This window comes from Chamaesiphon sp. (assembly GCF_041737865.1).
Classification (GTDB): Bacteria; Cyanobacteriota; Cyanobacteriia; order Cyanobacteriales; family Chamaesiphonaceae; genus Chamaesiphon.
The window spans coordinates 1-57,671 of the sequence record NZ_JBGSQZ010000220.1 but is presented as its reverse complement, the minus strand read 5'-3'; the positions used below and the strand labels follow the sequence as shown (position 1 = coordinate 57,671).

Sequence of the window (57,671 nt, the reverse complement as noted above, 5' to 3'; positions counted from 1 at the left end):
AAACCCTCAATGTTGTAGCCGCTGTTGGTTTTGGACGAAACTCCCGCCGCCGCGCTTGCTGCTAGTCCGTAGTAATCCGCCCCTTTGCCGTGGCCGTTGGTGACATCCCAATTAATGATATCTGCGCGCAGAAAATCATACCGACCGATGTAGCTCAGACTGGTACTCGCACCCGCACCCGTAGTATCTGTTGCAAAGATCCGATCGCGATTTGGACGACTAGTTCCTGCTGGATCGGTATTACTTTGGGAACCCATCCAGTAGATGCGGTTGCCGACTTTGGCAGAGGCTTCGATGTCTACTTCGCGAGGAATGCCACTGCTAGTATCGGTTAAACCCAGTAATGAGGTGTAGTCAAAGGAATTGACAGCCAAGCCAGAGTTAGTGCGATCGTACAATCGGAGTGCTTGATTTTCATCATCACCGACTAACATATAGCTAGAGTCGATCGCGATCGCCGTCGAAGCATTACTCGCCCCAGTGAGGAAGCGACTGGTCGTCGCACCTGCTGCCGAAGCCGCGTATTTGATGACATAGGCACTAGTTGCCGTCCCATCGCTGACAGTGACGGTAATATCGCTAGTACCGACACCAGTAGGATTAATTTTAAGATTGCGACTGATGCCCGTACCAGTCACAGTCAGATTGGCATTGGTAACTACGCCTGAGTTACTGCTAGTCGCCGTCACAACTAGGGCGGCGGCGGCTGTCTCGGCATCGGCAACATTAAATTCGATCCCGATCGTTTTGGCAGGATCGGTAGGATCGTTGATGACACCGCTAATAAAAGCCGTCGGTGCAGTCGCTGGACTACTGTCGGGCGCGCTCAGGAATGCAGTAACGCGATCTGGATCGAGTGTTGTTTCGTTATCAGCAAAAATGGTCGGTGCTGTATTACCAACGACATCATTATCGACGATCGTGATGTTTTGCGCGATCGTACTACCCAAACTAATCCCCGCTGAGGGATTGCTCAGAGTCAGGGTGGCAATTTCGTTACCTTCAGCGAGAATGTCATCGACGACTTTAAATGTCGCCGTTCCAGTCGTTTGACCGCTGAGAATCGTAATCGTGATGCTGTTGGTGGTAAGACTATTGAGCGTATAATCGCCCGTCGTGATGTTAGTCCCCGTCACGGTCAATAGTACCGTGCGATCGGCTGTTACCTGACTAGAAGCTGTCGCCGTGACAGTAATCGCGGTTTGTCCGGCTTCGGTACCAGTATTACTGCTCACCGACAGATTGACAGTAGGATTGGATGCTACTGTCGGCGCAAAAGCCACACCTTTGAAGATCGTATTAGCCGAAGCCGTGGCTAGAGTCGTCAATGAGCCAGTCAGATTGCTGTTAAATGCTGTAGAGTCCGTAAACTTAACTAAAGCATTACCCGCAGCCGTGCCACTTGTGGCATAGAGATCGACACCACTACCATTGACAACACCAGTTAAGCCAGTGAAAGATCCAGTGATATTGCCTCTGGATGTCCAAGTACTGCCATTGAAAGAGTATTTGAGTAACCCATTGGCATTCGTTTGGTCGGCAACATATAGAGTATCGAGTCCAGCGACACCAGCATCGCGATCGAACAATACATAACCATAAGCATTAGCCGCAGTGGCTCCTGGCAATAGGGTCACTGTCTGCCCAGCAGTTGTCGGCAAACCCGTACCGACAGTGTTGACACCGATATTACTACCCGCAGCCGAAGAGTCATAAAGCTGACCGTTAAAAATATTAACGACGCGGGAGTTGAGGCCATTAAGTGCGGTTGAGGCACCAGTACTGCCAAAATTTACATAGCTCAGTCCGGTAGTCGGCCCAGCCACCCAAAATCCCGATCCGTCATTTGTCACCGCACTGCGGATATTATTCCCACTGTAAGCACTGTTGAGCCGCGTGCTGGTATCGATACTCCCCGCAGCATCGACTCTAGCCACAATCCGATTGACGGTGGCACTAGTAGTCCCTGTAACGCTAGCCGTACCGGGAGCTGCATCATAACCAACTAAAGTCAAATACCGCCCGTCAGCAGAGAGATTTAACGCCCCTTCCGATGCGGCGGTGCCGCTCTGGGTTAGGGTCTGATTGCTACCACTATCCACAGTCGGGAGGGCGATCGATTGTACTGAGGTACCCCCACCAGTGCTATATTCATCCAAAAATACTGCCGTTGCCACATTCGATAGTGTCGCACTACCAGTTCCCACCCGCAAAACGACGAGATTTCCACCTGTAAATGCTGCTAGCACTGAGTTGTAGGCTGCCATCGCCTCTACCTGGAATGCCAGAGGCGCGGTAATCTCGCCCGTGGCATATTCCAAATTCCAATTCCCACCCAAAACTACGCTACCAGTTGCGTCGTCAGAAGCGGCGATATCTGCACCTGTGGCTTGATGTAACTTGCGGACAAAATTTCGACCCACTTCGCCAGCCGCGACATTACAACCATAGAGCAAGATATCCGCACCTGGAGTCAGATGATTCGACCATTGAGCGAGGAGACTACTGTAGGTGGGAATAGTATCAGCGTTGAGTTGAGAGGTTCCCAGTTTGACCTCACCTGGCATACCGTGGGAAACTAGATATACAGTATCAAAGACACCAGACTCCAAAGCTTTGGTGATTTGGGAGATCCCATCTTGATTCGCATCGAGAATATTTAACTTAATATTGGCATCTAGCCCCTGAAGTAAACTTTCATAATCGGGAACCGTCGGATCGACAAATAAAATAGCACTCATTTTTAAATACTCATGTTAGTGGTGATAGAAGGCAGCGTTCTGTCGATCGAGTGCAGTAAGTTCATCACATTTAGCATGTAAGATGTGGGGTCTCGCTCTCCCATAGGGAAATAATCACAGGATCGACTTCAAGTTTTTACGCTATTTTTTTTAACCGCAGACAATTTACGTTTGAGCCTAACTACTGCAAATCCAGCGACAGCAGTACCGATGAAGCTAGCAGGTTCGGGTACCGCAGTGGCTGACGATACGGCAACGATATCCACCGCATAATTTGCAGTTCGACCGAAAAAATCACCGCTCCCATCAAAACCTTGCGAAAGGTTTGTTTTAGTTGGAAAGTCAAAAAATCTGCCGAATGTACTGATAACCGCTTGATAGTTTCCAGGCGATAGAGTAGCAGTGAAGTTTAAATCTTCCACCGCAGTGTACTCGTTGAAATAGTTACCGCTCGGAGTAAATATCGTCAGCACGGGGCTAAATCCCCCTGGCAATACCGTTCCCGCAGCATTAGTGCCGCCATTGTAGCTAAGGGATCTAAATCTTAATTCTGAGCCAGTTGAAGTAAACGGCAAGGAGGCGATCGCATCAGCATTAACCAACGATCCGGTGAAAGATACCCCATAAGCAGGCGCAACCAGCGTGACTCCAGTAGTTGCTGTCGTAATTCCCAATAACGTTGCAAGTGTAAATTTTTTCATTATTGTACAGATGAGCGTGTTCTTAATCGATAACTTCAATAGACTGGTACTAGAGCGTCAGCACCTCTAGATCTGGCAGCAAGCACCGCTTTTACAAGATGTGTTCTTAGCACCGAACTCAAGTTGGATTACCCAGTGCGATTCCTACTGGATGATACCCCGATCGAGGACGTAATTTTGTTATGGAATTTTCATTCACCTTCAACATTGTCAAATTACACCGATCTAACAACCGCCAGGGCGATTAGGACATCTCGACCATTACTGCAATACCCAAGGGCTTCTTGGAGAAGTCGGGGGTATATCCTAACAAGCTTGGCGGTTGCTATAAAGTAAAAAGGTATTAGAGACTTTCCGAGATCTCAATCGACTCAGACTCGATCGCGAAAAGTCCGAGCTGTCTAGGCGTACTGTATCGCAATGCTCCAGTAGACTTAGGATTGTTGAATCAAGCGAGAAAACAAACAGTCCCTGAACTGCCAGATTTAGCATCGCCCATCGTTCTAGCGGATTGTCTTGAGCGAATCCTCCTGCTTGATGACCATATCGGTAAAGATGCTCATCACAGTGCGATTGCGTAATTTGACATTAGCACTGAGCGACATTCCTGACTGGAGCGTAGCAGGTTTACCTTTGATAATTAGGTTCTGTTTTACTAGCTTAATTGTGGCGGGGAAACGCTCGTAAGGATGAGCTTGATCTGCGGGTAGAGCATCAGAACCGATCGATGTTAGCGTCCCTTTGACATCGCCAAATTCACTAAAAGGGAAAGAATCGATCCGCACATCGACAGGCATTCCCAACTTGACAAAGCCGATGTCTTTATTGCTAATAAATACTTTAGCATTCAAAATATCATTGGGCACAATTTTTAGAATTGGTTCGCTAGAAGTAGCCACAAATCCTGGTGTTCCGGCTTTGAGTTCAAATACCGTTCCACTCACAGGTGCTGTAATATTCTGATATTTGAGATTCATTTTTGCTTGACTGATTTGACTATTTAGATCGGCAACTTTGCGATCGATCTCGACAATTAGTTTATTGAGTTGTCCGTCAATTTCGGCAATCTGTCTATTATTACTCGCAATTTTTGCCTGTAAATCTTTGCTAGAAACCGCTACGCTATTTTTTAGCTTTTCTCGACTTTGATTGGTTGCCATCGTGAGGCGATTATATTCTCGATCGAGTTGACCGATTTCCTGCTGATTTTTTTTGATTTGTTGCTGTTGACTTTGGATTTCCAATCGAGAATTAGCGAGTAATTCTTGCTCATCCTGCACTAGTTTTTTGTATTGGTCATCGAGCTGCATTACTTCACCCTGACGAGCAATAACTTCCTGTTCCTGTTTGAGGACTTGGTTGCGTGAGAGTGCTCCAGCATCACCAGCAGGTTTCAAACTAGTCAGAATTGCTTGATTACTAGCTAGTAAACTTTGAGAAGATTGACGACGGTTGCGATTTTCTACCATTTGAGCGGCAATCTGAGATTTTTTGGCTGTGGCTTTAGCCTCGATGTTGGCAATCACCGCTTGAGAGTCAGTTAGTAACTCACTCGTACCTGCACGTTTGCCACGATTTTCGCGCATTTGATTGTCAACTTGACCGATCTCTAATTGACCGGAACTCACCCGCGAAGCTGCTTCTGCACGGCTCGATTCGAGTCGTTGGCGTTGTTCGGGGCTGAGGTTAGGATTAGTAGTACCATTAAGTTCGGCACGGTAGAGTTGGTTTTCGGCGAGGATCGAACTGCGGCTAGTAGTCAGAGCGAGGATTTCTGGGCGGACATTGAGCTTGGCTAATGTTTGGGGGTTAACTTTGTCGATTTCTTGACTGAGCAAGCTTTGATAAAAGCGGCTTTCCGCAGTCATCGAGTCAAGATTTGTTTGCAGAGATGCCAGTGTCGCTTGGGGAACGGTAGATTCCAAGCTCAACAAATTTTGACCTGCGGTAACTTTATCGCCATCTTTGATTAATACTTGTTTGACAACGCCCCCAACTGGTACCTGGACATCTTTGACTTTATCAGTTGGTTCGAGTTTTCCTTGCACGGCGATTGTTTCTTCCAGGGGTGCCAGACAAGCCCATGTGACCAAGCCAACTGTGATTCCTAAAATCGTCCAGACGATCCCCCGCGACCACCTGCGCGACTGCTGAAAGACAACTGACTGGATGACTTCGCCCGGTTGTTGATAAGTTGTAATCTGAGCGGGGTCTGCTTTGCGGAGGGGTTCGATCTTCCGTTTGGCAATTTTGCCAGCATCGGTCTGAGGTAAATCTGGTTGTTGGTTATTGGTGTTCATGATGAAATAAATATAAATAAAATATTTAGAAAGTTACCACACAGCGATTTGAAGGCGAACGTACTAGCGCGACAAAAATCTAAGTTGGGAAAATAATATCGGATTATCGAGCGGGTTGTCTGTAATGCAGCGATCGTTACAGACAATCGATCTACCCCACTACGTCTCTAGTTGAAGTTGTAAATAGCCTAGCACAATGACAGAGATTGAAGTTCGGGATTGACAGTGAGTCACTATACAATAGAAGACTAAAGCAAAAAATCGATCGTACCCGCAGTTATGACAGCTACCATCAAACCCACAGATCGCCTTGTCAGTCAATTGGTAAATAGCTTACTCTCCATCAAACCAATCGCCAAATTTGCCAAATACCAAGCACGGGAATTAATTATCAAACGGGCGGAGTCGATCGGTGTAGCTTGGCGGGATGATGTGAAGTTTTTGCGATCGCGAGGTGGGGAGTCGCCATTGTCGCCGCAGTGGGCAGCGGATTTGGCTCGGATTACCAACAACCATCTGGACTATCCTGAATATTATCTCACTTCCTTTCATGCTTACGAGCAGGGAAATATGAGCTGGGATGCCGCGATGGAAGTAGAAGTCGCCGCTTACTCGGTTCACGCCAAAATTTTTGCCGAAACTGGAACGACTGGAGATACTCAGCTCCGCCAAAGTTATCACGATTTAGTCGTCCAAGCTCTACCCAACCCACCTCAAAATATTCTCGATATCGGTTGCAGTGTGGGGATGAGTACATTTGCGATGCAGGAGGTATATCCTCAGGCGCAGTTGACAGGGTTAGATCTATCACCTTACTTTCTATCGATCGCCAATTATCGATCGCAGCAAAAACAATCCCAACAGATTAATTGGGTTCATGCCGCTGGGGAAGCGACTGGTTTACCCGCACATAGTTACGATTTGGTATCGCTATTTTTGATCTGTCACGAACTACCCCAGACAGCTACCCGCGAGATTTTTGCTGAAGCCAAACGTCTGCTCAAACCAGGCGGACAGATTGCGATTATGGATATGAATCCAGCGTCGGATATCTACGCACAAATGGCACCATATATCCTGACGTTGCTCAAGAGTACCGAACCCTATCTCGATCGTTATTTCACGCTCGATATCGCCCAAACATTAATCGATGCAGGTTTCCAAGCCCCCACAATTACCGCCAACACACCCCGCCATCGCACCGTAATCGCCACAGCCTAAAAAAATCCCCTCCAAGGAGGGGTGCCCAAAGGGCGGGGTGAGTTAGATCTCCGCCACCCACCACCATTGTCCAACTGTTTCACCGACCCAAACCAATATAATCCTGCAACGCCTTGACCTCCAACGGCTGGGATTGGAGCGACTTAATCGCCGCCGCAGTTGCTTTGGCACCCGCGATCGTCGTGACTATCCCGATCTTGTAAACTAGAGCCGTGCGGCGAATCAATTTGCCATCTGCTTGAGCTTCCTCACCGGATGGGGTGTTGATAATCAGTTGAATTTGACCGTTTTTGATGATGTCTACCACATGGGGGCGACCTTCATGGAGTTTCAGTACTGACTCGACGACTAAACCATGTTCTTCTAGTACCTTCTGAGTACCAGAAGTAGCGACGATCTTGAATCCCAGATCGATCAAATCGCGAACTACAGGGACAACTGCTAGTTTATCGCGATCGTTCATCGAAACAAATACCTTCCCAGTTAAGGGCAACTTCTGTCCCGCTGCGAGTTCGGCTTTAGCATAAGCGCGTCCAAAATCGATATCGATGCCCATGACTTCGCCAGTCGATCGCATTTCGGGGCCTAAAATGGTATCGGTACCTGGAAACTTGTCAAAGGGTAAAACGGCTTCCTTAACAGCAATATGGGTCGGAATCACTTCCTCGGTATAATTCAAGCCTGCGAGTGTTTCCCCAGACATGATTCTGGCAGCATAACCAGCCAAAGGCACGCCCGTCGCTTTCGCCACAAATGGCACCGTGCGAGAAGCGCGGGGATTTGCTTCGATGATGTATACCTGCTCACCTTGGACGGCAAATTGGATATTCATCAACCCGATTACCTTGAGAGCCTGAGCTAGTTGGATCGTCCACTCCCGAATCGTGGCTACCGTATTATCTGTCAACGATACATAGGGGAGCGAACAAGCCGAATCCCCAGAGTGAATCCCCGCTTGCTCGATATGCTCCATAATCCCGCCGATTACCACCATCCCAGATGCGTCCGCGATCGCGTCTACATCGACCTCGATCGCATTCTCCAGGAACTTATCGATCAAAATGGGGTGATCTGGCTCCACCAGTACCGCATAGGTCATATAGCGTTCCAGCTCGGTATCCGAATAGACGATTTCCATCGCCCGCCCGCCCAGTACATACGAGGGACGCACCACCACCGGATACCCGATCCGATTAGCCACATGGAGCGCATCCAGATAACTCCGCGCCATCCCATTCTCCGGCTGCTGAATCCCCAACTGGCGCAACACCAACTCAAACCGTTCCCGATCCTCCGCCATATCGATCGAATCAGGACTAGTCCCCCAAATCTTCGTCCCCACAAACCCCCTCTCTGTCTTGGAAAGGTGCTCCACTTGTCTGGTCGGGTCACCCGCCCAGTTGGGAAACCCCAAGACCGCACTTTCCGCCGCGTTCTCCTTACTCTCCGCGCCCTCTGCGTCCAAATACTCCTGCAACGGTACCGCCAACTTCAACGGAGTCTGTCCGCCAAACTGAATAATAATCCCCTCCGGCTGTTCCGCCTCGATGATATTAAGCACATCTTCTTTTGTCAACGGCTCAAAATATAACCGATCGCTAGTATCATAATCGGTCGAAACTGTTTCAGGATTGGAATTGACCATGATCGTCTCAAATCCCTGCTTACTCAGCGCGTAAGCAGCGTGACAGCAACAGTAGTCAAATTCGATCCCCTGACCGATCCGATTTGGGCCACCACCGAGAATCATTACCTTCCGGCGATCGGAAGGAATAACTTCGGTTTCTTCCTCGTAGGTAGAATAGTAGTAAGGCGTTTCAGCTTCAAATTCGGCAGCGCAGGTATCGACTAATTTATAAGCGGGAATTACGCCTAGTGATTTGCGATAAGTGCGGACGATATCTTCATGAGTTTTAGTTGCATAAGCAATCTGCCGATCGCTAAATCCTTGCCGTTTGACATCCCACAATTGAGTTTTAGTTAGAGCTGTTAATTGTTGGGTTTTGAGGAAGGATTCGGTGGTTAATATCTCCTGCATTTTATCGAGAAACCACGGATCGACACCTGTGAGATCGTAGATATCTTCGAGGGACATCTTCAGTTGCATCGCATGGCGGATACTAAAGATCCGCTCTGGGGTAGGAATCCGCAGTAGCGAACGGACTTGCTCGATCGAGGGAAGCGATTCATCGCGATCGCAACCCCAGCCAAACCGCCCGATTTCGAGCGATCGCAAGGCTTTTTGAAATGACTCTTGGAAGGTGCGACCGATCGCCATTGCTTCGCCGACTGACTTCATTTGAGTTGTCAGTGTTTGGGAAGAACCTGGAAACTTTTCAAAGGCAAACCGAGGAATTTTGGTAACTACATAATCGATCGTCGGTTCAAAGGAAGCTGGCGTTTTTTTAGTAATATCATTGGGAATCTCATCGAGAGTATAACCCACTGCTAACTTCGCGGCAAATTTAGCGATCGGGAATCCCGTTGCCTTAGAAGCTAACGCCGAACTCCGACTGACGCGTGGATTCATTTCGATGACGATAAATTCGCCTGTATCGGGATGGACTGCAAACTGAATATTAGAACCCCCCGTCTCTACCCCAATCTCGCGAATGATCTTAATCGACGCATCGCGCAACCGCTGATACTCTTTATCTGTCAGCGTTTGGGCGGGCGCGACTGTAATCGAGTCTCCGGTATGAATCCCCATCGGATCGATATTTTCGATCGAGCAAATAATCACCACATTATCCGCTAGATCCCGCATCACTTCTAGTTCGTACTCCTTCCAGCCCAGCAGAGATTTCTCGACCAAAATCTGATCTACAGGCGAAGCTTCGAGTCCAGTTTGAACGATCGCTTCAAACTCCTCTTGATTGTAAGCGATCCCCCCTCCGGCACCTCCCATGGTATAGGCGGGACGAATAATCAGTGGGTAGTTCCCGATCTGTTTAGCGACTTCCCGTGCCTCTACAGGGGTGGTAGCGATGCCTGAGGGACAAACTGGTACGCCGATCCGCGCCATCGCCTCTTTAAATAACAGCCGATCTTCGGCCATTTCGATGGCGGGTAATTTCGCGCCAATTAATTCGACCCCATATTTTTCCAATACTCCAGATTTTGCTAGAGTCACCGCGATATTTAGAGCCGTCTGTCCCCCCATCGTCGGGAGCATGGCATCGGGACGTTCTTTGATAATTACTTTTTCGACAAACTCTGGCGTTAGCGGTTCGATATAAGTGCGATCGGCAGTGTCTGGGTCGGTCATAATGGTCGCAGGATTGGAATTGACCAAAATGACGTAATAACCTTCCTCACGCAGTGCTTTACAAGCCTGGGTGCCAGAATAGTCAAATTCACACCCTTGACCGATCGCAATCGGCCCAGAACCTAAGAGTAAGATTTTGTGTATGTCAGTCCGGCGAGGCATAAGGTTTGGGGGTAGAGGATAGGAGGAAGGCTTTAGGCTTTAGGCTTTAGGGGTAGGAAGGCTTTGGGCTTTGGGCTTTAGGGGTAGAGGGTAGAAAGGCTTTAGGCTTTAGGGGTAGGAAGGCTTTAGGCTTTGGGCTTTAGGGGTAGAGGGTAGAGGGTAGAGAGAGAAATGATGAATTCCGATCTATCTTACGGGGTTTGGGGTACTTGGTGAGAAATTTTTTGAGCTTGAGATGGGTTGGAGTTGTATCAATGGGGTTTAAATAGGGAACTATAGCAGAGGATAGAAGCTAGATCTTGTAAATAATACACTGTTGTGCTTGCCTAGCCACTCATCGATTTAGATTTGACTGCATCTCCACCTCAACTTCAATTTGCGATTTAGCATTAATTTAGTCAGGTGTTAATCGCCCTGCCGCCATTTCCTCACTCCCAACTCCCGATTTATGACAACCATCAACCAAGAATTAGATTCTCGACAACAGCAGCTTGCTCCAGCCGTGTCTCCCACTGCTAGTGTGGTTGACTTGTCTGACGCAAGCAAGATCGGACAGGAGCGACTCAGCCAACAACTGGCGCAATCTGTCAATCAAACTCTGGCTAATCATCAGCAACAACTTCAGCTCGAACAAGAGCAAATTAAGTGTTTGACACAACTGTTGAACTCCTGTTCTAGTTCGGGTTTAGATCTTCACTGTGTCAGTGCGATCGCGCGTTTGACTGAGTTACTCGATCGCCATCAGCAATCTGCTACTCAAGTTTATAACGTTCTCAACACACTCACACAATCTAAAGATGCTCAGTATCTAACTCTCGATAGTCAAGGCGAAATCGCCACCTGTCTTAAATTAGAACTGGTTGAATTAGCAACACGATTGGGCATTGCTGCGAGCAATAATTTACTAACTGCGGCTAATAATGCTCAGGCGTGGTCGAAGTTGATGGGTACATATCCCGATCCTGATGGTTATCAATGGCAGTTCCCAAGCTCCAAGCGCGGTTTCTTTCATAAAACACATTTACACGCAGTTGGGACTAAAACTGTTACCCTTGTAACGGGTTCATCACTAAATTAGCGATCGGAGAAGCTAAATCACAGATCTTTCCTATTCTCTCACCCCGATTGAACTGAGTAACTTAGTAATTTTCCGTAACAACTGTTCGGGATTTACTTGGAGCCACAGATAGTCATCCACATATTGCTGACTAATTGGATTAATAGTATCCTCTTTGGTGGCGATCGCGAGAATTTTGATTTGGCTAATTTTACTTGACTTGCGGATATTGCCGATTAATCGATCGACAATATCCGCATGTTGTGTTAGATCGACAATTAATAAATCTGGTTCAAACATCGATATCTGTCTAAATGAGGATTCGGCAGATAATAACCAAGTCACTTGATACCGCGCAGCCGTGAGAATATCGCAGATAAAGTTAGCCAAATCTTCATCCTGTTCGATCAATACAATTCGGGTTGGAATTGGGTTAAGTTCGGGATCTCGAAACACCAGTTGACGATCCATTTGCACCCAATCATTAGTTGGTAATTGGAGTGGTTGTGTAGCCAAGCGGACTGTAAATGTCGAACCAGAACCCACAATTGAATCAACCTCGATCGATCCACCATGTAGTTCGACTAATTGTTGAGTAATTGCTAGTCCTAAACCCATCCCGCCATAATCTCGATCGTGTTCAGAATTTAGTTGTTGAAACTTTTTGAATAGCCGCGGGATTTGCTCGGCTTCGATGCCGATCCCACTATCTTCAACCTCAAATACGGCGGTGGAATCCTCTAGCCAAGTGCGGACAATTACTGTTCCATGTTCTGGTGTGAATTTAATTGCATTAGTTAAGATATTTAATAAGATCTGACGCACCCGTTTAGTATCGCCACGGAATCGCAAGTCGCGACCATTAATTTGTGAAGTATTACTGTTACTAATGGTGTGAATTTCTAGGGCGATCTTACCATATTCTGCTTTCGCTTTGACGATTTCAACTACTTGCTCGACCAGTTTTGCTAATGAAAACTCACTAATTTTCAGAAAAGTTTTCCCAACTTCTAGCTTGTAAAAATCTAAAATATCATCAATTAATTCTGACAAATGCTCGCCGCTATTATGAATTATGTGGAGATACTTTTGTTGGCGTTCGGTTAAGTTAGTTAGTGGTAATCTAAGGAGCGTCGCAGACAACCCTAAAATACTCGTCAATGGTGTTCGTAATTCATGACTCAGCAGTGCGAGAAATTCAGTTTTAGATTGATTTGCCGTTTGAGCGACAATTACCGCATCGCGCAACTCTCGCGTTCTTTCATTGACTCGCTGTTCGAGATTTTGAGTATACCAAAGACTGGCTGAATACAACTCAGATTGATTAATTGCCAGAGCTAAATGCTCGGCAACTTTTTGGAGAAATTGAGTTTCTCGAACTTGCCACTCGCGCGGAGATTGACACTGATGAGCGATTAACAAACCCCATAACTCTGAATTAACTACAATCGGCACTACCAATTTGGACTCGATCTGCGATCGCTTCATCAAATCCAGCATACATTGATTGCGAGCGTACTCTAGATCGACTCGATCGATCGATTTAGTCATCCCATCTTGATAATTGTGCCACAATTGTCGATCGTCAAAACAATCTTGATGCTCTTTCACATCCAAAACAGACTGAAGATTGGCAATCCCAATCGATTCATAAGCAACTCGCCCCACCCCCTGATAAGCATCAAAACTTTTACTACTATTACCACCAATTTTAGCAAACTCAAATTGATAGATAATTAATCGATCTGCATGTAAAAAAGTCTGAACCTGCTCGACTGCGGCTTGAAGAATAATTGGTAAATCCAATGTTTGATGGATTTGGGTAATAATATAGTTGAGTAAGTGGGCTTGAGCTACTTGTTGTTGTAAATCGAGTTCTCGGTGAGATGGATGCTCGATTCGTGGATGGATATTTGCAGCAAAAGAACCATATATTTGCTGCTCGGAGATCGTGCTTAATAGCAGTTGAGTAAAATGGCTTTGGAGGTGGCTATCGTTTGTAAAGTCAGGATCGGCGATTAATTGGACTGTTGAAGGTAAATAGGGAATTAGTGGCAGCAAAAATCGATCGATGTTTGCTGGTATAAAGGTAATCTCGATCTCTACTTGCTGTGAATTAGCTAAATTGACGATCTTCCCTGTTAATAATGCTTGAAATCGCTCGGACTGTAAGAGTGAGAATTGGGGTAAATTTTTCAGTGTAGCTACTTTAGTACTGGTATCTTCAGTGGCAACACGATTTTGGGTGGTGAGCAGTTCCGCATCCGTTACCAATCGCACATCCTGTTTGGTGGTGTAGCCCCGCTGATTGCTAATCTCCCGCGCCATTTGGTGCCACAAATCGCGGACAGTCCTAAATGTATTCAGGGGGTAATTACCCCGGATAGTTGAAGTCAAATTAGACATTTCTGGTAGCGATACAGGTTGAAATTAATTTAGGAGTAATGCTTTGCAAACACTAAAAAATTGTTAAATTATTAGGAGATTGTGGCACCGATATGAAACAGTTATTCGATCGCTCAGGGATAAAACTACTTATGCCCAAATCCCGCTCTCGCAAAGGTGTGTCATCTACAACAGCAGTTGCTTTTTTCGATCTGGTTCACTAATTACTAGTTTAGTCTGATTTGCATTGTTTTGAAGCAAAAAATAATTTAGGGCATTAAACTTTGCAATGGGTAATCGGATCTAAAGCGGTAAAGTCAACCCTATTCAAATCGAGATCTAGTATTTCTCGAACCAATATCAGGCAAAGTGCGCATTCAGCGCAGGGTGAGATCTAAATATTTTAGGAAGATAATAAGTCGATCGATACTTGAGAACGGTTAAAGCCCAATTTGCTAGTTGTTGGTGTTCCCTCCCTGATAAAATAAGTCAGCGATTGTTGAGGACACAGCCTTTGAGTATGCGAGTTATTATTTTACGGCACGGACAGAGTACTTATAACAGTCAGGGGCGCATCCAAGGGCGCAGCGATTTATCAGTTCTGACCGATCGAGGTCGAGAAGATGCTAGGCTGACCAGTGCAGCATTTCAAGGTTTAGAATTTGATGTAGCCTACGCTAGCCCCCTACAACGAGCGCAGCAGACAGCAACTACCGTCCTCTCTGGCTTGGAGCAGCAAGATCGCCTCCAGACAGACGATCGCTTATTAGAAATCGATCTCCCACTGTGGGAAACCATGTTCAATCAGGAAGTCCGCGAAAAATATGCAGCCGAATATCAAACCTGGAAAGAACGTCCCCACAAATTGAAAATGTTGCGTCCTCAAGCTGATGGTACTCAGCAAGAGTTTTTTCCAGTCTTAGCCCTATACGAACAAGCGACTACTTTTTGGCAAGAAATCCTACCACAGCATCAGGGACAAACGATCCTCATCGTCGCCCACAATGGCATCAATCGTGCGCTGATTAGTACCGCACTGGGCATCCAGCCCGCGATGTACCACAGCATCCAGCAGTCAAATTGTGGTGTTACCGTGCTTAATTTTAGTGGCGGTTGGGGCGATAGCGTCCAGTTAGAATCACTCAATCAAACCAGTCACCTCGGACAAAAATTACCAACATTGCGCCCCCAAAATCAAGGACCGCGATTTCTGCTCGTCCGTCATGGCGAAACTGACTGGAATCGGGCGGGTAAATTTCAAGGACAAATTGATGTCCCGCTCAATGAATACGGACGCAATCAAGCCAGTCTAGCCGCTGAATTTTTAAAAACCACCGAAATTGACTTTGGATTTACCAGTTCGATGTTACGTCCCAAGGAAACAGCCGAAATTATTCTCCAGGGTCGGACTGGGCTAGGATTAAATGAAGATCCAGATTTACGCGAGATCGGGCATGGACTCTGGGAAGGTAAATTTGAATCCGAGATTGAAGCTGAGTATCCAGGTGAGTTGGAACGGTGGCATACTCACCCAGAATCAGTTCAAATGCCTGAAGGCGAGAATCTTCAGGATATCTGGGATCGAGCGACGGCTGCATGGGGCAGAATTCTAGTGCAAGTGGGAGATCGATCGCAAACAGGGATCGTCGTCGCTCATGACGCGACCAATAAGGTGTTATTGTGTTATCTGCTAGGACTAGGTTTGGCAGATATCTGGAAGATCAAGCAGGGTAATGGTGCAGTGACGGTAATTGATTATCCAGACGGGATTGAGGGTCAACCTGTGATTCAAGCTCTGAATATTACCAGTTACTTGTCTGGCGGAATCTTGGATAAAACGGCGGCTGGCGCATTGTAGTAAACGCCTTTGCCCCCTCCAAACAATTGACAAGTCTGTTTGAATTGCTGCGAAGGCTTTTACCCCACCCCAACCCTCCCCTTATAAAGGGGAGGGAGCAAGAAAAGTTGATGTAGTAGGGTGCGTTACGGCTTCAGCTTAACGCACCAGTATTCTATGATTTGGAATGATGAAGATGATGGACTGTGATTTGGTGAATGGATCGATCTGATGAAGGCTATGTTTGTGAATCGATCGATCGAGATTTGGCTTAAAATAGATATGTTTAATACCAGCGATTCAAAATATATCGCTAAGTATGTCATGGACAGATCGATATCCCAGTCTGCTATTTTACGAGAAGTATGGGAACAAGGATGGCAAAATGGTCTAACTCAAGTTGCGCTAAATATGCTGCAAGCTAAAATCGATCCGGCTCAAGTTGCCACACTTACTGGACTGTCTACAGATCGAATCAATTCAATCCAGCGAGAAGCAGCTAATCTAGAAAATTTCTCCCAATTAGATCGAGACTGGCAAAACCTGCGCGAATCATCGCTGGCAGAAATATGGCTCAATGAGGAGGAAGACAAAGCTTGGCAAGATCTCTAGAGATTCAACAAGGTGCGGTAGTCTCAGTATTGTTTCCTTTTTCCGATGCTTCTACCACCAAAAGAAGACCAGCATTTCTCATCGCGCCATCAGATCGGCATAACTTTATCTTTTGCCCGATTACTAGTAAATCCGGTCGAACTAATGAGATTGAGATAACACTAGACTTTGAGAGTGGTAAACTCAATATCAGTCCTTGCTACATCAGACCTAATGTCATTGCTACTATTAATCAAAATAACATTATTCGACAAATTGCTTTGCTCAAACCAGATAAGGTTGATGAAATTATCGCTCGGATAATTGTAATTATTCAGCAACCCTTTGAATGATGAACCAATTATTCCAACAGATTAGGATATTAGACCCGATTGTGGCGATCGATCGCATAGGATCGGAAAGAGTAGCAGATATATTAGTCATCGATGGCGTAATGGAGGAAGTCTCACAGACAACCCAACTCCCAGCGAATCTAAATATTACTCCTGCACAACACCTAATTCTGGCACCAGGATTGGTAGATCTATATAGTCATAGTGGCACACCAGGGCATGAGGAGCGCGAAACGATCGCATCTTTACTCGCCGCCGCCACAGCAGGGGGATTTGTCTCGCTCAATATTTTACCCGATACATTACCCGCACTCGATCGAGCTAGTAGCATTGTTAGTCTCGATCGAGAGTATCACCAAATTGCTGCCCAAATCCCCAATTGTCCCCAGCTTGGCTACTGGGGCGCACTCACTCGGGGAGTAGAAGGCAAGACGATGACAGAATTGGCAGAACTCGCCAGCACTAATATTATCGGCTGGGCGGATGGACACTCGATCGCTAATCTGGCTTTAGTTCACCGTCTGCTCGAATATCTCCAACCATTCAACCGCCCGATCGGATTATACGCGCTCGATCGCACCTTGCGCGGTAATGGGATTGCTAGAGCGGGAGTCGCCGCCCTCAAATATGGCTTACCTGTCGATCCTGTCAGTAGCGAAGCAGCGGCTCTAGCTGCAACGATCGAAATCATCGCCGATATTGGTACTCCCGTCCACCTGATGCGGATTTCTACCCGTCGGGGCGTAGAAATAATTGCTGCGGCGAAACAACGCGGCGTACCGATTACCGCCAGTACCACCTGGCTGCATCTAATCGCCAATACCACCCATCTAGCAACTTACGACCCCAATTTCAAGCTCGACCCTCCTTTGGGCACTCCAGATGACCAAATTGCCCTGATTGAAGGGATAAAAATGGGAGTACTAGATGCGATCGCCATCGATCATAGCCCTTATACTTATGAAGAGAAAACCGTTGCTTTTGGCGAAGCTCCTCCAGGTGCGATCGGATTAGAATTGGCATTACCTTTACTCTGGCAAAATCTAGTCGTTCCAGGTAAGTTGTCAGCCCTGGAATTATGGGCAGCCCTGAGTACCAAACCAGCTCAGTGTCTCCACCAATCTCCACCCACTCAGCTCATCCTCTTCGATCCTCAAAAAACTTGGTCGGTTACGACAAATAATCTCAAATCTCTCGCTCACAATACCGCATGGCTAGGTCGAGAAATCATTGGCAAAGTCAACTGCCAATACTCTCGATCGACTTATTTATAGGTACTTAAATAAGACCTGTACATACATATAGCTCGAAATCGGCAAGTAGGGTTGTAAAGTAGAGATGTTCATACATATAGCCAATGGCTGAATCGATCGGCAAATGTTAGACTGCTACTATCACATCTAATTTTGCTGTGGTTCGAGGAGTTGAGTCTAAAAGAATGTTAAAAAAATCTGTTTCATTAGTTTTAATAACCCTATCTTTAGCTAGTGTAGCTAGTTGTGGTAAGAAGGTAGCCGAGCGACCTGTAGATACTGTCCAACCAGCTACGACAGGAGCCGTGACGACTACAGGCAATAAATCTGCGACTGGTACGGGGATGGCAGTAGTTCCGGCTGGAGTCACCTTCAATACCGATCTCCAACAAGAACTATCTAGTGGTAAAAATCAGAATAATGAAAAATTTACAATTAAAGTCAAAAATGGTTCTGTTGGTAAATATCCAGCTCTAAAAGATGCGACGATCGAAGGGCATGTAGAAAATGTCACTAAAGCAGCCAGAGGTAAAAAAGCTTTGATGAACTTATCCTTTGATGGTATTAAACTCAAAAATGGCGATGTTTTGCCGATCGATGCTGCATTGGTCAATACTAAAGTTGAAAGTAAAACTAAAGGACAATTTCTCAAAAATACCGGAATCATTTTAGGTGGTACGATCGCTGGTAACTTCATCGGCAACAAGGCTAAATTTAAAAATGGTAAACTAGCAGGAGCAGCCGCAGCCACAGCATTTGTCTTGTCTAGTCCTGGTGGTGAAGTAGTATTGAAAAAAGGTACAGACCTCCAATTGAAGCTCAAGTCTAATTTCAACCCAAATTAAGCGATCGTAGTTTGGCAAATCGGGAGGGAGATCGGATCGATCCAATCTCCCTTTCCTCAATCGACTTGGATACATCCACTTTGCTATAATGCCATATACAGTCTTTGGCGTAGCCGTTCGAGCTGGAGCATCGCAATTCAGTTGCAGCTACGAACCAGATCGGGTGCTGTCTATCTCAAGACAGCACTTGACAAACGTACGGTTTGAGACTGGATTTTGGTTATGGGCATAGGCTAGAGTACTTATTATGGTTTACGAAGCAGATCTGAACTTCCTAGAAGATGACATCGATCTAGATAGTCATCTTGACGATCTGGATCCTTTAGATATGCTGGATGCCAATCCAGAACCCCTCAAACCAGATCCTGAGGCGATGTTGCTGTTACTTACTCATGCCGTTACTGCTCAAAGGATGCTAGCCGCGCGGGCTTTTTGTGAGATTCAAGATATTCGAGCGATTCCCTACTTGATCGATCTACTCACCGATCCTTGCCCGCTGGTGAGAGTTGCCGCTACCTATGGTTTAGGGCGCAACCCCAGCCATGATGCTGTCGAACCGCTCATCGCCCAACTCGACCGAGATTGGAATGGATATGTTCGCAAGGGAATTGTTTGGGCACTAGGCAACTGTCGCGATCTTCGTGCGCTCCAGCCGTTATTACGCTCTCTAAAGGTGGATATTTCGGCTGTACGGCTCTGGGCTGCCAGTGCCCTCGGTCAAGCCGCCGACCTCAGTTATGAGGCTGTCATCGCCACCATACCGTCGATCGTTGTCGCGTTACTAGACGACCCTCAGGCGGCAGTTCGAAGTAACTGCGCTTGGTCTTTAGGACGATTGTGTCGGGAGTTACCCTCTAATGTTGTTTATGCTACTGCTGTCGATGCTTTGATTCAAGTATTTGAAGAAGATAAAGATATCGGTGTCAGAGACGATGCCAAAGCAGCTCTACTCAAGCTCGGAGATCCACGCGGGATTCAATCGATCGAAAATCTAGAGTCAGAATTAGAGCTACCACTTTAAATTAATTGATAATTGATAATTGAGGTTTTAGGATGGGGATTTAGACCCCGCTGGACGGGTTTCCCGCCCATTACCCTAAAAACAATCAACCTAAAATGTGGGGGATTCAAACCCTTACTCTCTGTTGAATCAGCTCTCAACTACTTCCCCTGCGCTTCTAAAGCAACCTGCTCGACATCATCAGTTGCTAAAATTGCCAAAGCTTGAGCTGCTGACTCGCCGCCCAATGTCCGCAAAGATCGAGCCAGTTGGTAGCGAATTTGCCAGTCAGGATGAGTGACAAACGGGATGATACTCTCGATCCCAGTGGGATCGCCTAATTCCCCAATCGCCCCAATCGCCGCAGTTTGGACGAGGGTGGTTTCATTAGTCAAAGCAGTTTGTAATAATTTTAAGCCTCGTGCGTCTCCCAACTCACCCAATGCAGCAACAATACTAAATTGCACCAACCACTCAGGCGTAGTCTCATAGAGATTTTGGAGATCGTCAAAAGCATCAGTTAATTTGAGCGCACCGATAGCATCTGCGGCGGCGGCTTGAACGTCGGGTTCGGTATCATTAATCAATCGATCGCGTAAGATAGTAAAACTCTCCGCCAGATCTTGAGAGCCTAAGGTTGCCAATTGACTCACAGCAGCGTATCTGACTCTAGTATTTTTGTCTGTTACCAGTTGTTTGATATAACCAAAAGCAATCGCTGGTTCGAGTTCTCTAATCGTGTTTAAGGCTTTGATTCGATCGCCTTTATTTTCTGAGTTAATTAGTGCAGTAATATCAGTCATATAAATACAAATAGGGGAGTAAAACTTTAAAGATCGATAAAATTTAGATTAACAATCTACATCTTATCGATCTTATCATCACTCCTCGCAATTTTAGGCAGAATTCCTACTCACACCTCGACAAAACAATCTAATTGATGAGCTTCAGTCAGATCGGGGATTTCCAATCGATCGTAATAACGATCGATGACTGAGGTAGGGACTGGTGTTTTGCGGCTGCGATTTTGCTGTAATAGTCGATCGAACGGGACTTCCAGATACACGAGCCGAATTCGCGCACGATAGCCAGCAAATAAGCCAATTAAGCCCGATCGAATCGGTTTAACGATATTCGTCGCATTCCAGACAAAAGGTGTCTCAGATTGCAGATATCCTTTGGCTAGCTCTCTACCTGCTCGAACTATTTTGCCTTGCTCATCTGTAGGTGAAATCCTCATCTCTTGACGTAATTTGTCGAGTGATATTACAGCTAAGTCTGGATAATTTTGGGCGATCCAATAATCTTTACCAGTACCTGGTAAGCCACACATCAAAATTACTTCAAAGCGAGTATCATCATAAGCCGAATAAGTTGGATCTCCATCTTCTTTCTGAAAGTAAATAAATCGACTGAGATCGGAAGCAAATGGGTAAGCTCGATCGAAACAATCATGTTCTCGACAGAACTCTCTAAAAAACTCGATCGTTGCTAATAAATTATCTCGATCTGCACAGATTCGCCCGCGTACATCTGCCTCTGCCATCAAAGCCAGCCAATCGCACCGAACAAATTGACTAGCTTTAATAATCGATCTTAATGGTTGTGGTTTATCCCAAAACCACAACGGCAGACTTTCATATTTTACAATAGCTACTATTGCCTCTCGAATCGCAAATGGTGTCTGCAAATCCTGTAAAATTCCCCTCACCATTCGCGCACCCAAGTTAACATGCCCCTTGGCAGTAATATTACCATCTTCAGATATTTGCGTTGCCATTGGCTTGGCAATATCGTGAAATAAAGCGGCTGCAAACAAGATCGATCGATTCTGTGAATTCATCGCTTGCCAATCAGATAGAGATATTAATGCTTCACATACTAATTGGGTATGAATCCAGACATTTCCTTCAGCATGGTAAATAGGGTTCTGTTCGCATCTAGCTAGGGATTTCAGACATGGAAATGTTGCTAATATTTCTGTCCAATTGATTTGAAGATTCGCTCTATTTGGACAACCAGGAAACGTCCATAGTAAATCTTGTTCGATCGCTATATTCATCATAATTTTACTTGATATTTATTGTTTCATCCCAAATAAATCGACATCAGGCTGTAATTGATTAGGGATAATCGGACGATTTAACCAGTGACTTTCAGACTGTAAAATTGTCGTCAAAAAGTCTGCTCGGACGTACTTGTATCTCGCAATAGTCAGCTCAGGTGTCTCTACCTTGATATACAACCCTTCCATCAATGAACTCTGGTTGGTTTGTTGAATTGCCAGATCTTGATTCAAACCTTGCTCTAGACAAAGTTCGCGCAATCTGTCGATGTGCCCAGATCCAATAAAGTGAGACTGTTGTAATAAACTAACCAACTGTTGATGCGATCGCAATTTGCCTTCTAGTAACACTGGTACCGAGGCTAAAGCTAATCCTTGCAGCAACTGTCGCCGCGCCGCCGTACTCAGAAATTGATTACCCGATCGATCGAGTAGATCGTATTCTAAGAAATAGTGAGGTAGGCTGTCATAAAATACCGTATGCTTGGCATAAAGCCATTCACCATACAGGATATATCGATCGCCCAAAACATCCCACAGGGCAGCATAATGACTGTGTGTCCACTGTTTGAATAGATTAAAATGGCGTTCGCGAGAGCCGCCAGTGAGATAATGTCCGCGACTTTGCAATAGCAATTGCCCTTGAGCATCAAAGCTGATTGCTGCATTTGCACCATCGACTTTTTCTTCTATTACTACATACTCATTAGCGATCGCACTAAATGGTACGCTGTCTAAATCTTCATCCCCAGGCTGTTGTCTAGAACCCTGAATATGTGGGGTTCTTGGATATTTTTGCATCAGCATTTTGTAGTTCCCCTCTCAAGGCAACATTGAATAATTCTGTAAGTTGTAATTAATATTCCGCTTTAGAAGATTGGCAGTCGCTAGAAATGCTGCCACTAATGATGGCTAAGGCGACATGCTGCTAAGAATGATTAATTACTGGCTAAATGTGGAGAGGCGGAGGACTACATAACAAACTCGCTGACAAGCTCTGAGATATTTTCAATTTACGCTATGTATTATCAAATGTCAAGAGCTATATCGATCTAAACATTCAGTTGATGTCTCACAAAATCGATTAAAAAGCAAATTGCTCTACTTTGTATAAGCGAAAACACGATCCTATGGCGATTGCTTGAATCATTATCGATTTTTTCAAAGAATGATTTGTCCATTCAAATTGAATACCATCTGTGTAACCTTGGTTATTAGTCAAACTCCATACCCAATGCAACTGACTACCGAGCGCATCTTTCCAAAGATAATTGTCAGATACATCTATGGCATCTAACTTATTTGCCAGCTCGAACTCTATCGATCTGACTTCTACTGAATCATCTTCCCGAATAACTCTAATCATAGCTACTATTTTGTCAAAATACATCAAAAATGTAATTGGCAAGTCTTCAACATCTTCATCAAAAATATATTTTACTTTCGACAAATAGCCAATAAAATCTTCTTGAAAGAAAATGTCTGAATTAAAATCATCTATCTGCATCAATCGTCTTGTGTTTACTTGCTTTTCAATCAAAACTTATTCTAAAACCCAAGCGAGCTTAATTAATAAGCTCGCTTGGGTTTATATTTATTAAATAAACTTTATAATTTTACACAGCAGCGATCGCGCGAACGATGTCACTTTGGGTGATAATACCGATCGGGTGACGATCGGCATCAACTACAGGTAAACGGTGAATTTTCTTGTCGTGCATGATGCGGGCGGCAACTGGGAGCGAGGTATTAGCAGAAACAGAAACGGTGTGAGAACTCATCACTTCTCCGACTGTTTGTCCCAATGCTTTGTGCAAGTCTCGCTCGTATGTAGCTGGATTTTGAAAGTAGATTACACCACCCAAAAACATCATGTATGGTGGCTGTTCTACACCTTTTTCCTGCCACATTAGATCGGATTCAGAAATTACCCCGACTAATTTTCCGGTATCATCAACTACTGGTAAACCACCGATCTTCCGATCGACTAAAAGCTGAACTGCTTCTGGTAAAGGAGTGTCAGGAGTAACGGTTAAAACATCAGCAGTCATCCAATCAGCAACACTTTGTGACATAATTTACCTCACCTTTATCGATGTGTAATTATCTAAAAAAATCTCATTGAAAATATTGGTATATTCAATATCTTTATTATAGTAAGCAAGTAATAATTATGGCGGAATATTATAGTATCTTCATGATGTCTAGGGCTGAAGACGATCGCACATCTCCAGCCCCAAAACCCAGCAATTATGCTGATACAAACTTCATCGAGATCCCGTTCATGCAGTAGCGTAGTCCAGTAGGTTTTGGCCCATCTTCAAATACGTGTCCCAAATGTCCGCCGCAGCGACGACAATGGACTTCGGTGCGGGTAGAGAAGAACGACTTATCGACGGAAGTTTCGATCGCGCCAGGAATCGGATCGTTGAAGCTCGGCCAGCCAGTACCACTGTTAAATTTGGTATCGGAGACAAATAGTGGCAAATCGCAGCCAGCACAGACAAATTGACCATTGCCGTACTCTTTATCCAAAATACTGGTACCAGCGCGCTCTGTACCGTGTTTCCGCAGTACATTAAACTGTTCGGGAGTCAGGATCTGCTTCCATTCTTCGTCAGTTTTTGCGATCTCAAATTCGCCTTGTGTCTTTGTCATTGGGGGTGCCTTGGTGGATAAAAAATAAAGTCCGCTTGCAGCACCGATCGGTACTAAAGCAGCCGATAATAGAGTTCGTCTTTGCATTTTGCCAGGATCGTCGAGATCTTTAAATAAATCCTTCGATCGACCTACGTTGAGAAATTGATACTTACTTATATCTTAACAATTATCGAAAAGGTTAGGGGCGTATCGGTGCATGACACAGCTAGACATCGGCTCGTTGGCGTTGGCGTTGGCGTAGCCTGCCGGAGGCACAGCCTCTCTGAAAGAGAATCGAATTCCGCTCCGATCCAAAACTTTTCGCTACAATCGTTCTATCGAATTTCTACACTCGAATATTTATCATGAGAATTTTAGTAGTCGAAGACGATTAATATTCGATCGAGAGTTGACCGCTCGGCATTGGATGAATTTAAATATTCCGATGTTCAGCCCAGAATATAATTTAGAACTATTCGATCTCAAGGGCAACCAATTGAGTAAGCTAGGAAAGCTCGATGCCGATTTACCAATGAAACCCGCAGAAGATAGTTTTCAACAGTTGCAACAATTTACCGCCGATGCCTCTCACGAACTATGCAGTCCATTAATGGCGATCGTCAGTAATGCGAGCGTTGCGCTGAAATATCCAGCAGGAATTCGGACTGGGGATATCGATAAGTTTCAATCGATCGAAAGTGCTGCTACTCAGATGCGCCGATTGACCGAAGATTTGCTCTGGCTGGCTCGCAATAATGGTAATGCAGATCGATCGCCGACAGAAGTTGTCGATCTTGGTAAAATTTTAGAAGATGCGATCGACAGCCATCAAGCTATGGCTGATACCAAGCAAATTAAAATTAAATGTAATATTGTAGATGATCTGCTGGTACTAGGGGATGAGTTGCAATTACAAAGAGTTTTTACAAATCTCCTCGAAAATGCAATTTTTTATAACCGAATTGGCGGCTCGATCTCGATCGAAACACAGAGAGCGCGTCGCTCGATTTTAGCGCGGATCGAAGATACTGGGATCGGCATCGCTACCGAACATTTGCCGAAAATTTTCGATCGATTTTGGCGAGCGGATATATCCCGAATTCAATGGGAAGGGGGTTCTGGTTTGGGACTAGCGATCGTCTCGGAGCAAGGATCTGTAGGTTGGGTTGAAGAATAAAACCCAACACGCCCAGCAAAGTTCCTTTCATTCATTAGACGACGTTTTCGTCGGCTCAGTTGCTCCTACGGAGAATCGGCGGCTTTGTGCTATGTTTGATTTGATCTTTCTGACTTCCCCACTCGCCTAATATGCAATTCCCCGATCTAGACAAACTAACCCTCGCTCAACAAGTCGCCCAAATGGTGGTTGTCAGAGCCTCTAGCCATTTATTCGATCGTCAGATCCAGTATCCCGAATTTGGCGAACGCGATCGAGCGACACTCAAACATTGGATCGGCGGGCTTGGTGTCGGTGGGGTCATATTCTGGGGCGGAAATGCGGGAGAATTGACACTTAGAATCCAGCAGTTACAAGCCTGGGCGACTTATCCCTTATTAATAGCCGCCGATATTGAAGAAGGAGTCGGACAAAGATTTACAGGCGGTACCTGGTTTCCGCCACCAATGGCTCTCAATGCGATCGCCCAGACGGATCTAGCTAAAGCGATCGAGTATGCTCGAAAAATGGGCGCGATTACTGCCCAGGAAGCTCTAGCAGTGGGCATAAATTGGATTTTGGCTCCAGTAGTCGATGTCAATAATAACCCCGCTAATCCCGTTATTAATATCCGTGCCTTTGGGGAAACTCCCGAAATTGTCAGTCAGTTAGCTACAGCCTACATCCACGGAGCGGCTGATTATCCGGTGCTCACCTGCGCTAAACATTTTCCTGGTCACGGGGACACTGGCGTGGATTCGCACTGGGCATTGCCGATAATTACCCACGATCGAGCGCGATTGGACTCGATCGAGTTACCCCCATTTCGGGCGGCAATTAAAGCAGGTGTAGATAGTGTGATGAGTGCCCATCTATTGATTCCCGCACTCGATCCAGAACTGCCTGCAACGCTTTCCCCACGGATTCTAACTGAGGAATTACGGCATAATTTGGGCTTTGAAGGGTTGATTAGCACCGACGCGCTGGTAATGGGGGCAATTACCGATCGATATGGAGCGGATGATGCACCAGTTATGGCTGTGGCGGCTGGTTCGGATCTTATTTTGATGCCTGTAGATCCCGAAATTGCGATTGAGGCTGTGTGTCATGCGGTAGAGTTGGGGCTAATTAGTGCCGAACGGATTAAAGAGAGCGTCGGGCGGATTTGGCGATCTAAACAGAAATTATTCAAGCAGTGGGATGGAGTCACCCTCACGCAGTCACCAGTGAATACTCAACCTGCTACTTTGATGACACTAGCTGCGCCAACATCGATGGCTGTTGCCAAGAGCGTATTGCAAGACTCACTAGTTATCCAAGGAAATTTACCACTCCAGCCTAGCCCTGGCAAAAATATAGTGGTGCTAGAGGAGATTCTAGATTCTACTTTCCTCAGCCGTAGTACTCCAGCCGTTACCATCCCCACGAAACTCGGTTATCAACTCCAACTAATTAACCGTCAGAGCCAGTCGATCGGCATTGAGCCTGACGAACTAGTTATTCTGCAACTTTTCATTCGTACCAGTCCATTTTCGGGCGGGCTAGGGATTGTATCTGTAGCAAAACAGCTATTTCAGCAATTATTAGCTAATCATCAATTACAGGGATTAGCGATCTATGGTAGTCCTTATTTAATGGCTGATTTTGCCACACATTTACCGCCAGAAATACCTTGTGTGTTCTGTTATGGACAAATGGCGGCGGCACAATCGATCGCGCTAGAGCAGTTATTTGGAGTTCAAAGTTAAACGGTTGGCAATTGAGCTACTCCCTACTACTGGTAATCTATCTACTAATTCAATTTTTACGCAGTTCATGAATTCTTCTCCCCATTGGCAAGGTAATATCGATCTGCGGTTTCAAGTTCAGGGCACAAAAACGATCCTCCAACGGAGCTATGCTTGTGCCCCGCTCAAAATTCAACGACCTTTTTATCCCGAACCAAACATTTGCCACGCGGTAATCTTGCATAGTGCTGGGGGAATGGTTGGAGGAGATCGGCTCACCTACCAAATCGATCTAGCACCAGAAAGCCAAGCTCTGATTACCACGGCTGCGGCGGCTAAGATTTATCGCAGTAGTGGTGCATTTGCCCAGCAGCAAATTGCGATAAATCTTGATGCTAATGCCCATTTAGAATGGCTACCCCAAGAAACAATTATTTTCGATCGCGCCCAATACCAGCAAAATCTGCGGGTAGATTTAGCGACTGGCGCGACTTTTTGTGCGTGGGAGATGGTGCGATTGGGACGAAGTGCTCGGCAGGAAACCTTCACCTACGGCTGCTGGGAAAACGCGCTAGAAGTTTGGCAAGCAGGGAAACCCTTGTGGATCGATCGACAGCGGATAACTGGAGAGCAGTGGCAGAGCCGCCAAGCTAGTGTCAGTCAGCCATTATTAGGATTGCTGGTCTGGTTAGGTGGGACGGTTAGCAAAGAATTAGTTGCCCAGGCGCGGAGCCTCGCACCCCAACATGAGGCCGATTGGGGCGTGACAGTTTTGGCGGCTGGCTTGGTGTGTCGCTATCGCGGTAGCGATCGACAGGCTGCTCAGGCATGGTTAATTGCTGTGTGGGATTTGTTACGGCAAACATATCGTCAGCGAGTGGCTTGTCCGCCTAGAGTCTGGCAAAGATATTAGGTGATTTAGTTGGCGCAGGTGGACTTCACATTACTAACAGCGGTTTTAACCGCTGAATTATTTGAAGCGCGGAATATGGGCTAAAATGTTCTCAGCCGATCGCCTCCGTTCCATGCAGTTAACGCCCCAAGAAAAAGATAAGCTTCTAATTTTTACCGCCGCACTGGTTGCCGAGCGACGCAAAGCTAGAGGACTAAAGCTCAATCATCCTGAATCGATCGCTTATATTACCGCCGCGATTTTGGAAGGAGCCAGGGATGGTCAGACAGTGGCTGAATTGATGACCTATGGCACCACGTTATTAGGTCGTAGCGACGTGATGGAGGGCATTCCCGAAATGATTGATGACATTCAGGTCGAAGCTACTTTTCCTGATGGTACTAAGCTAGTTACTGTCCATTCACCAATTAGGTAGATAGGTAAAAAAATATGATTCCTGGAGAATTATTCGTTCCTGATGGCGAGATTGAGCTAAATCACCATCGACCAGTCACAACTTTAACAGTGGCTAATAGTGGCGATCGACCGATTCAAGTTGGCTCCCACTTCCATTTCTATGAGGTTAATCGAGCCTTATTATTTGACAGAGCAGCGGCGCGAGGAATGCGGTTAGATATTCCGGCTGGTACCGCCGTGAGGTTTGAGCCAGGCGATCGACGCAGTGTGAATCTGATTCCGCTGGCGGGAAGTCGTCAGGTTTACGGTTTTAATGGTTTAATTAATGGCCATCTCGATCGCGCTGAGAAATGAGAATTTAATCAAATCCAGATCTCCCATCATCCCGATCGATAGAGAAATTACCCCCAACTCCTGCAAAATTATGGCTTACCGCATGAATCGCCGCGCTTACGCTGATACCTATGGGCCAACCGTAGGCGATCGAGTCCGCTTGGCCGATACGGAATTAATAATTGAAGTTGAGCGGGATCTAACTAGCTACGGCGAAGAAGTCAAATTTGGGGGTGGGAAGGTAATTCGCGACGGGATGGGACAATCGCCAATTACGAATCAGGCTGGCGCGGTAGATACGGTGATTACGAACGCCCTGATTTTAGACTGGTGGGGGATTGTCAAAGCCGATGTGGGCATTGTTGCAGGCAAGATTGCCAAGATTGGTAAGGCGGGCAACCCCTATATTCAAGATGGTGTAGATATTATCATTGGCCCCGGCACTGAGGTAATTGCGGGAGAAGGTCAAATATTGACAGCGGGTGGGATTGATACTCACATTCACTTTATCTGTCCCCAACAAATTGAGGTGGCGATCGCGTCGGGAATTACGACGATGATTGGCGGCGGGACGGGGCCTGCGGCGGGCACTAGTGCCACTACCTGTACTCCAGGGCCTTGGCACATGTATCGGATGCTAGAAGCCGCTGAAGCCTTTCCCATGAACATTGGTTTTCTGGGGAAGGGAAATAGCAGCCAACCTGATGCACTCGTCGAACAAGTCCATGCTGGAGCGATCGGTCTCAAGCTTCATGAAGATTGGGGTACAACTCCATCAACGATCGATAATTGCTTAAATGTTGCGGATGAATATGATGTCCAGGTGGCGATTCATAGCGATACGCTCAATGAGGCGGGGTTTGTTGAAGATACGATCGCCGCGTTCAAAGGTCGGGTGATTCATACCTACCATACCGAAGGCGCGGGCGGCGGTCATGCTCCCGATATCATCAAGGTCTGTGGCGAGAGCAATGTGCTGCCCTCTTCGACAAATCCGACTCGTCCCTATACCCTAAACACGCTGGACGAACATTTGGATATGCTGATGGTTTGTCACCATCTCGATCCGAATATTCCTGAAGATGTATCCTTTGCAGAGTCGCGGATTCGTCGCGAAACGATTGCTGCTGAAGATATCCTTCACGATTTGGGGGCGTTTAGTACGATCTCTTCCGACTCCCAAGCGATGGGACGGATTGGCGAAACAATTATTCGGACTTGGCAAACTGCCCACAAGATGAAGACTCAACGGGGCTGGCTGCCCGGTACGGGAACGGTAGAAAATAGTAATCGCAATGATAATTTACGCGCCAAACGCTATATTGCAAAATATACAATTAACCCCGCCATTACCCACGGGATTTCTAACTATGTCGGATCGATCGAACCTGGTAAAATCGCCGATCTCTGTCTCTGGCGACCAGCATTTTTTGGAGTCAAACCCGAAATGGTCATTAAAGGTGGATCGATCGCCTGGGCACAAATGGGTGATGCTAATGCCAGTATTCCAACCCCGCAACCAGTCCAGATGCGTCCGATGTTTGGTAGCTATGGTAAGGCGGTGGGAGCAACTTCGATGACTTTTGTATCTCAGGTGGCGCACGATCTGGGAATTGGCGATCGATTAGGACTCCAAAAACAAGTGGTACCAGTCAAAAATACCCGTCAATTATCGAAGCGAGATATGAAGCTCAATGACTTACTACCCCAAATCGAAGTAGATCCTGAAACTTACGAAGTCCGCGCCAATGGTGAATTACTAACCTGTGAACCAGCGACAATATTACCAATGGCACAGCGATATTTTCTGTTCTAGATCGCTCAAAATTGGTTCTCAAGCACATAGAACTTGACCGCCAATTAGTCGCGCTGATTTTTGAGCGAAATTGCAAAGAAAATCCCCAGAGTTTTCTAAAGTAACATTTTTATCAAAAATAATTGCTGGAATATCCGTGAACTAGTTCCAGCCATTTTGCTGGAAATATTTCTGCTTGAAGTGGCTCACCTAAAGCTAACATCCAGATCTAGTTTATTTGGTATTCCAAGTTACAGATCGAAAATAAAAAATATCCGACTATATGCTCCAAGACTAAAACTTCATTAAGTACTAACTACTTGTATTCTACAAATACATAGTCTTCTCCTTTTCGCATAGTTCAAATTGTTTGGTTTTGCACTTCTTTTACAGTTCGGGAAGAATTTGATGCCTAAAACGCTTTTTAAAGTCGATCTCACTAAACCAATGAGTGAGCAAGAGCTACCCGGTCACAATCGCTGGCATCCAGATATACCAGCGATCGCCTCAGTCAATCCTGGCGATGTGTTTAGAATTGAGTGTAAAGATTGGACTGATGGGCAAATTAAGAATGACGATAGTGCCGATGATATTCGAGATGTCGATTTATCTATTGTTCATGTCCTCAGTGGGCCAATTTGGGTCAATGGTGCTGAACCTGGTGATATTCTCGTTGTCGATATCGTTGATATCGGTGCCCTTCAAGGTGATGAATGGGGATTCACAGGCATTTTTGACCAGAAAAATGGTGGTGGTTTCTTAACAGATCATTATCCTAAGTCTGCCAAATCAATTTGGGATTTGCAGGGGATATTACCAGTTCTCGACACATTCCCGGTGTCAAATTTGCCGGAATTACTCATCCTGGTTTAATTGGCTGTGCCCCATCCCATGAGTTGCTAGCCAAATGGAATCAGCGCGAAGCTGAACTAATGACCACCCAGCCAGATCGCCGTACTTACGGGGCTGGTATCAATATGGATGGAGTGCCCGTCTTGGCAGCACTGCCCAATCCATTGAATGCGGTGCTGGGGACATTGCCCCAATCTGAATACGAACGGGTCGCCGCTGAAGCTGCGCGGACTATTCCACCCCGCGAACACGGTGGAAACTGCGACATCAAAAACCTATCTAGGGGAACCCGCATCTATTTTCCGGTCTATGTAGAAGGCGGAAAACTCTCGATGGGCGATATCCATTTTTCCCAAGGCGATGGAGAAATTTCCTTCTGTGGCGCGATCGAAATGTCTGGATTCATCGATCTGCATGTGGACATCATCAAAGGCGGTGTGGAAAAGTATGCGATGGTCAATCCGATCTTCAAACCAGGGCCAGTCGAGCCACACTACTCGGAGTTCTTGGTATTTGAAGGGATTTCTGTGGATGAGTTTACTGGTAAGCAATATTTTATGGATGTCCATATTGCCTACCGTCAAGCTTGTTTAAATGCGATCGAATATCTCAAGAAGTTTGGGTATACGGGCGAGCAAGCTTATATGCTATTGAGCTGTGCACCTGTAGAAGGCAGAGTGAGTGGGATTGTTGATATCCCTAATGCCTGTTGTACGCTGGCAATTCCAACGGCGATATTTGATAAAAACATTCTGCCAGTTTGATCGAAATATATGCCTCTTTATGAATTTCGATGTGATGAATGTGGTGTTTTTGATACGTGGAGATCGATGTCTGAGTCTAGCAATCCTGCACATTGTCCAGGCTGTGATCAACGAGGTAAGCGGATCTTTTCACCGCCAATGACCCTATCGACCAAGGGCAGCTTAAACAGAGTGAGTGCGGAGCCAGAGCTAGTCAAGCGAGATCTGGAACCCAAACAGCCCAGGGTTCAATACCATGCTGGCAGTCGTCCTTGGATGGTCGGACACTAGAGCCGGAGATGCTGATATGATATGACAATTTGCTCGATCTATTCAGCAAATCTATATTGGCCTCAAAGTTAAATTTTTTTGGTGTGATTCTTAGTAATAGTTAAGGAGAGTTTCGGTTAATGAAGAAGAAGTTGCCTAATCCGAATGGGTTGTTGAGTGCGATTACTCGTCGTCGGTTTATCCAGTATAGTTCTGTGGCTGCTGCGAGCAGCATTGTGGTTGCTTGTACCAACAGTGGTGAAGCACCGAAAGATCCAGCCGCAACAGCTCCCGCAGGAGCACCTCCAGCCACAGATGGCAAGAAAGGGATCAAAGTTGGGGTGATGTATTCAACTACTGGCTCGATCGCGATCGTTGAGAAGTCATTACAAGATGCGACATTCCTGGCGATCGACCAAATCAATGAAGGCACTGGCCCTTGGGCTGGGAAGAAGGGCATCGATGGTCAAATGCTGGAAAAGGTAGTTGTCAACCCCGACTCCAACTGGGATTTGTACAACCAAATGTCCAAGCGACTAATTGATGAAGATAAGGTTGTTTGTGTACTAGGCTGCTACACTTCAGCTAGCCGTAAATCAGTCCTACCAGTATTTGAAGAAAAAGATAGTTTACTCTACTATCCTGTCTATTATGAAGGCAATGAATGTAGCTCGAATGTCTTCTATACTGGTGCTGCGCCTAACCAACAAATCACTGATTCCATTCCTTATTGCATCAAAAACTTTGGTAAGAAAGGCTTCTTCATTGGTTCTGACTACATCTATCCCAAAGAAAGTAATCGGATTGCCAAAGCAGAATTAGTTAGTGGTGGCGGTACAGTTGTTGGTGATGAATATGCCGCGTTAGGTACGACGGAATTTATTACGATTATTAACAAGATCAAGCAGGCTAAACCCAACTTTATCTTGAGTAATCTCGTTGGTGATAGTATTCCCGCTTTTTATAAGCAGCTCAAGGATGCTGGCATCACTTCCAAACAGATTCCGATCATGGCATTTCCGACGACAGAAGAGGAAATTCAGGCGATGGGGCCAGAATTCGCCGAAGGACACTTCACTAGTTTTAACTACTTTCAAACAGTTGATACTCCCGAGAACAAGGCATTTATCGAACAATTCCAAGCGAAATTTGGCAAGGAGCGCGTTACCAATGGTGTGATGGAAGCTGCTTATATTCAGACCTTTTTCATGGCACAGGCGATGGAAAAATGCGCTAAGGAAAAGAAGGAATTTACCACTGCCAATCTACGCGAAGCAACTAGAGGGCAAGAGTTTAAGGCTCCCCAGGGAACTGTGAAATCTGACCCCGACAACTATCACACCTACCTATATTCCCGCATTGGTAAGTGGAAGGCGGATGGACAAGCAGAAATCGTATTCGCGACCAAAGCTGCGGTCAAACCGATTCCTTGGAGTCAAGCACTGTACAAGGGGCGGATCTGCGTTCACAAGACCCCAGATGTTCGTGCCAACTCGATCGTCGAGACGAAGAAACCCATTCCAGTCGCCTTCCTAGACAAGCCATAGACTGCTAACAATTAACCATCGCCGATCTCTTCTGAGATTGGCGATTAGAACATTTACACCACACTCACCGCTCCACACCAGCAAACTATGAACATGCTGCCATTTAATACCATATCTTCGTTAATTTACTTAGCAGAAATCAGTCCGCCAGCAAAAGCGATCGATCCAGTGGCAATTACCAACCAGCTATTAAATGGGGTGGGGATTGTGGGCATTTTGCTGTTGACAGGATTGGGACTGTCGATCACGTTTGGAGTGATGCGAATTATTAATCTAGCTCACGGTGAATTCATCATGCTCGGCGCGTACACGACCTTTGTACTGCAAAGTAATTTTAAGATGGATTTGTTGATGACAATTCCATTTTCCTTTTTATTCACAGCCCTAGTCGGCGCACTGGTGGAAGTCACGATCGTCCGGCGACTGTACGGACGGGCGATCGAAACTCTACTAGCTACCTGGGGACTAAGTATCGTTCTTCAAGGTGTCGTCAAGCTGATATTTACTGCCCAACTCAAGTATGTCAAGGCACCGCCATACATTCGCGGTAACTGGACACCATTTACAATTGGCGGACAAGCGATCGAGATTTCTTACTACCGCTTATTTATCATCTTTATGGCGTTGTTATTACTAGGAGTTACAGCGTATTTACTTTACGGTACCACCTTAGGCAGAGAAGTCCGAGCAGTGACTCAAAATCGCGAAATGGCCAAGTGTTTGGGTGTAAATACCAGTCTGGTAGATATGCTCACATTTGCTTATGGCTGCGGGCTAGCCGGAATTGCTGGAACAGTGATTGCTTCGCTCAAGAGTGTCGCCCCAGCGATGGGACAAGATTACTTGGTAGATGCCTGGATGACCGTGGTGGCTGGCGGTGTAGACAAGTTAGTCGGCGTGTTGGCGGGTGCGGTTTTGATTGGTGAATCAAATGCTGCGATCGCATACCTACTCAACGATCCTACGGCTAGAGTCATCGTCTTAGCTGCGGTAATCGTCCTGATTCGCTACCGTCCAGAAGGTTTATTTACAGTTCAAAAACGTGGTTAAAATTTTCACAGATATATTTTTGTCAACCAGAGCTAATTTAATGGAGAGTTCAAAATGACACAAGTACTCGGTCAAATTCAACAGTCGAACTTTATTCCCAAGAAATGGCAGATTATCAATTTAGTAGCTCTACTGATGTTTATAATTTTCCCATTTGTAGCTGGTACCTTTCAGACCAACTTGATGGCAAAATTGCTGTTGTTCGGTGTCCTGGGTGTCTCACTAGATTTGGTGTGGGGCTTCACGGGGATTCTGAGCTTTGCGCATGGGGTGTTTTTTACTTTGGGGGGATATGCCATGGCATATTATCTCAAGCTAAACCTGTCTGCTACTGCGAATAATTATGGCGGAAGTATTCCAGATTTCATGGTGTGGAATGGCTTGAAGGAGTTACCTTGGTTCATCGCCCCATTACAATTTTTCCCAATTGCCGTAATTGCAACCGTAGTGGTTCCGGCTGGTTTTGCCTATGCCATTGGATCGTTTATCTTTCGTTCCAAAGTCAGCGGTGTTTATATCACGGTAATTACCCTCGCAATTTCTTCGGCACTGACTACTTTCTTTGTGAGTCAGCAAGCCTATACAGGTGGCACCAATGGGATTACCGATGTATCAAAGCTGATGCTATTTGGGATGGTTATGCCACCAATTGGGATCTATTTTATCATCCTGACTTTTGCAGCTTTGACGCTCGCAGGTAGTTGGTGGCTGACAAAATCCAACTTTGGTTTGATTCTTCGATCGATCAAAGAGAATGAGCAACGCATTTCCTATCTCGGCTACGATGTTGCTAGTTTCAAGATTTTTATTTGGACGCTTTCTGCGGCAATTGCTGGTATCTGCGGCGGCTTATTCGTACCGCTCAATAATTTCATTTCACCAGTATATCTAGGGGTGGCTTTCGGTACTCAGATCGTAATTTGGGCCGCTGTCGGCGGACGCGGCACGCTATTTGGGCCAGTTATCGCCGCTATTCTACTAGGACAGATCCAAAATTCAGTCGATCGGATTACTCAAGATTGGCAATTGATTGTGGGGGTAATCCTGATGCTAGTAGTTCTATTTTTACCTGATGGACTGATGAGTCTGTTACCAAAGCAACTCATGGCTAGTAGTAGTCCCAAAAAGTTAGGTAAAAATCAAATAATTGACGGTTGACAGTTGATAAATTCTAGATTCTAAAAAGTGTTGCTTATGAAAATAATTTCATCAATTTAACCCAAAAATATATTAAAACTAAAAACACGATGAATTCAGAAGCGGCTGTTTTATCAGTAAAAGATCTCAAGGTGGTTTTTTCTGGTTTCAAAGCATTAAAGGGCGTTAATCTAGATGTAGGTAAAAACGAGATTGTAACGATTATTGGTCCAAATGGAGCTGGTAAAAGTACATTGCTTGATGCGATCGTCGGAAAATCTCCGGTAGCTTCAGGACATGTATATTATCAAGGGCAGGAGATTACCAATAAGAATTCCTATGATATTGCCCGCATGGGAATTGGTCGCAAATTTCAAAATCCCAATGTCTACAATGAGCTGTCAGTATTTGACAACATTTTACTGGCACTCAAAGGTACTCATGGCGTGTTTTCGTCTATCAAAGCCAAACTGACAACTGCCAAGAAAGATAAAATTATCAGCGTGCTCGATCGGATCGGCTTATTAGAGCAAGGCTACTCCAAAGTTTCCTCGCTATCCCACGGTCAAAAACAGTGGGTCGAAATCGGGATGGTACTGGCGCAAGATCCAGCGGTGGTGCTGCTAGACGAACCAACTGCGGGGATGACTGCCGATGAAACCTATGCAACTGGTGAGATTATCAAAACGCTTGCCGCTAACCACTCCCTGGTAGTAATCGAGCATGATATGGAATTTGTCAAACAAATTGCTCAACGACTTGTTGTCCTCCATCAAGGTGAAAAGTTGACCGAAGGATCGGTGAGCGAAGTGCAATCAAATCCCAAAGTAATTGAAGTATATTTAGGACGCGAACAAATCGATGCTGCTTGAAATAAATGATTTGACTGTTTCTTACGGACAAACACCCGTGCTGTTTGGTGTCGATATGGCTGTTAACCAAGGCGATATTGCCTGTATCCTCGGTCGGAATGGGGTAGGGAAAACTACGCTTTTACGCAGCATCATTGGCTTAAATAAGGTGATGTCGGGGAATATCATCTTTGATATTCAAAATATTACCCGGTTGCCAATATTTAAGCGTGCCCGATCTGGGATCGCCTATATTCCTCAAGGCAGAGAAATCATTCCTTATTTATCGGTGTTGGATAATCTCAAACTGGGACTGTCGGCTGGAAAAAAGAAATCTAGTAAAATCCCACATGAAATTTTTGAGTTTTTTCCGATGCTCAAGCAGCACCTAAATCGTCAAGGTGGCTTATTAAGTGGCGGACAGCAACAGCAATTAGCCATTGCGCGGGGATTGATGAGCGATCCGAAGATTATGCTGTTAGATGAACCAACGGAGGGGATTCAGCCATCGATCGTTCAGGAAATCGAGGAAACTTTAAGACGGATCAACAGGGAGAAAGGTATTACCTTAATTGTCGTCGAACACAAGGTCGATTTTGTGCGCCAGATCGCAGACAAGTTCTTCATTATGGAAAAAGGTGTTGTGGTAGTGGATGGCGAAACAGCCGAGCTTACTGATGATTTATTTCATAAGTATCTTGCTGTTTAGACTTGCAATTACTCATCGGGGAAAACTATGACTCGGACTTTAGTGGGTAGAGTTGATTCACTGTGGCGTTATCCAGTTAAATCAATGCTGGGAGAGCAGCTAAAGGCTGTAGACGTTATACCCAAAGGTCTTTTGGGCGATCGATCCTACGCTGTATGGGATCGTCAGACTCAGCGAATTGCTAGTGCCAAAAATCCTAAAAAATGGGCGAAATTGCTAGAATTTCAGGCAAAATTCTTGGAATCGCCCCAAACCAAAGAATCAATTCCTCCGGTTACATTTACCATGCCGGATGGTAGTGCTGCTATCAGCAATAACCGTAACATCGATGCTATTTTGTCCCAAGCGTTGGGACGAGATGTGCAGTTACTTGCTGCTGTCCCAGCAACACCCAGCCTGGATCAATATTGGCCCGATCTCGAAGGTGCAGCCAATCGGGATACAATTACTCAATTGTTTATGCCCTCAGGTACTTTTTTTGATTCCTGTTCTATTCATGCAATTACAACTTCGACCTTAGCTCAATTGCAGCATCTTTATCCCGCAGGACAATTTGAGCCATGTCGGTTTCGTCCCAATATTTTAATCAAGCCAAGATCTACTGAAACCAACTTTGTCGAGAATGATTGGGTGGGGAGTAGGATGGTAATCGGCGATGAAGTTTGTCTGAGTATCGATACAGCCTGTCCTCGCTGCGTTGTGACAACGGTAGCTCAGTCCGATCTTCCGGCTGACTTGAATATCTTGCGAACAACTACTCAACACAATAACTCGATCGCCGGCATCCGAACTTCTGTATTACAATCAGGTACGATCCGCTGTGGAGATCTAATTTGGTTGGAGTGAGTGATTCAACTCTAAATCTAGGATTTTTTGTATTTGCCGCCTTTCTTGGGATCGCTCCAATCGCAAGCATAGCCTTTTGTTTCAGCGACGTATTGATTCCAAGGCACAGGCTCTACCGCAGTAGATGTCGAGTTGACAATCTCGAATAAGCCATCTGCTCTCACCTTGCCAATTCGGACAATCTTGGAGATGTGGTGGTTGGCATTCATCACAACTTTACCATTTGAGATACTGCGCGCCGATCGACTGGACTTCTTCTTCGGCAATACTAACTGACATCGAAGGATATTTCTCGGCAGTCATCCCCGCACCTTGAAGCTGTTTAAAGAAAGCTACATTAGTGTCGCCGTTGAGCGAGTTATAAATAATACCGCCGTTAGGTAAAGCTTTTTTGATCTTGGCAATTACAGAAGTTACTTCTTTGAGCAAGATGCTACCTGCTGCTGCATAACCCAAGATTAAAATTTCGCGTCGTCTAAATTTCCTAGTCATTTTGTTAGCTAATTATTAAATTAGCCTGTCGATCGATGAAAACCAGTACTTCTTCAACTCCTTCAGCAGTCTTGAGATTTGTGAAGACAAACGGTTTCGATCCCCGCATCTGACGTGCATCTCGATCCATCACTTCTAAACTGGCACCTACATAGGGAGCTAAATCGATTTTATTGATTACCAATAAGTCAGATTTAGTAATTCCTGGGCCACCCTTGCGGGGGATTTTATCGCCGCCTGCCACATCAATTACATAAATGGTTGCATCTACTAATTCAGGGCTAAAAGTGGCTGCAAGATTATCGCCACCACTTTCCACAAAGATTAGATCTAGATTGGCAAATTTTGTTTCTAGTTGTTCGATCGCCGCAATATTCATTGAGGCATCTTCCCTGATGGCAGTATGGGGACAGCCGCCAGTTTCTACCCCCAAAATCCGATCGGCGGTCAAAGCTTCCGCCCGCACCAAAAACTGTGCATCTTCTTGGGTATAGATATCGTTGGTCACTACGGCAATCTGATAGCGATCGCGCAACTGTTTGCAGAGGACTTCGACCAATGCAGTTTTGCCGGAACCGACAGGGCCAGCCACCCCAATCCGAAAAGGAGAAGTCATAATTTAACTGCGAAATAATCGACTATATTGGGTCTCATGAGCCATGCTAGCAAGTGCCAAGCCCCAACTGCAACAAAACAGCCGATCGTCGGGTAAATTTAACGCTCGATCGGCACAATCGGCGATCGGTGCAGCTAGTTGCAAGATCGATTGCTGACCCGCAGTTTGACCCAAGGGAATTAATTTCACCCCAGCACTGACTAAATTACTCGCCCAACTATGCAAATAACCCAGCGCAGCAGTGTATTCATCGATCTGGGCTAGTCTCGCCGCCAGCGCGAAGACGATCGCCAGATTCCAATTCTCCGCCATGCTCCAACCCGACCAATCGGCCGCTGGATAGAGATCTTGGAGTAATTTGAGCAGCGATCGACCCATCTGCCAACTTTGCTGTTGGAGTTCAGCCGTCTCGCGGGTAGCTGATAGCCAGTGATTCCAATAGATCGCGCCAAAGCGATCGCCCTCAAGTGCCCGATAAGCCCGAATCAAAATCGCCACTTCCATTGAAATTGAACCAAACTCTAACGATTCAATCAACCAAGTTTGCAGATCTGCCGCCGACGAGATCGCACCCCGATCGACCAATGTTTCCAATCCTTCCGAATAGCTATATGCACCCACTGGCAGAGCGGGACTGGTCAATTGGAGTAGTGTGAGTAAGGCTGTCGAGTCCACCATGTTAGTGATGATGATGGGGTGTCGCTGCGTAGGCTCCAGCTTGGGGCTGAAACGGTCGATCGGCGATGGTAACATTCAATCCCCGCTGATGCAAGAGATCTTGTAAGACAGGATCTGGCAACAGGTATAACCGATCGTCAGTAATTTCGAGCGGGACATGGCGATTGCCCAAGTGATAAGCAGCTTGCAGCAAATCTAGTGCAGCTACCGCAGTTACCACCATCACTTGCTCTGGTTTGGCAATAATTTCGACAACTAGATCTAAATTGTCATCAGCGGCTTGCAACCTGTCGCCATGTCGTAGATTAGTCCCCCGCTTGAGCTGCAAGTAGACTTCTCGCCCACTTTCTGTAAGGTGCGGATGCCGCGATCGACTTCGTTCTTCAGCGGTGAGCGAGAGTCGATCGGTTGCTAATAGCTGGCTGTGGCGATCGAGTTGGGTGGTAAGCAACACTGGCATATCTTGGCAATGCTTCTGGCAAGGTTTAGTAAATATCATACTCCTTTCCCATCATAAGACTTCCTGCGAAAGTCAGGCTTTAGGCTTTAGGCTTTAGGGGAAGTTTTAGCACAAGTTGGGTCGGGCAGGTTTCCTGCCCATGACTCATACCCAAGCGGACAAAAACAGTACGATCGAAGATTTTGCTTTCACTTTCGCAGGAGGTCTATAGAATTAGACATCTAGGGTTAAGGTGGATGGTGAATGGTGAATAGTGGATTTCTACTGTCTATTTCTTGGGTGGGAGGGGAGTATTTGATTTCGCGATCGGCTATTCACTATAACGGCGCGGATTACCAGCCAAATATACTACCTAGTGCTCTACCCATATTCTGGGGTTGGAGGGCAGCGATTGCGGCGGTCGGCTCAAAGCCGCAATGTACCATACAATCTTGACAGTGAGGGTTGCCACTGGCATGACCGTACTTATCCCAGTCAGTTTCGTCTAGCAGCTCCTGAAAACTCTGGTAGTAGCCTTCATTGAGCAGATAGCAGGGCTTTTGCCAACCCAAGACACTATAGCTGGGGCTACCCCACGGCGTACAGTCATAATCTTTATCGCCAGTAAGGAAATCCAGAAAGAGGGGATTGTGGTTAAAGTTCCAGCGTTTTTTCCCAGACTTATATGGTGCGAGGATTTGCCGAAATAGTGCTCTAGTCTGTTCGCGCTGGAGGAACCGATCCTGGTCGGGTGCCCAGGCATAGCTATATCCAGGCGAGATCGTCATCCCGTCGAGGTTGAGGGTAGCGGTAAAATCAAAGAAATCTTGGATCGCTTTGGGATCGGTGTCCTGAAAGATCGTTGTATTGGTGGTGACGCGAAAACCTTGGGCTTTGGCAGCCTGAATCGCTTTGACAGCAATATCGAAGATCCCTTGGCGATCTACAGCTCGATCGTGGATCTCGCGGGGGCCATCCAAATGAACGCTAAATGATAGATAGGGCGAGGGGGTAAACTTGTGCAGACTCTTCTCTAGGAGAATGGCATTGGTACACAGATAGATAAATTTACGCCGATCGATCAGTCCGCGCACGATCTCGTCGATTTGGGGATGCAGTAGCGGTTCACCCCCAGGAATCGACACGATAGGCGCACCACATTCTTCAACGGCACTAAAACATTGTGCGGGGGTGAGGTTTTGGCGTAGCACCTCCACCGGATGCTGAATTTTGCCACAGCCAGTACAGGCTAAATTGCACTTAAATAGCGGTTCGAGCATCAAGACTAGCGGAAACCGCTCGCGACCTTTGAGACGTTGAGCGACCAAATAAGCTCCGACTTGGGCTGCTTGTTGAATTTGCACTGCCATAATTAGTTCCTCAAGAATTAATGCACTTGATACTTCCCACAAATCGGCTTGCTACGGTATACATACAAGTCTGTACAAAAGCGAAAACCCTAGAAATCCCCCTGCTTGGTGCGCTCAACCTGGAGGGAACCTCCAGAGCGCGCATCCGCAAACCGTCGGGGAACAAAGGCGGGCGCGCATCCGCTAAATCCCCCTTCAAAAGCGGATGCAACCACGCGGAGGTTCCCTCCGCATGTGTTGCACCAAGCAGGGGGACTAAGATTCGCCTCTGAGCAAGCTTTTCAAGGGGGTTTGGGGGATTCAGATCTAGCAACGAAGCCAAGGAGAGTTGTGTATACACCATAGCCGATAAACCTGTGGTGATTCTTATTTCGTGCTCTAGACATGTACCAACTTCTTAGTTTCGATCTGCCGATCTGACGCTCAGTATAAAGTAAATATTAACTTGAGCCAACAGCCAAGCGATATAGTAGACTTCCTGCGAAAGTCAGGCTTTAGGCTTTAGGGGAAACCATAGACGAAAACAATACTAAAAAAGATGATTTTTTTTACTTTCGCAGGAGGTCTAGTATGGGTTTAAAGCTACCTGCCTTTAGGTAGATAGTTTTATCTCCTGGGGTGCGGTTTTCGACCCCAGGCGCGGGCGATTTGGACTGGCTGGCGATCGGGTAAATTGTCCGCAGATCGAAGATAATATATGTTGAAACACACTAGCTCCGATAGTAAATTATGCAATCGTTAGAAGCTAAACCAGTATTGCTAGATACTCATAACATTACTCTTAGCATTACTCATGAAGAGTTCGAGCACTGGATAATTTGATTTTAAAGACAGCGATAGTAGTAATTGTAATCTAGTATATTCACTGATTAACAGATTTATAGAACCCATTTGAGATCTTTTCAGGAGGACTCGACCGTCTAAGCGGCGCGCAAGCTTCGACAGCTACTGGTGGGGATGGGCGGGTTTGTTTGGAGTTGCCAGTCAAGAGCGAGAATTTATAGCATAAACCCGCCCCTACGTTCGATCTATAAAATGTATTGTGCATGGATCTGTAGGGGCGGGTTTATGCTAGCCAATATCGATTTTAATGTTCGATATCAAACGAACCCGCCCTACCCCACCAGAAGATCTCTCGATCGCGCAATTCGAGCGATTAATAATATTCCTACGGTATAGTTTGTAACGTTTTTTAGGTTGAGAACGTAATTAATCTTTGCTACGATCGACTTATTCAATATGATTGGATACAGCGGTTTGCAAGCATTTGGGGGACACTTTAAATATTGAACCTAATCTCTAAAAAAGCTTTGAAGAATAGCTGTCCCGCACCAACCTGCAAACCGCTGTAAGTCGATCGTTAGAGCACGTTAAATTGTTACAAATATAATTTATGAATCTCCAAACCCTCACTGTCTTGATTGTCGAGGACTTGGCGACAGATCGAGAGCTATACAGACGCGCACTCTGTCAAGACTCAAGCTGTGTATACGATCTTTTAGAGTTGGAATCTGTAGCAGCGGGGCTAGTAATGTGTCGGACGCGATCGATCGATGCTATGTTGCTCGATTATCGGCTACCGGATGGTAATAGGCTAGATTTTTTAGAGCGATTATCGGTGCAAAGTAATAGCAGTAGCCCGCCTGTGGTGATGATTTCAGGGCAGGGTAACGAAAAGATTGCCGTTCGCGCCATCAAACTAGGTGCGGAAGATTATCTAATCAAAAGCGATCTGACAGCAGAGCTATTACTTACGACGCTCCGCAGCGCGAGCGAGAATACCCGCCTGCGACCGCAATTGAGACAGTGTGAAGATCGGTTTCAGACAGCTATCAATTATCGAACACGTATCCCTGCACCCCTAGCTCACTCTTAGATACCCTCGCATTGAAAACCAATCCACGGCATCGCGCAGGGCAAGATCCACTGAGGTCTGCGGTAGACCGAGTTCGCGGACTGCCTTCGAGCCATCATAATACATATATTGTCCAGCCATCCGCACTCCATCGACAGGAATGCTGGGGGTTTTGCCGATCGCCGCGAGTAGATGTTCGTCGATCCAGGCGGCGGTGTAGGGTATCCAATTGGGGAGCGCATACTGTGGGGTGGGTTGTCCGGTAATCTCTGCCAAGCGATCGAGCATAGCTTTGAGCGATAAATTCTGATGACCGAGGATATAGCGTTCCCCACTCCGACCTTTTTCTAGGGCGAGGAGGTGTCCCCGCGCGACATCCCGCACATCGATGAAATTTAGCCCCGTGGGGAGATAAAAAGGCATCTGTCGCCGCAGAAAGCGGAGGATGATCTCGCCAGTGGGCGTGGGTTTGATATCGCCAGGGCCGATCGGCGTAGTCGGGTTGACAATGACGACATCCTGCCCTTGTTGCACCGCTGCGATCGCTGCTCGTTCCGCCAGAAATTTGGACTGTTTATAGTCACCAATCAGGTTATCGATCGGACTCTGGTAAGTTTCATCGGCTAGTGCCCCGTCACTGCGTACTCCGATCGCCGCTACCGAGCTGGTGTAGACGGTGCGCTCGACGCCAGCACTACGGGCGCAAGCGAGGACATTCGCCGTACCCGCGACATTGCTGCGGTAGAGTAAATCTCGATCGCGTTGCCAGAGGCTGTAATGCGCTGCGACATGAAAAACCACCTCACAGCCGCGCATCGATCGATCGAGATCGGGGTTATTAAGGTCGCCGTAAACGATTTCCACGGGCAGATCTCGGAGCTGTGTCTGGGAGCTATTGGGGCGTACTAATACCCGCACATCGTAGCCTTCGGCGACCAGCAGTGCAACGAGATTGCCCCCAATAAAGCCCGACCCACCAGTAACGAATACGCGCATCATTAATTAGTTGATAGTTGATAGTTGATAGCGAAGTTATTAAGGTGACTATTTGTACTAAGCGGAACGGCAAGCGATAAATACTTGTGGTTTGCGAGTTTTTTTAGTGTGGGCAGAACCCGGATCTGGGGGTACCGACCCCCAGATCCCCCGTTGAGGAGCGATTCGCGCTCCTCGGCTGTGCCGAGGGTTTAGCGAATCAAGACAGCGGAACGCCGCCCCTCAAACTCCCCTGCGTAAGGGTTGGATAGTGGGTGGCGTAGCGCGCTTCGCATTAGTGCTTGGACTTTGGATTGCTAGTATGGGGCAGAGGGTAGCGGGTAGGCTCCGCTACCCTCTGCCCCATACCCGCTACCCTCTACCCTCTACTCTCTACCTTCCCCGCCGCATTTTATTACGGATCGTATCGACAACGGCGTAGGCAACTGGGATGACCACCAAACTTAACAACGTTGAAGACATCAACCCACCGATAATGACGATCGCCATCGGTGCCCGTAGCTCGGCACCTGCCCCTAATCCTAAGGCGATCGGCAGCATTCCCAAAATTGTGGAGCCGGTAGTCATCAAAATCGGTCGCAGCCGCACCGAACCCGATCGAACAAGGGCTTCGTGGCGATTCATCCCTTGCCCCCGCAGTTGATTGACATAGTCCACGAGTAAGATCGCATTGTTGTTAACTAGCCCAAGCAAGAAGATGATGCCGATGAGCGAAATCATCCCAAAGTCGCTGCGGGTCAAAAACTGCGCCAGCACTGCACCGACAATCGATAGGGGTAACGCGAGGATAATCACCAGCGGATCGACCAAGGAACGAAATAGCAGCAACAGTACGCCCAATACACACAGCACTGAGAGAGCGATCGTCACACCAAAGCCGCTAAAGGTATTAGCAGCCTGTTCCGAGTCGCCGCCAAGGTTGAATTCGATGGTTGCGGGTAAGATGGTCTTAGCCTCAGCTACGACCCGATCGGTAGCTGCTCCGAGTGTCTGCCCTCTGCCCAGATTAGCACTGACATAAGCAACTCGCTTACCGTCGAGGTGTTCGATCTGCATCGCAGATTGCGCTCCAGTACTGGTGACATCTACAAATCCAGGTAGAGTTTGAACTTTGGCTGTGAGTGCATTAGTCGCCTGTTCGAGTGCCTGGAGATCTTCGGAACGAAGCGCAAATTGCAGCGGTTTTTCGCCACCAGTATCGACAAACGGAATATCCTCGACACTGGTAGTCACATTGGCAAGCTTGGGCAAGCGATCGCGCAGTTGAGATTGTTGTGCTATGGTGGCGATCTGGCGATCTTCACGCATTTTTACATAGAGAGTACCGCGATTTGGTTCGCCCTGACGAGATCCTACTGTGGTAAACACCGTTTCGACAGCGGGAGCGCGTCGCACTTGGGTCTCTAGTTGCCGCGCGATTTCTAAAGATTGCGCGAGTGTAGTCATTGGGGATGCTTGGTAAACAATGTTAAATTCCCCCCGATCCAGATGTGGAATAAAACCCTTGGAGAGAAACGGAATCAGTCCGATCCCGCCAATGAAGCTCAGTAGTGCCAGACCTAAGACGATGCCTCGGTGCGCCAAAGACCAAGTGAGTAGTCCCCGATAGCCCTCGATAAAGCGGCTCCAGAATTGGGATACCTGTTGCGTGGGGCTACGCTTGAGCCAGTAGACGGCAAGTAATGGCGTCAAGGTACGCGACACCAACAGCGACGTAATCACTGCGGCGGAGACCGTCAAACCGAAGGGTCGAAAAAATTGACCCAGCACTCCACCCATCAAACCGACAGGCAAAAATACAGCCACGATCGTCATCGTCGTGGCTGTCACTGGCAGTCCGATTTCGGCGGTGGCATCGATCGCGGCGGCACGGGGTGGTTCTCCGTTTTCGAGGTGACGAGTGATATTTTCGACATCGACGATCGCATCATCGACAATAATCCCAATCACCAAAGCCAGTGCCAACAGGGTGATCGTCTCTAAATTGAAACCATAAATCGCCATGACGATAAATGTCCCCAATAGTGAAATCGGAATCGCGAGGGCAGCGATCGCCGTTGCTTGCCAATTTCCCAAAAACAGATAGATAACTACAGTTGACAAAATCACAGCCAGTACCAATGCTTCGATCGTCGCCGCCGTCGCCTCCCGAATATACGTCGCTTGAGTAGCCGCGAGATCGATCCGCACGTCGGTAAATTGGCTGCGGAGCCTCCCCATTTCCCGCTCTACGCGGTCAACTACGTCTAGCGTGTTCGCAGTACCGCGCTTGACCACCTGCACCGCTAGCACGTCTCGATCGTTCAACCGCACCGCCGTGGGCGGGTTCGTTGCTCCCAACAGCGTAACTTTGAGCACGCCGGGAAGTTTACTAATCGCGGGGACGATCTGAGTTTGGGCGACCTGAGCCAGACTAGCTAAATCTTGCTTGGAACCGTACAGCGCATAACTTACCACCGCTGACTCGTTGAGGTTGAGCGCGATTACCCGCACGTTCGGCGTGAGGTTGAGGGCAGTGACAGTCCGCGTAACTAAATCGCTAGCCGCATCCAAATTAGTACCGACATCAAAAGCAAGGCTCACTGCCGTCTGTCCGGGATAGGTAGACGATCGCACCTTGGAAACCCCAGCTAGCTGCTGGAGCTTGGCTTCGAGGGGGCGAGTCAATTTCTGCTCGGTTTCTATAGCCGTGGCGGTTGGTGCTTGAGCACTCACCACTACGACTGGAAAGGTGATGTCCGGCAACAGATTGTACTTGAGAGTGCTAAACCCGATCGCTCCAGCAACACATACGGCTAGCCAAAAACCCAGCGTCAGCCAAGGATATGCGATCGCCAATCGGGAGATATTGAACCGTTCTCGCCACGAAACTTTGGATACATGCCTAACCATTATCAGGATCGCCCATTACTTTAATACAGCTAACTTCATCTTAAACTGATGCAGAGTTCTTGCGCGATCGCGATCGCTAAGTCCGATCGCCTCCAGCAAGGTTTGAGCGTGGTGATAAGAGCCGTGCGAGTAGTCGAAAATCATCCTGAAGAGCGGATACTTTAGCTTTATTAGTAGAAACGGTGTCAATGTTAGCAAGTATATCCACTGTTTTAGCAACGAGATCTAGTTTTCTACCGTTGACACCTGAAGATACTCCAACAGAGTCATAAGATGAAGTCATCCTCACTCCAGTGGGTGAAAGGTTGACTGGAATGAAGAGGGAGTATATTAAAGACCAGTTGCTTCATCGTGGGGACTTGATGCTGGATCTACGCCCATATTGGCAACTAGATCGCGTAAGACGGTAATTTGCTCGGAATGTTCGAGTTGTTGAAGTTGAGTCATACATTGAGTCGCTTCAGGCTCTAAAGCGTAGTCTGCTGGCATCGGAATGATTTCTGTCCGATCCATACCTTGAGCTAGCAGATACCAAAATAGTAGTTTGGTAGTGTCGCTCAATGCACCATATTCGCGACTGATGAGGCTATTTTTGCGTTCGATCAAGTCGCGCTGGACTTGTAGCTGCTCATCGTGAGACAGTTCTAGGACTTGCTTGAATAGTCCTTCAGCGATCGTGGGTGCTGCTGTGCTGGCTCCAGGTGCCGCAGGTGTGATTGATTTGCCAACTTCTTTATAGATAAACCATAGTAATGCGAGTTGCTGGTCTGTGGACAGAGCCACAACAGCAGAGAGTAGATCGGGATTTACGTTTGAAATAGGAGCTTCCATATTACTTTTCTTATTGGTCATTATTACAATACTAACAATCCAGTTTTGGCGATATTTCCTTTGGAATGAGGTTGCGCTCTGTCAAAAGATAGATTTCAAGAGCTTATACTTGTGCTTTGATAGTATTTTAGTTGTCATTATTGATTATGAAAACCATTACTGTACTCGCACAGCCTGAATTTCGGACGATCGATCTAGATACATCGCTCGATATTGACGGTATCTATGAAAATACTATTTATCAGTATTTTATTCGCTTGAACAATGGTGAGTTTATGGAAACTGCACAGCTATTCGCAGAGCAAGGATGTCTCAACCCACCATTTGAAAATTCGATCGCAGGTAGAGAGGCGATCGCTCGATACTTGGAGAAAGAAGCCAAAGGCATGAACTTTTGTCCAGAGCGTGGGGAAACACTTACAAAGGTTGGGTTAGTCGCTCCACTGAAGAATAGCGATCGCACTCAATATCAGATTCAAGGCAAAGTAAAAACAAATTTTTTTACTGTAAATGTGAGTTGGTCGATCGAGCTAAATGCTGCAAAGGAAATTATGGCTGTAGATGTCAAACTATTAGCTTCTATTAATGAGTTGTTAAGCTTTCGTAGTTAACCATTTTGATGGAAAAATAAAGCAAATAGCCTAGCCGAGTACCAAATAGTCAGGGTTTAGAGCCTCCTACCTTTAGGCATTAGTAGATGAATATTTTAGTGCTGAATGCTGGTTCGAGTAGTTTCAAATCGAGTCTATATCGATTGACTGGTGGAGAGATGCCATTAGATCCAGTCGTGCCATTATGGACGGGGGAAGTCGATTGGGATTCATCTGGAACAGTGATATTGAAGGCTAAAACTACCGATCGTTCGGTGCGAGAAGAGCGATCTGGAATGAGTCGAACTACCGATATTCACGATCTATTAAATTTGCTTTGGAGTGGAAAAACTCAGGTTGTTAATAATATCGATGAAATCGATATCGTCGGGAATAGAGTAGTACATGGTGGCGATAAATACCGTCAACCGACGTTGATTAATGCTGAAGTGAAGGCAGAGATCGATCGATTGTCAATCTATGCACCGTTACACAATCCGGCTAATTTAATGGGGATTGAGGCGATCGAGTCATTGTCAAGTAATATGACCCAAATGGCGGTATTCGATACGGCTTTCTATCGGGATTTACCAAAGGTGGCTTACGTTTATCCGGTGCCTTATCAGTGGTTAGAGCAAGGAATCAGAAAGTATGGCTTTCATGGCATCAGTCATCAATATTGTACCCGCCGCGCAGCAGAATTATTGGGACGAGATCTGGGAGAGTTGCGATTAATTAGTTGTCATTTAGGTAATGGTTGCTCTCTAGCGGCGACTAAATTTGGGCAGTGTCTCGATACAACGATGGGTTTTACACCGCTCGATGGTTTGGTGATGGGTACGCGCTGTGGATCGATCGATCCAGGTATAATTCTCCATCTATTAAGGGAGAAGGAATATACAGTTGAGGAACTAGATCGTGTTTTAAATTTTGAGTCGGGATTATTGGGTATTTCTGGTGTATCCAATGATGTACGGGAGATCGATAAAGCGATCGATTCTGGTAATGCCAAGGCAAAGTTAGCTCTAGATATTTATATCGATCGACTCGCAGCTAAAATCGCTGCTCTGTTACCAGCTTTAGGTGGTTTAGACGCGCTAATTTTTACGGCTGGTGTGGGAGAACATCACGCGGGAATTCGGGCTGCTGTTGCCTCAAAATTGGCTTTTTTAGGAGTAGAAATAGACTCGAATCTAAATAGTTTGTCGCTCCCAGCCGAAGCTGGCGCGTCGTCTGGCGACGATCGCGATTTGGCTACAGAGCGATCTCCAATCAGATTACTGGCAATTCATACCCAAGAAGAGTGGGAAATTGCCCGAACTTGTTGGCAATATTTAAATCGGTTGACAGTTGATACCATCCCTACGGCTACGTAATGCCAAAGGTAAAGCTACACCATTGGTGAAGCTAGCCCCAGCGAATCGACAATTTCTTTTCATAATCTTCTCATCTTTATGATATGTTATCAAATAATGATATAATTATGAAAATATTAAATGAAAGATAAGTCTGTCCCCTCCATAAGCTCGATCGGCTTGAAACGGTGGCAAATGGGCATAATTGGGCTATCGATCGGTATTTGGTTGAGTAGCTGCACTAGCAATTCGACGATTGAAACTGCCCCCAATCCGACCAACAAAAAAGTTATTCTGACTACTTTTACTGTGCTAGCAGACATGACGCAAAATGTCGCTGGAGACAAAGCGATTGTCGAATCCATTACCAAGCCTGGGGCAGAAATTCACGGCTACCAAGCTACTCCTAGCGACTTGGCGCGGGGGCAAAAGGCAAATCTAATTTTAGAGAATGGTCTAAATTTGGAACGTTGGGCCGATCGCTTCTATAATAGTCTGCCCAAGGTGCCTCACGTTACCTTGAGTGAAGGATTCCAGCCGATCGATATTGCTGAAGATGCCTACAAAGGTAAACCCAATCCCCACGCGTGGATGTCGCCCCAAAATGCCGTCATCTATGTCGAAAATATTCGCAAGTCATTGGGCAAGCTAGATCCAGCAAATGCGGTTACTTACGACAAAAATGCCAAAGCTTATAGCGAACAAATTAAAGCGATCGATTTGAAGCTCAAAACAGCGATCGCCGCAATTCCACCAGAGCGACGCTACATCGTCAGTTGTGAAGGGGCATTTGCTTATATTGCCCGTGATTATGGTTTGAAAGAAGTGTATTTGTGGGCAGTCAATGCCGAACAGCAAGCCACGCCAAAACAGGTGGAAAAAACGATCGATACGGTGAAGGAAAATCGAATTCCAACAGTATTCTGTGAGAGTACAGTTAATCCCAAAGCTCAACTGCAAGTCGCCAAAGAATCAGGTGCAAAATTTGGAGGGGTATTTTATGTGGACTCATTATCTTCGGCTGATGGGCCAGCATCTACCTATCTCAAACTTCTAGAATATAACGTAAGTACGTTAATTAAAGGATTAGAAAGTAAGTAAAAAAATATGAATGCGATTGGTATTAAAATTGAAAATGTGACGGTTGCATATAACGGTAAAGTCGCCCTACACAGTGCCTCCTTGCAACTGCAAGCAGGGAGTATTCATGGTTTGGTGGGAATGAATGGAGCGGGGAAATCAACCCTATTTAAAGCGATTATGGGGTTTGTCAAACCTGCCACTGGCACGATCTCGATCGATGGATTATCGATTCATCAGGCTCAAAAACGTAATTTAGTGGCATATGTGCCCCAATCTGAAGAGGTAGACTGGGATTTTCCGGTGAGTGTTCATGATGTGGTGATGATGGGACGCTATGGGTATATGAACCTATTGCGAATTCCTAGAGCAATTGACAAACAATTTGTCAGGGCAAGTTTAGAACGGGTGGAAATGTGGGAAATGCGCGATCGTCAAATTGGAGAGCTATCGGGTGGGCAAAAGAAAAGAGCATTTTTCGCCAGAGCGTTAGCACAACAAGGCACTGTTCTATTATTAGATGAACCTTTTGCCGGAGTCGATATCAAGACTGAAAAAATGATGGTTGATTTATTGATAGAACTTCGGCAATCTGGGCACACAATTTTAATTTCTACCCACGATCTGGCTTCGATTACGACATTTTGCGATCGAGTGGTACTCGTCAATCGTAGTATCTTGGCGTATGGGAGCACCGATGAGGTATTTACCGAAGAAAATCTTGCCCGTGCCTTTGGTGGTTCTGTCGGCGATTTTTCGTCTGCCAAAACTCATGTCGATAATAGGCTTTAGGGTTTAGGCTTTAGGGTTTAGGGGAATTTTTAGATGAAAACAGTATTATCAGAGATTTTGCTTTCACTTTCGGATGAGATCTAATGAATATAATTGAGTGGTTTATTGCACCGTTGCAGTATGAGTTTATGCTCAAGGCAATTTTGGTGAGTGCGTTAGTGGGTATAGTTTGTTCTGCCCTCTCTTGCTACATGACTTTGAAAGGATGGGCATTGATGGGGGATGCGGTTTCCCATGCAGTGATGCCAGGGGTCGTTATTGCCTATGTCTTAAATATTCCTTTGGCGGTAGGTGCGTTTGTGTTTGGGGTAGGTTCAGTCATTGCGATTGGATTTATTAAGGAGAAAACTCGTGTTAAAGAAGACACTGTAATTGGATTGGTATTTACGGGTTTCTTTGCATTGGGATTAGTATTAGTTTCTAAAATTAAAAGCTCGCTCGATCTAACTCATATTCTGTTTGGCAACGTCTTGGGTATTTCGGATGGGGATATTATTCAAACGGTAATTATTAGTGTAATTACGTTGGTCACATTAGCAATTTTACGCAAAGATCTAGTTTTATTTTGTTTTGATTCTACTCATGCCCGATCGATTGGTTTAAATATTACCTTTCTCTACTATGTTCTGCTATCTCTACTATCACTCACAGCCGTTGCTGGGCTGCAAACAGTCGGGATTATTTTAGTCGTGGCGATGTTGGTGACTCCAGGCGCAACTGCTTACTTATTAAGTGATAATTTTGACCATATGATGCTGATTGCCATGGCTTCTGGCGTGTTTTCTGGTGTGATGGGGACTTATATCAGTTATCACATTGACGGCTCGACTGGTGGCTGTATTGTGGTGCTGCAAACCCTATTATTTGTAATTGCGATGATTTTTGCACCTAAGCATGGGATGATTGCTCGATCGAGAAATAGTCAAGTCAGTTGATAATCTCACCTTGTTTACGCTCTACTCCCATCATCGGGCATGTGACAACAGCAGTTGATGCGACTCGATCGAGTCAACCGATCGGTACGTATAGCCGTCGAGGCAGCGATCCAAGACACAATCGCTGTCCTAATCACCTTGGCTGTTGCTATGTAACAATTTCCATACTGACGCAATTTGCTGTTTTTTTTGACAACTAATGCGATATGATGTCAATAAATCAACTTCTAAATCACCCAGCGATCGGCAATCGATGAATCAGCAAATCAAACTTGGTATCGGTATTACAGCAACTATCTTGGGTAGTATAGCAATCGCCCATCATCAACAGATCGTCCAATCGATCGCCACAAATCTGAGCGGATCTCCAGCAGTCGCTCAAGCTCAACCGCTCAAGATTGTGTTTCCGACTAGATCGTCAGCAGGGACAACAGACTTACCGACAAAGGCTAAAGCCGTCACAGACTTTCTTAGTAAAGAATTGCAGCAACCTGTTGAAGCAGTGTTCGGTGATGACACTGCGGCTGTAGAAGCGTTGCGAGCCGATCGGGCTGATGTAGCTTTCTTGAGCAGTCGTCCCGCACTCAAAGCAAAACAGCTAGCTAACGCTAGTTTTTATCTGGCAGAAGTCCGTGCTAATTATTCCGGTGGACACACCTATAAATCAATTTTTGTAGTTCCCAAGAATAGTCCGCTGAAATCTGGTAAAAGCGAAGCGACTCTGAGCCAACTTCGGGGCAAGAAAATCGTATTTACTTCGCCCACTTCTGGATCGGGATTTATATTCCCAGTAGCGGAGTTGGTACAAATGAAATTAGTGCCAGATCGAGATCGGTTAACTGGTTTCTTTGGACAGGTAGCTTATGGTGGCGGCTATGACAAAGCACTCCAATCAGTATTAAGAGGTCAATCAGATGTCGCCGCAGTGTCAGAGTATACCCTCGGTGCTCCTTACATCACACCTGCTGAAGCTAGCACTTTGAGAGTACTTTATAGTATCTCAGGTGTACCTGCTCACGGCATCTCGATCGATGATGATGTCCCAGTAGCTAAACGCAAGCAGATCGTCGCCGCCATGCTGAAATTAAATCAGCCCGCAAACAATAAATTGCTAAGAGATCTCTATAACTCTACCCAGTTGGTGGAAGTCAATCATGACAAGCACTTGAAACCGATGAAGGATGCGTTGGCGCGTGCCGGGATGCAGCCCTAACTTGGCAGTGGAAACGATCGAAATAACCCTAAGTAATTCTGGGCTAACTGGAATTCGGTAAAAATTCAGTGCGCGAACTAGATAAAGTAAAAAACAGCGTTGCTACAGCAATTCTTTGTCAACAGGCAGTTAGTCAAGCAAAAGTCGGTAATCGTCCAATTTTGGATGGGATCGACTGCAAGATCGAGCAAGGCGAATTCGTCGCGATTCTCGGCTTGAATGGTGCGGGTAAATCTAGTTTACTGAGATCGATCGCCGGACTATTACCACTACGATCCGGCGGTATCTTTGTCAATAATATGGCGGTAACGCCTAGTACCCTCAAACAAGCCCGTCAACCTCTAGCAATGTTGTTTCAGGGCGGCGGACTCATTCCCCAGCTTTCCGCCCTTGACAACGTGCTCTGTGGCAAGTTGGGTAAGTTTTCGGGCTGGCAAACACTGAGTGGATTTCCAGCCAGTGAGCGGCAAATTGCGCTAGAACTGCTCGATCGATTGGGGCTGGGCAAATTTGCTAGTCAGTCTACCAGGCAACTAAGTGGGGGGCAACAACAGCGAGTCGCTATTGCCAGAGCCTTAATCCGCTCACCCCAAATCTTACTCGCCGACGAGCCAGTGACTGGCTTAGATATTATGGCGATTCAACAGGTGATGCAAACCTTGTCGCAGCTACATCGATCTGGGATGACGGTGGTGACAGTTTTGCACGATTTAGCTTTGGCACATACTTATGCTCAGACGGCGATCGTTGTCGATCGCGGTCGAGTGGTCTATCATGGTGTCAGTCAAAATCTCGAAGCACAATTTGAGCAGTTAATTAAAGATTAGGTACTTGGGCACAATTAAATCTCAGAGCATCAAAATATTAATCTTCCTCGCGGTGCTGGCTATTTATAGCTGGGCGTGGAATAGTTTAAAGCTAGATCTGCGATCGCTCCGAGATAGTGGCGGCTATATCACCGACTTTATTTCTCGCTTATTCCCCCCAGATCTATCGATTCTGGATGTCGCTTGGGCACGGTTATTAGAAACGATCCAAATGTCGCTGTGGGGCACAACAATTGGCGCAGTTTTTTCACTACCAATTGCCATCTTATCAGCCAATAATTTAACACCTTGGTGGGTGCGGTGGTGTGCTAATTTCTTTCAAAACACCGTGCGATCGATCCCTTCAATTATCTTGGGCTTGATCTTTGTGGCTGCGACAGGTTTGGGCGCACCCGCTGGCACCCTCGCTCTAGGTATTTATACGATCGGCTATCTCGGTAAATTTTACCAGACAGCGATCGAATCTGTCGATCGCTATTCACTCGAGGCACTCCAAGTCAGTGGCGCATCTTGGTTGCAAATTGCCCAATATGGAGTCATGCCCCAAGTATTGCCTTTACTATTGGGTTATACCGTCTATATGTTTGAATATAATATCCGCGCTGCTTCTGTACTCGGTGTTGTGGGTGCGGGGGGAATCGGCTTTGAACTGGTCAATTATATTCGGGGATTTGAATATAATAAAGCCACTACGATGATGTTGGTTCTACTCGTAGTCGTAACTTTTATCGATGTAATTAGTAGTCAATTGCGTCGTCGTCTAGAGCAACAGTAACAGGTCACTTTTCAGATCCCACCGAAGAAATAGGCATTCACCCACCATCCACCATCCACCATTTACCATTTACCCCCTACGCTAGATGTCTAATTTGACACTAACAAGGGAGTATGTTCACAAAAAAGCAATACTGACATAAGCCGCCAACACCACTAGCTGTAGAGCCATTATTGGCAACTCTTGACTAAAAACGGCAAGGTTGCCACAACCACGAGTACCGCCAGCGCACCGCCAAGACTGAGGGTTTGGAGGTAGTCGGTAAATGTCATATTAATCGAACTGCCGACAATAAAGGTTGCTGGATCGCCCACAAGAGTTAATAATCTAGCACTATTGGCGACAAATACCATCAAAATTAGTAGCGGTACAAAGTCCACCCCAATTGCTTGGGCAAGCGGTGGAATTAAGGGGGCTAGCAGCATTACCGTAGTGGGACGACACGACTAAAACTGTGGGCATTCAGAACTCTGAGAAATACAATTAGTAATCTGTTTGGCGATCGCTTTACCCACATATTTAGTCGTGTCGAGCCAGTAGTGGCATTTGGCAAGACAGCAGAAATTGGAGTGGTAATCGCCACAATGCCCAATAATAAACGGTTGCCTTTTCCTTTAGCCAATAGCACCATTTGAGTTGCTAAATACTCAAATATCTGAGTAGGGCGCAGTACCCTAATCATCACCATCACTCCAAAAAATAACGCCAGAGTGGTGCGACTGTTGGCAATATAACCGATCGCTCGCTCGAGGGTCAAAATATTTAGAATCACCAACAGCAATGCGCCCAGCATCGCGGCAATCGTCAGTGGCAACCATTCGCTAATGATGATGCCGATCGTGCCTACAAAAATGCTCAGTGCCGCGATCGCTTGCCAGCTTCCCATGTTTAACCCAGATAGGACAGTGTTCTAATCATATGGTGGTGTGGATACTGGAATCAATAGACTTCCTGCGAAAGTCAGGTATTAGGCTTTAGGCTTTGGGGGAGACTCTAGACAAAAAATAATAGAAAAGATTTTGTTTTGACTTTCGCAGGAGATCTAATCTGGTTGGCTCTCCTGTACTTAGGGTGATAATTTAAACTTATTCAAATGATCGGAGCGGAGCGGAGATTATTTGAATAAGCAAGCCAACAGTTTTTCTCTCATCGATTTGAAACTAGCAAAACCGTAACTTTGGCGGAGAATTA

48 protein-coding genes and 4 pseudogenes (1 of these 52 running past the window's edge) are annotated in these 57,671 nt (G+C 46.2%); 31 read left to right on the top strand and 21 right to left on the bottom strand.

The window, feature by feature from the left end; translation table 11 throughout:
* From ACEW9J_RS16705 to ACEW9J_RS16695, 3 genes are all read right to left on the bottom strand, one after another.
* Positions 1-2,741, bottom strand: the start of a protein-coding gene (locus ACEW9J_RS16705) for an ExeM/NucH family extracellular endonuclease (protein ID WP_373546234.1). The gene continues 2,839 nt to the left of window position 1, outside the view; only the first 2,741 of its 5,580 coding nucleotides appear in the window; its start codon is at positions 2,739-2,741; the stop codon falls past the left edge of the window.
* 128 nt (positions 2,742-2,869) lie between these two features.
* Positions 2,870-3,442 carry a DVUA0089 family protein gene (locus ACEW9J_RS16700; RefSeq protein WP_373546233.1) on the bottom strand — a complete coding sequence of 191 codons (573 nt, stop codon included), beginning with the start codon at positions 3,440-3,442 and terminating at the stop codon, positions 2,870-2,872.
* A 503-nt stretch (positions 3,443-3,945) separates the two neighbouring features.
* Positions 3,946-5,742, bottom strand: coding sequence for an HlyD family efflux transporter periplasmic adaptor subunit (locus ACEW9J_RS16695; protein WP_373546232.1), 1,797 nt, complete (start codon positions 5,740-5,742; stop codon positions 3,946-3,948).
* Positions 5,743-6,021: 279 nt separating this feature from the next.
* Here ACEW9J_RS16695 and ACEW9J_RS16690 point away from each other — a divergent pair, with 279 nt between their 5' ends.
* A complete protein-coding gene (locus ACEW9J_RS16690; protein WP_373546231.1) occupies positions 6,022-6,963 on the top strand; it encodes a class I SAM-dependent methyltransferase in 942 nt (313 codons plus the stop codon).
* A 79-nt stretch (positions 6,964-7,042) separates the two neighbouring features.
* On the opposite strand, the gene carB is transcribed toward ACEW9J_RS16690, so the two are convergent.
* Positions 7,043-10,393: a carbamoyl-phosphate synthase large subunit gene (gene carB, locus ACEW9J_RS16685; RefSeq protein ID WP_373546230.1), complete on the bottom strand. Its 3,351-nt coding sequence runs from the start codon at positions 10,391-10,393 to the stop codon at positions 7,043-7,045.
* A 448-nt stretch (positions 10,394-10,841) separates the two neighbouring features.
* Between carB and ACEW9J_RS16680 the strand changes: the two genes are divergently transcribed.
* A complete protein-coding gene (locus ACEW9J_RS16680) occupies positions 10,842-11,471 on the top strand; it encodes a hypothetical protein (RefSeq protein ID WP_373546229.1) in 630 nt (209 codons plus the stop codon).
* Between the two features lie 30 nt (positions 11,472-11,501).
* On the opposite strand, the gene ACEW9J_RS16675 is transcribed toward ACEW9J_RS16680, so the two are convergent.
* Positions 11,502-13,847, bottom strand: a complete 2,346-nt coding sequence (locus ACEW9J_RS16675; protein WP_373546228.1) for an ATP-binding protein — start codon at positions 13,845-13,847, stop codon at positions 11,502-11,504.
* 508 nt (positions 13,848-14,355) lie between these two features.
* Here ACEW9J_RS16675 and ACEW9J_RS16670 point away from each other — a divergent pair.
* The 6 genes from ACEW9J_RS16670 (at position 14,356) to ACEW9J_RS16645 (ending at position 19,735) form a co-directional block, all read left to right on the top strand.
* Positions 14,356-15,693, top strand: coding sequence for a histidine phosphatase family protein (locus ACEW9J_RS16670; RefSeq protein WP_373546227.1), 1,338 nt, complete (start codon positions 14,356-14,358; stop codon positions 15,691-15,693).
* Between the two features lie 210 nt (positions 15,694-15,903).
* Positions 15,904-16,284, top strand: a complete 381-nt coding sequence (locus ACEW9J_RS16665) for a hypothetical protein (RefSeq protein ID WP_373546226.1) — start codon at positions 15,904-15,906, stop codon at positions 16,282-16,284.
* Complete coding sequence (locus ACEW9J_RS16660; protein ID WP_373546225.1) at positions 16,269-16,616, top strand: type II toxin-antitoxin system PemK/MazF family toxin; 348 nt, start codon at positions 16,269-16,271, stop codon at positions 16,614-16,616. The genes ACEW9J_RS16665 and ACEW9J_RS16660 overlap by 16 nt, the downstream gene beginning before the upstream one ends.
* Positions 16,613-17,890 (top strand): dihydroorotase, encoded by a 1,278-nt coding sequence (locus ACEW9J_RS16655; RefSeq protein ID WP_373546224.1) that lies wholly within the window; start codon positions 16,613-16,615, stop codon positions 17,888-17,890. Before ACEW9J_RS16660 ends, ACEW9J_RS16655 begins: the two co-directional genes overlap by 4 nt.
* Positions 17,891-18,054: 164 nt before the next feature.
* On the top strand, positions 18,055-18,714 hold the full coding sequence (locus tag ACEW9J_RS16650) for a hypothetical protein (RefSeq protein ID WP_373546223.1): 660 nt from the start codon (positions 18,055-18,057) through the stop codon (positions 18,712-18,714).
* Positions 18,715-18,961: 247 nt separating this feature from the next.
* On the top strand, positions 18,962-19,735 hold the full coding sequence (locus ACEW9J_RS16645) for a HEAT repeat domain-containing protein (RefSeq protein ID WP_373546222.1): 774 nt from the start codon (positions 18,962-18,964) through the stop codon (positions 19,733-19,735).
* 140 nt (positions 19,736-19,875) lie between these two features.
* Here the strand turns inward: ACEW9J_RS16645 and nblB are convergent, their stop codons facing one another.
* The 6 genes from nblB to msrB form a co-directional block, all read right to left on the bottom strand.
* Positions 19,876-20,517 carry a phycobilisome degradation protein NblB gene (gene nblB / locus ACEW9J_RS16640; RefSeq protein WP_373546221.1) on the bottom strand — a complete coding sequence of 214 codons (642 nt, stop codon included), beginning with the start codon at positions 20,515-20,517 and terminating at the stop codon, positions 19,876-19,878.
* Positions 20,518-20,627: 110 nt separating this feature from the next.
* Positions 20,628-21,779 (bottom strand): AAA family ATPase, encoded by a 1,152-nt coding sequence (locus tag ACEW9J_RS16635; protein WP_373546220.1) that lies wholly within the window; start codon positions 21,777-21,779, stop codon positions 20,628-20,630.
* Positions 21,780-21,794: 15 nt separating this feature from the next.
* Positions 21,795-22,586, bottom strand: coding sequence for an RNA ligase family protein (locus tag ACEW9J_RS16630; RefSeq protein ID WP_373546219.1), 792 nt, complete (start codon positions 22,584-22,586; stop codon positions 21,795-21,797).
* 277 nt (positions 22,587-22,863) lie between these two features.
* A complete protein-coding gene (locus ACEW9J_RS16625; RefSeq protein WP_373546218.1) occupies positions 22,864-23,319 on the bottom strand; it encodes a DUF6334 family protein in 456 nt (151 codons plus the stop codon).
* A gap of 76 nt (positions 23,320-23,395) precedes the next feature.
* Positions 23,396-23,854: a CBS domain-containing protein gene (locus ACEW9J_RS16620; RefSeq protein ID WP_373546217.1), complete on the bottom strand. Its 459-nt coding sequence runs from the start codon at positions 23,852-23,854 to the stop codon at positions 23,396-23,398.
* A 175-nt stretch (positions 23,855-24,029) separates the two neighbouring features.
* Positions 24,030-24,524 (bottom strand): peptide-methionine (R)-S-oxide reductase MsrB, encoded by a 495-nt coding sequence (gene msrB, locus ACEW9J_RS16615; protein ID WP_373546216.1) that lies wholly within the window; start codon positions 24,522-24,524, stop codon positions 24,030-24,032.
* Between the two features lie 322 nt (positions 24,525-24,846).
* On the opposite strand from msrB, the gene ACEW9J_RS16610 reads away from it, so the two are divergent.
* From ACEW9J_RS16610 to ACEW9J_RS16545, 14 genes and pseudogenes are all read left to right on the top strand, one after another.
* Positions 24,847-25,596 (top strand): sensor histidine kinase, encoded by a 750-nt coding sequence (locus tag ACEW9J_RS16610; protein WP_373546215.1) that lies wholly within the window; start codon positions 24,847-24,849, stop codon positions 25,594-25,596.
* A gap of 131 nt (positions 25,597-25,727) precedes the next feature.
* On the top strand, positions 25,728-27,323 hold the full coding sequence (locus ACEW9J_RS16605; protein ID WP_373546214.1) for a glycoside hydrolase family 3 N-terminal domain-containing protein: 1,596 nt from the start codon (positions 25,728-25,730) through the stop codon (positions 27,321-27,323).
* Positions 27,324-27,390: 67 nt separating this feature from the next.
* Complete coding sequence (locus tag ACEW9J_RS16600) at positions 27,391-28,215, top strand: urease accessory protein UreD (RefSeq protein ID WP_373546213.1); 825 nt, start codon at positions 27,391-27,393, stop codon at positions 28,213-28,215.
* A 112-nt stretch (positions 28,216-28,327) separates the two neighbouring features.
* Positions 28,328-28,630: an urease subunit gamma gene (locus ACEW9J_RS16595; RefSeq protein ID WP_373546270.1), complete on the top strand. Its 303-nt coding sequence runs from the start codon at positions 28,328-28,330 to the stop codon at positions 28,628-28,630.
* 14 nt (positions 28,631-28,644) lie between these two features.
* Positions 28,645-28,965: an urease subunit beta gene (locus ACEW9J_RS16590; protein WP_373546212.1), complete on the top strand. Its 321-nt coding sequence runs from the start codon at positions 28,645-28,647 to the stop codon at positions 28,963-28,965.
* A gap of 70 nt (positions 28,966-29,035) precedes the next feature.
* A complete protein-coding gene (gene ureC / locus ACEW9J_RS16585) occupies positions 29,036-30,760 on the top strand; it encodes an urease subunit alpha (protein ID WP_373546211.1) in 1,725 nt (574 codons plus the stop codon).
* 387 nt (positions 30,761-31,147) lie between these two features.
* A pseudogene (gene fmdA, locus ACEW9J_RS16580) lies at positions 31,148-32,355 on the top strand (formamidase).
* Between the two features lie 9 nt (positions 32,356-32,364).
* A complete protein-coding gene (locus ACEW9J_RS16575; protein WP_373546210.1) occupies positions 32,365-32,625 on the top strand; it encodes an FmdB family zinc ribbon protein in 261 nt (86 codons plus the stop codon).
* Positions 32,626-32,744: 119 nt separating this feature from the next.
* Positions 32,745-34,151 (top strand): ABC transporter substrate-binding protein, encoded by a 1,407-nt coding sequence (locus tag ACEW9J_RS16570; RefSeq protein WP_373546209.1) that lies wholly within the window; start codon positions 32,745-32,747, stop codon positions 34,149-34,151.
* A gap of 87 nt (positions 34,152-34,238) precedes the next feature.
* Positions 34,239-35,201, top strand: coding sequence for an urea ABC transporter permease subunit UrtB (gene urtB, locus ACEW9J_RS16565; RefSeq protein ID WP_373546208.1), 963 nt, complete (start codon positions 34,239-34,241; stop codon positions 35,199-35,201).
* A gap of 54 nt (positions 35,202-35,255) precedes the next feature.
* On the top strand, positions 35,256-36,359 hold the full coding sequence (gene urtC / locus ACEW9J_RS16560) for an urea ABC transporter permease subunit UrtC (RefSeq protein ID WP_373546207.1): 1,104 nt from the start codon (positions 35,256-35,258) through the stop codon (positions 36,357-36,359).
* A gap of 89 nt (positions 36,360-36,448) precedes the next feature.
* Positions 36,449-37,210, top strand: a complete 762-nt coding sequence (gene urtD / locus ACEW9J_RS16555) for an urea ABC transporter ATP-binding protein UrtD (protein ID WP_373546206.1) — start codon at positions 36,449-36,451, stop codon at positions 37,208-37,210.
* Positions 37,200-37,898, top strand: a complete 699-nt coding sequence (gene urtE / locus ACEW9J_RS16550; RefSeq protein ID WP_373546205.1) for an urea ABC transporter ATP-binding subunit UrtE — start codon at positions 37,200-37,202, stop codon at positions 37,896-37,898. Before urtD ends, urtE begins: the two co-directional genes overlap by 11 nt.
* Positions 37,899-37,925: 27 nt before the next feature.
* Complete coding sequence (locus tag ACEW9J_RS16545) at positions 37,926-38,744, top strand: MOSC domain-containing protein (protein ID WP_373546204.1); 819 nt, start codon at positions 37,926-37,928, stop codon at positions 38,742-38,744.
* Between the two features lie 17 nt (positions 38,745-38,761).
* Here ACEW9J_RS16545 and ACEW9J_RS16540 read toward each other — a convergent pair.
* The 5 genes and pseudogenes from ACEW9J_RS16540 to hpnH form a co-directional block, all read right to left on the bottom strand.
* Positions 38,762-39,164 (bottom strand): annotated as a pseudogene (locus tag ACEW9J_RS16540) (transporter substrate-binding protein); the annotation flags it as partial.
* A 76-nt stretch (positions 39,165-39,240) separates the two neighbouring features.
* The gene (ureG, locus tag ACEW9J_RS16535; RefSeq protein ID WP_373546203.1) at positions 39,241-39,852 is read right to left on the bottom strand and encodes an urease accessory protein UreG; all 612 of its coding nucleotides are present in this window, start codon (positions 39,850-39,852) and stop codon (positions 39,241-39,243) included.
* Positions 39,853-39,855: 3 nt separating this feature from the next.
* Positions 39,856-40,530, bottom strand: a complete 675-nt coding sequence (locus tag ACEW9J_RS16530; protein WP_373546202.1) for an urease accessory protein UreF — start codon at positions 40,528-40,530, stop codon at positions 39,856-39,858.
* A 1-nt stretch (position 40,531) separates the two neighbouring features.
* On the bottom strand, positions 40,532-41,029 hold the full coding sequence (ureE, locus tag ACEW9J_RS16525; RefSeq protein WP_373546201.1) for an urease accessory protein UreE: 498 nt from the start codon (positions 41,027-41,029) through the stop codon (positions 40,532-40,534).
* 293 nt (positions 41,030-41,322) lie between these two features.
* Positions 41,323-42,339 carry an adenosyl-hopene transferase HpnH gene (hpnH, locus tag ACEW9J_RS16520; protein WP_373546200.1) on the bottom strand — a complete coding sequence of 339 codons (1,017 nt, stop codon included), beginning with the start codon at positions 42,337-42,339 and terminating at the stop codon, positions 41,323-41,325.
* Positions 42,340-43,732: 1,393 nt separating this feature from the next.
* Between hpnH and ACEW9J_RS16515 the strand changes: the two genes are divergently transcribed.
* A complete protein-coding gene (locus ACEW9J_RS16515) occupies positions 43,733-44,215 on the top strand; it encodes a response regulator (protein WP_373546199.1) in 483 nt (160 codons plus the stop codon).
* On the opposite strand, the gene hpnA is transcribed toward ACEW9J_RS16515, so the two are convergent.
* From hpnA to ACEW9J_RS16500, 3 genes are all read right to left on the bottom strand, one after another.
* Positions 44,201-45,190 (bottom strand): hopanoid-associated sugar epimerase, encoded by a 990-nt coding sequence (gene hpnA, locus ACEW9J_RS16510; protein WP_373546269.1) that lies wholly within the window; start codon positions 45,188-45,190, stop codon positions 44,201-44,203. The two genes, ACEW9J_RS16515 and hpnA, sit on opposite strands and share 15 nt — an antisense overlap.
* A gap of 372 nt (positions 45,191-45,562) precedes the next feature.
* Complete coding sequence (locus tag ACEW9J_RS16505; RefSeq protein WP_373546198.1) at positions 45,563-48,082, bottom strand: efflux RND transporter permease subunit; 2,520 nt, start codon at positions 48,080-48,082, stop codon at positions 45,563-45,565.
* A gap of 330 nt (positions 48,083-48,412) precedes the next feature.
* Positions 48,413-48,913 (bottom strand): orange carotenoid protein N-terminal domain-containing protein, encoded by a 501-nt coding sequence (locus ACEW9J_RS16500; protein WP_373546197.1) that lies wholly within the window; start codon positions 48,911-48,913, stop codon positions 48,413-48,415.
* 146 nt (positions 48,914-49,059) lie between these two features.
* On the opposite strand from ACEW9J_RS16500, the gene ACEW9J_RS16495 reads away from it, so the two are divergent.
* The 8 genes from ACEW9J_RS16495 to phnE all read left to right on the top strand — a co-directional run bounded on the left by ACEW9J_RS16495 (position 49,060) and on the right by phnE (position 56,480).
* Positions 49,060-49,524 (top strand): nuclear transport factor 2 family protein, encoded by a 465-nt coding sequence (locus ACEW9J_RS16495; protein ID WP_373546196.1) that lies wholly within the window; start codon positions 49,060-49,062, stop codon positions 49,522-49,524.
* A gap of 86 nt (positions 49,525-49,610) precedes the next feature.
* Positions 49,611-50,879: an acetate kinase gene (locus ACEW9J_RS16490; RefSeq protein WP_373546195.1), complete on the top strand. Its 1,269-nt coding sequence runs from the start codon at positions 49,611-49,613 to the stop codon at positions 50,877-50,879.
* Between the two features lie 174 nt (positions 50,880-51,053).
* Positions 51,054-51,959, top strand: coding sequence for a metal ABC transporter substrate-binding protein (locus ACEW9J_RS16485; protein WP_373546268.1), 906 nt, complete (start codon positions 51,054-51,056; stop codon positions 51,957-51,959).
* A 6-nt stretch (positions 51,960-51,965) separates the two neighbouring features.
* A complete protein-coding gene (locus ACEW9J_RS16480; RefSeq protein ID WP_373546194.1) occupies positions 51,966-52,730 on the top strand; it encodes a metal ABC transporter ATP-binding protein in 765 nt (254 codons plus the stop codon).
* An 83-nt stretch (positions 52,731-52,813) separates the two neighbouring features.
* Positions 52,814-53,665: a metal ABC transporter permease gene (locus ACEW9J_RS16475; protein ID WP_373546193.1), complete on the top strand. Its 852-nt coding sequence runs from the start codon at positions 52,814-52,816 to the stop codon at positions 53,663-53,665.
* 253 nt (positions 53,666-53,918) lie between these two features.
* On the top strand, positions 53,919-54,878 hold the full coding sequence (locus tag ACEW9J_RS16470; protein ID WP_373546192.1) for a phosphate/phosphite/phosphonate ABC transporter substrate-binding protein: 960 nt from the start codon (positions 53,919-53,921) through the stop codon (positions 54,876-54,878).
* A 110-nt stretch (positions 54,879-54,988) separates the two neighbouring features.
* Complete coding sequence (locus ACEW9J_RS16465; RefSeq protein ID WP_373546267.1) at positions 54,989-55,705, top strand: phosphonate ABC transporter ATP-binding protein; 717 nt, start codon at positions 54,989-54,991, stop codon at positions 55,703-55,705.
* A gap of 4 nt (positions 55,706-55,709) precedes the next feature.
* On the top strand, positions 55,710-56,480 hold the full coding sequence (phnE, locus tag ACEW9J_RS16460; RefSeq protein ID WP_373546191.1) for a phosphonate ABC transporter, permease protein PhnE: 771 nt from the start codon (positions 55,710-55,712) through the stop codon (positions 56,478-56,480).
* A gap of 188 nt (positions 56,481-56,668) precedes the next feature.
* On the opposite strand, the pseudogene ACEW9J_RS16455 reads toward phnE, so the two are convergent.
* Together ACEW9J_RS16455 and ACEW9J_RS16450 are read right to left on the bottom strand one after the other, a co-directional pair.
* A pseudogene (locus ACEW9J_RS16455) lies at positions 56,669-56,914 on the bottom strand (SLC13 family permease); the annotation flags it as partial.
* A 107-nt stretch (positions 56,915-57,021) separates the two neighbouring features.
* A pseudogene (locus ACEW9J_RS16450) lies at positions 57,022-57,366 on the bottom strand (SLC13 family permease); the annotation flags it as partial.
* Positions 57,367-57,671: the final 305 nt, after the last annotated feature.

Bases quoted from the DNA above. Each gene is read 5' to 3' on its own strand.
- ACEW9J_RS16700 (WP_373546233.1), bottom strand. From the start codon at position 3,442: ATGAAAAAATTTACACTTGCAACGTTATTGGGAATTACGACAGCAACT.
- ACEW9J_RS16695 (WP_373546232.1), bottom strand. From the start codon at position 5,742: ATGAACACCAATAACCAACAACCAGATTTACCTCAGACCGATGCTGGC.
- ACEW9J_RS16690 (WP_373546231.1), top strand. From the start codon at position 6,022: ATGACAGCTACCATCAAACCCACAGATCGCCTTGTCAGTCAATTGGTA.
- carB (WP_373546230.1), bottom strand. From the start codon at position 10,393: ATGCCTCGCCGGACTGACATACACAAAATCTTACTCTTAGGTTCTGGG.
- ACEW9J_RS16680 (WP_373546229.1), top strand. From the start codon at position 10,842: ATGACAACCATCAACCAAGAATTAGATTCTCGACAACAGCAGCTTGCT.
- ACEW9J_RS16670 (WP_373546227.1), top strand. From the start codon at position 14,356: ATGCGAGTTATTATTTTACGGCACGGACAGAGTACTTATAACAGTCAG.
- ACEW9J_RS16665 (WP_373546226.1), top strand. From the start codon at position 15,904: ATGAAGGCTATGTTTGTGAATCGATCGATCGAGATTTGGCTTAAAATA.
- ACEW9J_RS16655 (WP_373546224.1), top strand. From the start codon at position 16,613: ATGATGAACCAATTATTCCAACAGATTAGGATATTAGACCCGATTGTG.
- ACEW9J_RS16650 (WP_373546223.1), top strand. From the start codon at position 18,055: ATGTTAAAAAAATCTGTTTCATTAGTTTTAATAACCCTATCTTTAGCT.
- ACEW9J_RS16645 (WP_373546222.1), top strand. From the start codon at position 18,962: ATGGTTTACGAAGCAGATCTGAACTTCCTAGAAGATGACATCGATCTA.
- nblB (WP_373546221.1), bottom strand. From the start codon at position 20,517: ATGACTGATATTACTGCACTAATTAACTCAGAAAATAAAGGCGATCGA.
- ACEW9J_RS16635 (WP_373546220.1), bottom strand. From the start codon at position 21,779: ATGATGAATATAGCGATCGAACAAGATTTACTATGGACGTTTCCTGGT.
- ACEW9J_RS16630 (WP_373546219.1), bottom strand. From the start codon at position 22,586: ATGCTGATGCAAAAATATCCAAGAACCCCACATATTCAGGGTTCTAGA.
- ACEW9J_RS16620 (WP_373546217.1), bottom strand. From the start codon at position 23,854: ATGTCACAAAGTGTTGCTGATTGGATGACTGCTGATGTTTTAACCGTT.
- msrB (WP_373546216.1), bottom strand. From the start codon at position 24,524: ATGCAAAGACGAACTCTATTATCGGCTGCTTTAGTACCGATCGGTGCT.
- ACEW9J_RS16610 (WP_373546215.1), top strand. From the start codon at position 24,847: ATGAATTTAAATATTCCGATGTTCAGCCCAGAATATAATTTAGAACTA.
- ACEW9J_RS16605 (WP_373546214.1), top strand. From the start codon at position 25,728: ATGCAATTCCCCGATCTAGACAAACTAACCCTCGCTCAACAAGTCGCC.
- ACEW9J_RS16600 (WP_373546213.1), top strand. From the start codon at position 27,391: ATGAATTCTTCTCCCCATTGGCAAGGTAATATCGATCTGCGGTTTCAA.
- ACEW9J_RS16595 (WP_373546270.1), top strand. From the start codon at position 28,328: ATGCAGTTAACGCCCCAAGAAAAAGATAAGCTTCTAATTTTTACCGCC.
- ACEW9J_RS16590 (WP_373546212.1), top strand. From the start codon at position 28,645: ATGATTCCTGGAGAATTATTCGTTCCTGATGGCGAGATTGAGCTAAAT.
- ureC (WP_373546211.1), top strand. From the start codon at position 29,036: ATGGCTTACCGCATGAATCGCCGCGCTTACGCTGATACCTATGGGCCA.
- ACEW9J_RS16575 (WP_373546210.1), top strand. From the start codon at position 32,365: ATGCCTCTTTATGAATTTCGATGTGATGAATGTGGTGTTTTTGATACG.
- ACEW9J_RS16570 (WP_373546209.1), top strand. From the start codon at position 32,745: ATGAAGAAGAAGTTGCCTAATCCGAATGGGTTGTTGAGTGCGATTACT.
- urtB (WP_373546208.1), top strand. From the start codon at position 34,239: ATGAACATGCTGCCATTTAATACCATATCTTCGTTAATTTACTTAGCA.
- urtC (WP_373546207.1), top strand. From the start codon at position 35,256: ATGACACAAGTACTCGGTCAAATTCAACAGTCGAACTTTATTCCCAAG.
- urtD (WP_373546206.1), top strand. From the start codon at position 36,449: ATGAATTCAGAAGCGGCTGTTTTATCAGTAAAAGATCTCAAGGTGGTT.
- urtE (WP_373546205.1), top strand. From the start codon at position 37,200: ATGCTGCTTGAAATAAATGATTTGACTGTTTCTTACGGACAAACACCC.
- ACEW9J_RS16545 (WP_373546204.1), top strand. From the start codon at position 37,926: ATGACTCGGACTTTAGTGGGTAGAGTTGATTCACTGTGGCGTTATCCA.
- ureG (WP_373546203.1), bottom strand. From the start codon at position 39,852: ATGACTTCTCCTTTTCGGATTGGGGTGGCTGGCCCTGTCGGTTCCGGC.
- ACEW9J_RS16530 (WP_373546202.1), bottom strand. From the start codon at position 40,530: ATGGTGGACTCGACAGCCTTACTCACACTACTCCAATTGACCAGTCCC.
- ureE (WP_373546201.1), bottom strand. From the start codon at position 41,029: ATGATATTTACTAAACCTTGCCAGAAGCATTGCCAAGATATGCCAGTG.
- hpnH (WP_373546200.1), bottom strand. From the start codon at position 42,339: ATGGCAGTGCAAATTCAACAAGCAGCCCAAGTCGGAGCTTATTTGGTC.
- ACEW9J_RS16515 (WP_373546199.1), top strand. From the start codon at position 43,733: ATGAATCTCCAAACCCTCACTGTCTTGATTGTCGAGGACTTGGCGACA.
- hpnA (WP_373546269.1), bottom strand. From the start codon at position 45,190: ATGCGCGTATTCGTTACTGGTGGGTCGGGCTTTATTGGGGGCAATCTC.
- ACEW9J_RS16505 (WP_373546198.1), bottom strand. From the start codon at position 48,082: ATGGTTAGGCATGTATCCAAAGTTTCGTGGCGAGAACGGTTCAATATC.
- ACEW9J_RS16500 (WP_373546197.1), bottom strand. From the start codon at position 48,913: ATGGAAGCTCCTATTTCAAACGTAAATCCCGATCTACTCTCTGCTGTT.
- ACEW9J_RS16495 (WP_373546196.1), top strand. From the start codon at position 49,060: ATGAAAACCATTACTGTACTCGCACAGCCTGAATTTCGGACGATCGAT.
- ACEW9J_RS16490 (WP_373546195.1), top strand. From the start codon at position 49,611: ATGAATATTTTAGTGCTGAATGCTGGTTCGAGTAGTTTCAAATCGAGT.
- ACEW9J_RS16485 (WP_373546268.1), top strand. From the start codon at position 51,054: ATGGGCATAATTGGGCTATCGATCGGTATTTGGTTGAGTAGCTGCACT.
- ACEW9J_RS16480 (WP_373546194.1), top strand. From the start codon at position 51,966: ATGAATGCGATTGGTATTAAAATTGAAAATGTGACGGTTGCATATAAC.
- ACEW9J_RS16475 (WP_373546193.1), top strand. From the start codon at position 52,814: ATGAATATAATTGAGTGGTTTATTGCACCGTTGCAGTATGAGTTTATG.
- ACEW9J_RS16470 (WP_373546192.1), top strand. From the start codon at position 53,919: ATGAATCAGCAAATCAAACTTGGTATCGGTATTACAGCAACTATCTTG.